Below are 43,790 nucleotides of genomic sequence, written 5' to 3'. Positions count from 1 at the left end.
CCGCCAAAGCGGTTATCGAGGGGCAAGTCTCCTCTGTGAAGCAGGAAGCCCCATGCGTGTGAGCGTGGGGTAGTTCACTCCGAAAATAGCTAGCACTTTGAAGAAGGGTTCTATCCTGCTCCTCATTTCAGCAAATTCTTCGTATCTATCAATGTTCTACAGTCTTTTTTATTATGTACTCGAAATCTTCAAGCAAAGTTGACAAAATCCTGTTGTACCCGAAATGGGACTTGTTAGCGATTCAGCGTGCGAGGAGAGAATCTCTCGGACTTTGACGGTGAGTAATTCACGCGGCCAACCGGCTGACTACCCCAAAGTTTAAATTTTATCTCTCAGAGTTTTAATCATGGCGGAAAAAATAACCGTTAGTATTATCAAGGCAGATGTCGGTGGCCTGCCGGGGCATGTTCTAGTTCCGGATGAGATTATCGAGGTTGCAAAGCAGAGTCTTGAGGAGGCAAAGCAGAGTGGTGATATCATAGATTACAGGGTTCTGAACGCTGGCGATGATCTCGATCTGATAATGACCCACAGAGAGGGAGTTGACAGCACCAAGATCCACAGGATCGCCTGGGAGACCTTTGAGAAGGCAACTGAAAAAGCGAAAGAGCTGAAGCTCTATGGCGCAGGACAGGATCTGCTGGCTGATGCTTTTTCAGGAAATGTGAGGGGAATGGGCCCCGGTGTTGCGGAAATGGAGTTTACAGAGAGGGAGTCTGAACCCGTTCTCGCGTTCCTCATGGACAAAACCGAGCCGGGAGCGTTCAATCTCCCGATATTCAGGATGTTTGCCGATCCTTTCAACACGGCCGGACTGGTTATTGATCCATCGATGCACAACGGCTTTGTTTTCGAGATATGGGATATATACGAGAGCAAGAGGGTTTTCATGAAAACGCCTGAGGAGATCTATGACATACTGGCGTTAATTGGAGGAAAGAGCAGGTTCGTGATAAAGAGGGTGTATCCGAAAGAGGGGAAGCTTCCAGCAGACGAGCCGGTTGCGGTGATAAGCACGGAGAAACTCTACAAGATTGCCGGGGAGTATGTTGGAAAGGATGATCCTGTAGCGCTTGTGAGGGCTCAGAGCGGATTGCCGGCAGTGGGAGAGGTTATCGAGGCTTTTGCTTTCCCGCATCTGGTTAGCGGATGGATGAGAGGTAGCCATAATGGTCCAATTATGCCCGTTCCATTCAGATACAGCAAATGCACGAGGTTCGATGGTCCACCTAGGGTTATCGCTGCAGGTTTCCAGCTTGCCAATGGCAAGCTTGTGGGTCCGGTAGATCTGTTCGACGATCCAGCATTCGACTACACAAGGCAGAAGGCGATGGAAGTGGCAGAATACATGAGGAGACACGGCCCGTTCGAGCCGCACAGACTGCCGAGCGAGGATATGGAATACACAACCCTGCCGGGAGTTTTGAAGAAACTCAAGGAAAGGTTTGAGGATGTGTGATTAGATAATTCAGCAAATTTTTAATACATCTCTTTTTTCCTTTCTTGCATGCTTAAAGATGTTCTCGGTAAAGAAGGCGAGAAAGTTTTTCTTCTTGGCAATGAAGCGATTGCGAGAGGAGCTATTGAAAGCGGAATCGATATAGTTTCCTGCTATCCCGGAACTCCATCATCCGAGATAACAGACACCCTCGCACAGGCATGCTCACATTTAAGGGGTAAAATGGATTATTTTGTTGAGTACTCTACAAACGAAAAGGTAGCATTTGAGACGGGTATCGGAGCATCTCTTGCTGGAAAAAGGGCTCTGGTTACGATGAAGCATGTGGGGCTGAATGTAGCAGCCGACTCCCTCTTCAGCTTCGCTTATGTAGGAGCCAGAGGTGGGTTTGTTGTTGTCACAGCAGATGATCCGACAATGCACAGCAGCCAGAACGAGCAGGATAACAGGTGGTATGGAAAATCTGCTAAATTGCCAGTGCTGGAACCTTCAGGCGTTAACGAGGCTAAAGAACTCGTCAAGGTGGCCTTTGATCTGTCTGAGAGGTTTGGACTGCCGATGATTTTCAGGACATACACGAGGCTCAGTCATTCGAGCGGGATAGTTGATCTTGGTGAAATTCCTGAGAAAAGGTTCGAGAAGGTTGGCTGGGAAAGAAGGCCGGAGACTGATGTTGTGCTGCCAGCTCATGCGAGAAAGCTGAAACTCGTTTTGCTGGAAAAGCTTGAGAAGATCGAGAATCATTTCGATAAGTTTGAGTTTAACTGGATTGAGGATGGGGATGGGGATACTGGAATAATTGCCTGCGGTCTGAGCTACAGCTATGTCAAGGAAGCGATTGAGAACCTCAGGAGCAAGAACGATTTTGATAGCCCTCCAGTACTGAAGCTGAGTTCGATGCATCCGGTTCCGGAAAAGCTTATAGAGAGGTTCACTGATGGTTTGAAGAAGGTGCTTGTGGTTGAGGAGGTTGACCCCTTCATCGAGATGCATGTTAAGGCTCTTGATGTGGAAGTTCTGGGAAAGCTCAGCGGAGATATGCCGATGAACTACGAGTACAATGTCCCTGTTGTTGAGATGGGCATAGCCAGGGTGTTCGGTCTGGAGCCATCGAGAGATTATGAGGCCATCATGAATCGAGAGCTTGCATCCATCGCCCCTCCAAGACCACCTGTTCTCTGCCCCGGCTGTCCTCACACAGCTACATTCTACGCGATAAAGAAGGCTGGAGGGGAAGTGCTTCCAAGCGACATCGGTTGCTACACCCTTGGCATAAACAAACCTCTCGAAGCTGTGGATACAACGATATGCATGGGAGCAAGTGCAGGGGTTGCGAACGGTCTGAGCTATTTCGTTGACGGAAAGATTGTAGCAACGATTGGCGACTCAACATTCTTCCATGCCGGAATGCCTCCTTTGGCTAATGCTGTTTACAACAACCTGAATTACACGCTCATCATAATGGACAACTCCACAACGGGCATGACGGGCCATCAGCCCCATCCCGGGACGGGCATAAGAGCCTGTGGAGAAGGCAGGAGAGTGAGCCTGGAGGATGTTGTTAAGGGGCTGGGAGTCGAGTTTGTGGAGGTTGTTAACTCCTACAATGTCAGGAAGCTCATTGAATCTATAAGGAGAGCAATCGAGCATGATGGTGTGGCTGTTGTCATCTCCCGCCATCCGTGTGCGATTCTGTGGACGAGGGAGAGAAAGAGGAAGGGCATTGAGGTAAGAGCTTTTGAGGTTGCGGAGAACTGCACTGTATGCATGAAGTGCATCACCGATTTTACCTGCCCGGCAATATTTGTTGATGATGGCAAGGTTGGAATAGATGCTGCATTATGTGTTGGCTGTGCAGTCTGTGCATCAATCTGTCCTGAAAAGGCGATAAAGCCAAAGGGGGTAGGAAGATGAATGCGAGACTCAACATACTCATAGTGGGAGTCGGAGGTCAGGGAGTTCTGACATCCTCGAACATAATCGCAAGGGCTGCGATGAGGAAGGGAATGAATGTGCTGACCTCAGAAACCCACGGAATGGCTCAGCGAGGGGGCAGTGTTGAGGTACATGTGAGGATTGGTGATGTACATTCTCCTCTGATCCCGTTTGGGTCTGCTGATATCGTAATAGCTCTGGAGCCCGTTGAGGCTTTGAGATACGCACATTACATGAACGAGAATACAATGATAATACTGAACAGCAGGAAGATAAAGCCAACGACAGTTAATGTTGGACTTGCGGAATATCCCGAAATTGAGGAGATTATCGAGAGGCTGAAGACAGTTACGGAGAAAATAAAGGTCGTGGATGCATCAGCAATAGCTGAGAAGGTTGCGAGGGTTCAGGCAACAAATGTTGTTGTGCTTGGCATGCTCGCGAAAGTCCTCGAGGGGAGATTCCTGACTCTGGAAGATCTGGAATATGGAGTCAGAGCGTTTCTGCCTGAGAGGCTGGTTGAAATCAACCTCAAAGCTTTAAAGGCTGGATATGAGTCTTTAAGCTAGGGGTCTTTAAGGTGGCCTACTCCCTCCATTAAAGAGGCTGTCCGACAATTACTGAAAATAATAATTCATCCCGTTTATTTTTAAATTGCAGGCCTGAGCGACCTCCTTTTGTTGTGTGATTGAATTGCTGGACAGCCTTTTTAGTGGGGTGGGTGCCAATCCGAGATTGTTACCCATGCCATTCACTGTCTAATAACCTCAAAAACTCAGAATAAACTTCAGCACTTAATCTGAACCCCTTCCTGATCATCTCTTCAACTTTGCTCTTTGCAGTTTTCTTATCGATTTTACCTTTCTTCAACATTAAAAAGACTAAATAAAGACTTCCATGAACTTTTATCCCCAAAATCTCCCCGATTTCCCTTGCTATGCTATCATCTATTATGGCTATTCCATCCTTTTCTCTTGCCAGCTCCAAAGCCTCAATCTCGCCCTTATGCAGTTCTTTCATGTCCCTTAACAGCCCTTCCACTTCAACATCTATGACTTTTATAACGCCTTTCTTTATCAAATCTTCCACTATAAAAGCATCGATATCTCCTCTCTCCTTTCCCTTAACAACGACTTCAAAGTAAACTGATTTCGGTATCAGTTTCTTTCCTTCAAGTTCTTCGAAAATCCAGCTGAGATTCACCTTGCTTAGGTAAATGAGAGGTGTTGAGTTGAAAACAATCACTTCATTGCCTCCTCGAAATCCCTCTTCAAATCTTCAACGGTTATGTTAAGCGACACGCCCTTTTCTTTAATCAATTCGAGCATGTCTCTTACCGATATCTCTGCAATCTCAGCAGCTTTAGCAAGAGAAACTTTTCTTTCAACGTAGAGCATTAAAGCAAATTTTTTGAGTTCCTCATTAATTCCTCTTTCTATGGCTTTTCTGACTATGGAAGATTTATCAGATTTTTCAAACTCCATAAGCTTCTTAATCTTCCTCTCCAGGTCTGGCGTTGCTCTAACAGAAATTACGGTCATGTTTACAACTTTGATTTTTGTTTACTTAAGCTTTTTGTTACTCAAACGAAACTTCAGTCTTCATCAAAGATTTCACTCCTGTAGCTGTTTCATCCTCTCGACATTCGCTTTATAGATTCTTGTTGGAACTGTGTAGTTGTAAGAACAGTGTATGAAGGGAAAGATGGATAAAAAAGATCGTAAGTTTGGAGCGTAGTAAGTGGTAAGCCATTGTCCGAATAGCTGCAGAAACACCTAATTTTGATTACCGATTTTTCAATCCTTTTGGTTGGCAATTCTCTTCGCCTCTCTTATCGCCTCAACAAAAATTTCCTCTTTCAACCTGAAGCCATGTCCTATCATCTTGCTCAGTATATCTAAAAACTCATCCAGGTCTATTTCTCCATTCTTTAAAGCCCTCAATAAAACGAAAATAGTTCCTCTGGGTTTTAAACCAAGCAATCTCGCAGCAGCTCTGGCAGAGGTTTCGTCAACCAAAACCTCTTTTACACCAAGCTTTTTGGCGAGTGAAAGGACAGCTTTCTCTCCAAAATGAATCTCTATTGGCACCTCTATCAGCTCTGTTTTCAAAACCTTAATCCAGCCCTCATGAATGGCTTTCTCAACTGCATAAGCATCGGTCATTTCCATCTGCTTTCCCTTATCGACAACCTCAATTTTAACCTCTTCGGGAATGATAACCTCGCCAAAAATCTTGAGCAAGTCCAATTTTCCTACTTTTGCAAGATAAATAAGAGGGGTTGCGTTGGAAACGATCATAGCCCTTCTAAATCCTCTTTTAGATCTTCAAGGGTGTATGGAACATGTATTTCTCTCTTCTTGACTTCGTTGACAACTTCCCAGAGTGATAAACCACATCTTTCAGCTACCTGCCATAAAGTTACTTTCCCATCTTCGTAATCTTTTAAACTTCTCTCAATCAGCCAGTCTCTCACAGCCTTTGATAGGAACCTCCTCATGACAGTAGACCTGTCCATTCCCTCCTTTGCTGCAATCTCATCAATAAGCTTTGCGAGTTCATCATCAACTCTCGTTGTTAGGGTTACTGGCATGTATTAAACTTATTCATTTTAATACTTAAGGCTTTTGTGTCTGGAATCTATGCTGGATTTTTAAATATACTGAACAAGAAATGCATAAGTTTTGGGTGCAAGGACAACAAAAATTTTCTCATTCAATGTAAACTATACCCACTTTTACTTATACTCACTTCCAGATTGTTCGCTTACGCTCGCAATTTCGCGTAACATTACATCCTCCGAATGGTTGAAATATGTCGGCGAAACCGTCAGCGAAACTTAAACCAGATTCAACCTGTATCTCTTCGCTATATCCAGTGCTCTCTGGATCTCCTCTCTGTTCAGCCTTCTTGAGATCTCTGGGTACTCGTATGCTCTGAAGGTTGGATAGTACTGGAACATCAGGTTGAACCTGGTGCCGGGCTTGAGTTCTTCAGCCACCCACCCTACAATCCTTTTCGTGCAGCACTCAATGTGTTCTGGCATCACAAGATGCCTGATCAGGAGTTCTCCATTGTTTTCAGCCCTCCTGAAGTTCCTCGTCACGACTCTCCAGTAGTTCTTAGCCTTGCTGTACTTTAAAGCACATCTATCATTCCCGTACTTGAAATCTCCAAGCCACACATCGACCACATCCTCTATGATCTCTGCAAGCTCCTCTGAATGGTACATGTTCGAGTTCCACACCACTGCTATGTTTGATTCAACATGCTGCAGAATTCTGAGAATCGTATGAGCGTGCTGATCTGGATTTCCGCCAACGAAGTTTACATTTCTGCTTCCCTGCCTGTACCTTCTGTCTATTGATCTGGCAAGCTCAATTTCATCCACCGGATAGTTATCGCTGTAAACTATGTCGAAGTTCTGACAGAAGACGCATCTGAATGTGCACCTGTTGAAGAAGATGGTGTGGGATGGGATAAGTTCAGGCTCCTCTCCCATGTGGAGAAACTCGGAGGTGTAGTAGCTTTTAACCCCACACTTGCAGTAGCCCAGTTTCTCATACCTGTTGACACCACATCTCTTCTCGCAGAAGTTGCACTCTTTGAGCATTTCCTCAAGGATTTTGATCTTTAGCCACAGGAAGCTGCGCTGTGGTGTTTTCTCCGGCATTTCTGGAATTTTTGGCATATCAATGCTGTCTATTAGCTCCTTAAACTCCCTCTTTACCTCTGAATGCACCTTTAGCAACTCCTTTAACGATAGATCGCTTTCAAGGTAGCTGGAAACATCGATCCTTTTCACAATCTGAAATTTTGCCGTCCTTCTTCCAGAATTTATCTGCTCGTATCTTTCAAGGCTCACAGAATTCTGTTGTGTTTATTACTTTAAATAGATTAGCCTGTTTATCAGCAGTTCCTTAAAACAGCAACGGATCAGATAGAATTCGTACAAACTAACTCATAAAAAAATAATTTTTGGTAGGTTGGTTAGACACAACCCGTTGGTTTTGGCAAACCAGCAATTCTGCAAGCATCCTTAGCTGGGCCCTGTGGGAAGAGCTTGTACAGGTACTTGAGATTTCCTTTTTCGGGACCAAATGCCTTTTTGACCTCTTTTACAAGGATTCTTATCGGGGGAGCGACACCATATTTCTCATAATAACTCCTGAGAAATCTGATAATCTCCCAATGCTCGTCGGTAAGCTCGACCTTGGCCCCAGTCCATCTGTCGTCTGCAGCAAGGGCTTTGGCTACATCTTCATCCCACTCTTCCCAGTCCTGAAGGAATCCATCTTCATCAAGCAAAAGCTTTCTTCCCTTAACTTCGATTTCAGGCATACACTAATCACCCCCTTTGTTGTTACTCTGCTTGGCTCTTCGAATAAATAATTTACGGTATTTCAATTAAATTTTTCGCTCGAATTATGATTTAAAATTTCGATGATTTAAATTATTTTGATTTTATTCTGAATTCATCGATCGATCAAAGGTCTAAAAGGCTGTATGTGCTATACTAAATAGTTTTTCGTCTTTTCAACCATCGTTCTCTTCGCCAGGCAGGATTGTTAATCTAAAACATTGAATATTAATATCATAATTAATTATTTTTATTTCTAAAATTTGAATAAAAAATTCATAAACCAAAAACTTAATATTCTAAGGAATAAAATCCTGTCCAGAACAACAGTTCCACACATTTCATTGAGTTTAGAAGGGGGGAAGTCTGAGCATGGGGGTGCTTATTTCCAGTTTGAATACCATTGCGTTCAGGAAAAGCTGTTTTTATGGACTCGCACTCCCATGTTCAAAACTCAAGGAGGTAGATAGAAAATGATTACAAGGAGAAGGTTTTTGATAATGGCTGGATCAGCGATTACAGCGTTAACAGCGACTCAGGTAGAGAAGGTTCTGGCAGCATTCACGTCTCCACCGATCAACAGAAAGGACATCAAATGGGGCATGGTTATCGACCTCAAAAAGTTCAACGAGCTACCACAGGCAAAGAGAAGGAGAGTCTATCAGATCTGCAAGGAAATTCATAATGTTCCGGAGATGCCAAATCCAAAGGACAGGGTGGAATGGATCTGGCCGGCAACTTTCGAGCAGGCATTCCCGAACCTCAAGGATGAGTATTTGGAGGAACATCTCAAATGGCTGGAAGTCCCAATACTCTGCAATCACTGTGAGAACGCACCATGTGTGAAAGTCTGTCCGACAAACGCGACATGGCAGAGGGATGATGGGATAGTAACGATGGACTACCACAGATGCATTGGCTGCAGATACTGTATGGCTGCCTGCCCGTATGGCATGAGATCGTTCAACTGGAAGGATCCGAGACCGTTCATTAAGAAGCTGAACACTGAGTACGAAACGAGAACAAAGGGTGTGGTGGAGAAGTGCACCTTCTGTGTTAGAAGGCTGGAAAGTGGGAAGGAGCCAGCATGTGTTGAAGCCTCAGAAGGAGCCTTCATTTTCGGAAACCTCAACGCTCTGGAGTCTGAGGTATCAAAGATACTCAGAGAGAACTTCTACATCAGAAGGAAGGCAGACCTTGGGACAGAGCCGAAGGTTTATTATCTGATTTGAGGTGGTCACATGATCGAGTATGCGATTAGAGGAGGAAGATATTACTGGACATGGATTGCAATTTTGTTAGCGATAGTAGCTGTTGGCGGTGCTAGCTACTATTATCAGTATCAGAATGGTTTGACCGTAACAGGGATGAGCAAGGAGGTTTCATGGGGGCTTTACATTGCCAACTTCACATTCCTCGTCGGAGTTGCGGCATCAGCAGTCATAGTTGTTCTCCCAGCCTACCTCTACGACTACAAGAAGTTCAAGAATCTGACATCGATCGGAGAGTTCCTTGGAGCTTCGGCGGTTATAATGTGTATCCTGTTTATCCTGGTCGATCTCGGTAGGCCTGACAGAGTTATGAATGTTGTACTGAATCCAAGGCCGAACTCCGTGATGCTCTACGACTTCATCGTGCTTTCCGGCTACTTCCTGCTGAACATCGTGATTGCCTGGAGTGTTCTCGCAGCCAAGGAGAAGAATAAGGGATATGCCACATGGCTCAAAATTCTGATTTACATCGCAATTCCGTGGGCTATAAGCATCCATACCGTTACTGCGTTTCTGTACGGTGGTCTCGTTGGAAGACCGTTCTGGAACACAGCACTCATGGCACCCAGATTCCTTGCAGGGGCTTTCGCTTCAGGACCTTCGCTACTCATAGTTGCAGGACTGGTGATAAGGAAGTTCACGAAGTTCGATCCTGGCATGGATGCTCTGAAGAAGATAGCGGAAATAGCAGCATTCGCGATGGTGGCCAACCTGTTCATGATTGGAGTTGAGCTCTTCACGACCTACTACTCAGGCCATCCACACCACCTCGAGCACTTCAACTACCTGTTCTTCGGACTTCAGGAGGATGGGCATGTTTACAACAAACTCGTTCCATGGATATGGACATCCCTCGCTCTTGGTGTGATATCAGTCCTCATGCTGATATATCCAAAGACAAGGACAACCCCGAAGTATCTCGCCGCAGCCTGTGTCATGATTTTCGCCTCAGTATGGATCGACAAGGGTATGGGTCTGATCATTCCCGGCTACATACCATCCCAGTGGGGTATTGTGAGAGAGTACTGGCCATCCCTTGTTGAGTCGCTGATCGCACTTGGAATCTGGGCTCTTGGTATGCTCGTGTTTACACTTCTTGCCAAGGTTGCAATAGGGGTCACACTCGAAACCAGCCCGCCTGAGGAGGAAGTGGAAGAAGAAGAGGAAGTGGAGGAAGAGGTTGAGGTCGTTGAGGAGGTTGTTGAGGAGAAAGAATACAAGTGTGAACTCTGCGATGCCGTGTTCAGAAATCTGGATGAGTGCTGTGAGCATGCAGAGAAGGAGCACAAGATCTCGAAAGCATCATGTGATATGGCCTGCGCGGAGGTGGAAGAATGAGCCTTATTGGAACGGTTGTTGGTGTTTACATTCCTTATATCGCAGCTTTCATTTTCGTTGTTGGAGTGCTGTACAGGGTCTTCCAGTGGTCGAGGAGTGCTGTACCGTTTAACATAACAACCACCTGCGGTCAGCAGTACTCTCTGCCATGGCTGAAGAGGACATGGATCGATAGGTTTGACAGTCCGTTCACATGGTGGGAGACAGTTATCAGAATGCTGATGGAGATATTCCTGTTCAGAAGTCTGTGGAAGAACGTCAGGTATGAGCTACCAGCACAGAAAGCAGTGAGCACGAAGTGGTTGTGGGTTTTCGGGCTTGTATTCCACTGGTCATTGCTCATAGTGCTGATCAGACACTTCAGGTTCTTCCTCGAGCCAGTACCCTGGTTTGTTTCCACACTCATGAAGCTGGATGGCTTCTTTGAGGTGCATATGGACTGGTTCCAGCCTCACATGACCCACATACTGATAACCGGATTAACCCTGCTGGTAGCTCTGCTGTACTTGCTTTACAGAAGGCTCGCGTTCCCGAAGGAGAGAACGTTCTCCCTTCCATCGGACTACATCGCACTTATTCTGCTGCTCGGTGTTGCCACAACTGGCCTGCTGATGAGGTATGTGTATCCGGTGGATGTCAGTGAGGTTAAGGCCCTCGCACAGGGCTTGCTGTCGTTCCACCCACCGGCAAACCCGGATCTGGATCTGATGTTCATGCTGCACTTGCTGTTCGTGTCCACGCTGCTTGCGTACTTCCCGTTCAGCAAGCTGATGCACTCTGCCGGGATATTCTTCAGCCCAACGAGGAACATGCCGAACAACTGCAGAGCCAAGAGACACGTCAACCCGTGGAACTATCCTGTTAAGGGCGTTGACTGGAATGAGTTCTATGAGAACTTCAAGGACGATCTCGACGAGATAGAGCAGATGGGATTTGTTGTTAGACCAGAGGAATATTGAGGAGGTGCAGAAATGAGCGATACTGAAGTTAAATTTGAAGATATGGAAAAGTTCGAGATAGTTCAGAGATTCTCCAACTGGAAAGAGCTTCTGAAACCATCGGCTGAAATGAGGAAGGGCTTTTACAGTTATGCTGCAAGTCTGAAGGATCAGGAGTATCTCAACCTGCCCTTCCCGAGGGAGTGGAGTCCTCTTGATGATGACTGGAAGCTTCCTCCGAACTGGAAGGAGATAATAATTAACAAGATGGATGAGCTCAGGAAGAAATACAGATCATTCCAGGTTTTCATGGATATTTGCGTCAGATGTGGTGCCTGTGCTGACAAGTGCCACTACTACATCGGCACAGGTGATCCGAAGAACATGCCGGTGGTTAGAGCCGAGCTACTCAGATCGATCTACAGAAAATACTTCACGAAAACCGGAAAGGTGTTTGGAGAGTATGCTGGAGCTAGGGAGCTCACGGAGGATGTGATCAAGGAGTGGTACATCTACTACTTCCAGTGCTCTGAGTGCAGAAGGTGTTCTGTTTTCTGCCCGTATGGTATTGATACAGCAGAGATAACGATGCTCGCAAGAGAACTCCTGAACTCGATAGGCATAAGCCAGAGGTTCACGCTCACATCTGCTGCAGCCTGTGTCAGGACAGGAAACCACCTCGGACTGAATCCGGGAGGTGTTGTCAACTCGATACAGTACGCGGTTGATGATATAAAGGAGATAACAGGCATTGATGTTGAGGTTCCCGTGAACAAGAAGGGCGCTGATATCCTATTTGTCACACCATCCGGAGACTACTTTGCCCAGCCACACTGGTTCACCTTCATAGGCTACCTGATGATATTCCATGAGCTTGACTTGGACTACACGATGAGCACATATGCCGCAGAAGGAGGAAACTTCGGATTCTTCCACTCCTTTGAGGTTGCAAAGAAGATCAACCAGAAGATCTACAAGGAGGCAAAGAGGCTTGGAGTCAAGTGGATCCTCGGTGGAGAATGCGGTCACATGTGGAGAGTTAAGCATCAGTACATGGCAACATTCGTTGATGATACATATGAAGATGCCCTCAAATCATTGGAAGAGCCCGTAAACCCGATAACAGGCACGAAATTCGAGAACGCTTCAAGCACGAAGATGGTTCACATACTCGAATTCTTGGCTGACATACTCAAGCACAAGAAGCTGAAGATAGATAAGAGCAGAAACGATCACCTCAGAGTTACACACCACGACTCATGCAACATAGCGAGAGGTATGGGTCTCTTTGAGGAGCCGAGGTATGTGATAAAGTCCGTGTGCAACTACTATTACGACATGCCAGATCATTCTATAAGGGAGAAGAGCTATTGCTGTGGAAGTGGAGCAGGATTGCTGGCTGATGAGCTCTTTGAGCTTAGAATGCGTGGTGGAATGCCGAGAGCTATGGCCGTGAAGTATGTGCATGAGAGGTATGGTGTGAACCATGTAACGGCTGCGTGTGCCATCGACAGAGCAGCGATACCAACCCTGCTGCAGTACTGGAAACTCCCAGTCCAGATGGGTGGAGTTACCGAGCTCGTTGCCAATGCGATGATCATGAGTGGTGAAAAGGAGAGGGATACGGACCTCAGAGGTAACCCGCTTGGTGAGTATCTGGAGGTGGAGGTATGAGCAAGGTTCCATTGATTGCCGTGCTTGTGATCTTCGTAGGGTTTTTCTTCTTCCCTTATTTCTACAATGTGACAGTGGGCAAGCTCGGAAGCGGAGTTCCAGATCTTCAGCCTCCTAAGGGAGAACACTGCATAGAGGACGAGGAATGGATGTCCGAGAATCATATGGTGCTTCTCAAGGAGTGGAGGGATGCAGCGCTGAGGCACGGCATAAGAGAATATGTCAGTGAAACATACGGTGATAAGTACTACATCTCAACCTACACATGCTTCGAGTGCCACCAGAGCAAGGCGGAATTCTGCGATAAGTGCCACGAGTATGTTGGCGTAAAGCCGAACTGCTGGGACTGCCACATAACTCCTGAACTGCTCCAGGAGCACAACAAATAATTTTTTAAATTTTTATTGTTTTGGTCCTCGGTTCTCAGCTTGAGTTGGTTTCAGGCAATCAGTTTTTGTGAAAGTTTGTGCAGCTAGTTAACGACTAAACAACCATCCTAGGAAGAAAAATCAGCAAAAAATCCAAATAAAAATAAAGGAAAATTTACTCGCAGGCATCTACTGTTATTGAGCCCGTTGGGCAAACCTCAACACAAGAACAGCACTCAGAGCAGTCATCCATGTTCACAGGCTCAGATTTTCCATCATCGTCGAACTCATAAACGCTCTCAGGGCATACGGAAATGCACTCTCCGCATCCATCACAAGTCTCCTTATCTACAACTATATTTGCCATTAATATCACCTCCTGAACAGAGATTTCGATCATTTTCGAGGTATTTAACTTTTTTGTTATAATAATTTATGCATTTTTATAAATAACATTGAGCAGACAAATACTGGGCTTTTTTGAGACAAATCGAAAGATTAATTAGATTCATTTGATCTCAGATCAAATATGTCTGATTTAATGCTCGTTGTGCTTGGAAATACCGAAGTTGCAACCATTCCCGGGATCTCTGTTGCTGGAGCATCTCCAGAGCTGACGAAGTTTACACCACCGGCGGATATAGAGTATGTGCTGTGCGGAAAGCCCCTGATAATAGATGCGATCCCCGTAACACCTGAAGGACATCCAACTCCGGCAATAATAACAAAAGCCTGCTATGAACTGGCTGACTTCCCGATAGTTGCTGTTAGAGGTGGATCCATACTCTCACCAAAAGTGCCTTTCGTACAGATCACCGATGAGCATGGGAGGGACTTCAGGAGAGAGAGTGCCGTGCCGAATGTTGAAGAGATAGTGAAGAACGCGAGGATGTTTGGCCAAGAATTGAGAAAGTTTGTGGATGAGCTTGTTATTGGGGAGAGCACTCCTGGGGGGACAACCACAGCCCAGGCGGTTTTGTGGGCTTTAGGATACCGGGCAAAAACAAGCTCAGCCTCACCATCAAACCCCCATCAGCTCAAGGAGGAGGTTATAAAGGAGGGGTTCAGGAGGATAGATGCTGACATTGGTTGTTTTGCTGATGAGCCATACAAGGCATTGCAGGAATTTGGAGATCCAATGCTGGCAACAGTCGCTGGTATCTGCCTTGGATTTGATAAAAGCGTTGTTCTGGCTGGAGGAAGTCAGATGCTTGCAGTTTCAGCATTTCTTAAGGCTGCTGGAGAGAATCTGTCGAGGTTCAGGATAGCCACCACGAAATATGTGGTTAATGATAGCTCATCAACCTTCAGGGAGACGGCAGAGGAAATAGGAATCGAGTTCTGGACAGCAATGCTGGATTTCAGCAGTTCTGCATACAAGGGACTGCAGGATTATGAGAGGGGATATGTTAAAGAGGGAGTTGGAGCTGGGGGAGCGGTTTATCTGGCAGCCAAGAATGGTTTCTCGGAGGATGATGTTGCGAGGAAGGTGGATGAGCTTTATGCTTTGCTGAAAAAGGGTGAGAGTTAGCCCATAACTTCAATCAAATTTTTTATCAGCAAGTCGTTCTCCTCTGGCAGCCTGATCGAGAACCTTATGTGACCATCAAGTCCGAACGAACTGCAGTCTCTGACATAAATTCCCTTAGATTTCAAAAACTCAACAGCACCCGGCATGTACATCAGAAAGAAATTCGCATCGCCTTTCACACCAAGCTTGGACTCGAATTTTCTTTTTTCTCTCCAGATTTTTGGCATTGATTGCTTGAGAAAGCTGAATTTATCTTCTATCAGTTTTTCGAGGAAAGCATATCCGACAGAGCCTATGCTCCATGGCATCCTGTACTCTTTAACTTCCTCGAAGTTAATAACATACCCAACCCTTATTCCGGGCAAACCGTAACTCTTCGTGAAGGTTCTGATCTTGACAACGTTCTCCGAGTCAACGGATCTGTATCCTTCAACAAAGTCCATGAAAGCCTCATCCAGAAACATTATCGAGCGGGAATCTTCAACCGCATCAACCAGTGGCTTCAATTCCTTCGGTGAGTAGTATCTTCCGGTTGGGTTGTTTGGATTACAGAAGAATATGGCAGAACTGCTCGATAGCCTGTCACCAATACTTTCTAGATTGGATAGTGGAACTTCAACAACCCTGCAACCGAAAAATCTCGCTATCCTCTCATATTCAGAGTATGTGGGCTTCGGGATTACCACACTCTCGAGTTCCCTCAGAAAGTGTATACCTATCAGGTAGATTGCCTCAGTCGCTCCTGCAGTAACCGAGACATCATTCTTTACGAGCTCAGATAGCTTTTGCTCAAGATGTTCCCAGTAAACGTATCTGGATGATAGCTTTTCAGCCCTCTCGAATACATCATCAATCCACTCTGGCTTGTACGGATTGATGGATATCGAGAAGTCGATGGCATCCTCTGGTGTTCTTCCCCCATGCATGCCAAGAATTAAAAAAGAGGCTATAAAATTTTTACATCCCGTACGGTCTTTTCAAGCAGAAGCTTAAGACAAAGTGAGAACTTTACGGAATAAACTACATTGAAGTCGATGAAGCCTAACACGTCTCAAACCTGTTCAGTCTGCGGAGATGTAAACAAAAGCAACAGAAAGCACAGAGACCTCTACATCTGCGGAAGGTGTGGTGGTGTATTAAATGCTGGGTGTTAATGGTGCTCTAACTATTCTGAAAAAAGTAGCTGGGGGTCTGTCGTAAGACGGATACTCAGTAGTGGTGGTGTGAACCCCGCCAGTGAGGATAAGGCTCGTGCCTTTGCACGGGAAAACTCCTCACGAAGCCCCGTCGTAAGGGCGGGGGTAGTTCACTAAACCATTTGTCTGAAGCAAAGTATTTTAAGCAAGGGAAATATAACTTAGAATATGAAAGTCAAGGCAATATATGAGAATGGAGTTCTTAAGCTCATGAAAAAACTGGATTTGCCAGAAAAAACCGAGGTCTCGGTAATAATCAAAGGAAGTTTTAGTAAATTGCTTGATGAATTGGGAGAAATAGAGGCCAAAGAGGACGTAAATACGGTTTTGGAGGAAATGAGAGTCAAGAGCTACTATGAATAGTGTCGTATTTGACACATCTGTTATAGTAAAGAGCATTTTTAAACCGATGAAATCATTATCCAATGAAATTTATAAAAGGGAGTTAGAGACACACAAAAAATGCAGGGAAATTATCAGAATGTTGGAAGAGGTAGATGCAGATGTGGATGTTTACATCCCAAAGATTTGTATCGTCGAGACTGCTGCAGTTACGAAAAGACTTTCCGGCAGAGATCTTGCGATGAAAATCTCTAAAGCTATTCTCGATTCCTACGAGGTTGTCGATGAAGCTGTTTTATTTAACTCTGCATGGAAAATTGCTATAGATACCGGATGCTCAGGTTTTGATTCATATTTTATAGCGTTAGCCAGGATAAAAAATGCTGTATTGATTACAGACGATGCTGGAATGCACTCTCATGCAAAAGAGGTTGAAGTTAACTCGGTTTTGGTTAGAGAAACTGACATCAAGAAGATTGAAAGCATTATTAAGAAAAGCTAGTAATGGGGATTTAGTATTTGAACCGAAAACAGATTTGAGAAGATATTTAGAGGAGATTTTTGATGAATTCAGTGAATCTTTCAACTTTCGCTCTATAATTTTCGGGAGTGTCTCAAAAATTATTCATATGCTGTTTGAAGAAAAATGAGAAACCAATCTGTATGTCAGCGTTTACATCTCTAAGAAAAGAAAATCGATTCCATCTCGATGCTTGTGAATCTACATTTCTCTTACTTATAAGCACAACCTCGTAAATTGGCCTAAAATCACCTAATCGAACTCTATATCTGTCTTTCTGGCCTTAAGTCAAACTTCCTGAATGGAACTAGGTTTTGACATACATATCTTGAGTTCTGATAACTTTACTCTATGGACTTTTGGCAGCTCTTTGATTTCCTTTGCAACCTTTGGATGGATGAGAACTCCGTAACTCATAAACCAAGATCAACCTTGATCTTCTCCCGCAAAATTCCACTTTTTCTTGTCTCCTCGGAAAGTCTATCGAGTTCTTCAGCTTCTTCTTTGCTGACTTCTTCTTACATCCGATTCTGCTGATTGTCGTGGAATTTTCGATGAAATAAAAGCTACGACTACATCTTTATTACTCTCGTATAAAACCAGAGCAGGTCTGAATTTTAATGCGGAAAGGTCTGTAAATGGAAATGGAATTGAAACGATCTTACCTTTCATCTATATCTGACCTTTATGTCTTTTGTTGAGTAAATGTCAGGTTCAGAATCGAGAAAATCTCTCAAACTAACTTCTGACAAAGTTATCATAGCTGTAAGCTCCGCCATGCGAAGAGCGTTGGAGAGATAGTTGTTGGCGATGTAACACACATCAGAGATATAACAACGACAACGGAAGAAAAATCAATTCATGATCCACAACTTTTGGAGTTTCAGGTATGTCGTCGATCGGTTGAAGATAACAGCAGAGAACTTTGGAATCAAGGTTAAACTCGTAAACGAAGCATACACTTCATCTCGCTGCCTCTGGTGCGGTTCCAAAAACGTTAAGAAGCACAAGAGGCTGTTTAAATGTCTGAACTGCGGCGTTAAGGCTCACAGAGACATTGTCGGCGTGCTAAATATAGCCCGTCTCCACGGAGAAGGGTTTAACGGGGTGCTGGCACACCCCTTGTTTCTGAGGGTGGACGACGCACCTGAGAGTAAAAGCTCGATGTGGGTGCGGATGGAGGTGAGACCTTCAGAAGCAAGAATCATCCCGCTGGTAGGGTGAGTGTCAAAGTAATCGTTTCCTCTGTCCAATTTATCTTAAAAAAGTTTTGTGAAAAATACAAGTAATATAAAAAATAGAAGGGTTTACTGTGGCTTCTCCATAAGGGAAGTCTTGCTGAGAATCTTGCCGTCCTTTGCGTGCGGGTTTCTGTAAACGGAATCTCCACCCTTCTCGATCTCTCTTGCTCTGTCAGCCTCTATTGCCGCAACTCTCATCATCTCATGGGCTGCTGCAACAAGCGGGATGTACTTCTCAGGGTCTCTCTCGATGAAGCAACCCTTCACATCGATGTCCGCGACCTTTTCGGCGATGTAGTATGCGGCCATAGCCTTTGCCTTGGCATACGGGTTCTTGAAGTTCCCAGCCTTAACGGCCTTCTCAGCAGTAACAACAATCTTCGGCAGTTCTGGAGTCTTGCCTTCCTTCAACGCCTCGATAACCTTGTCTATTTCCTCCTGAACGAGCCTGAACGCTCCGGTTGCAGCGAGAACCTTGACAACATCTGAGTTGAAGAGTGCCATCTCAGTTGGATCGAGGAACTCTCTCCTCGCACCAATCATCGAGTCTGCGTTGACGAGTATGTATCCGAATCCCTTCTCCTCGAATTCCTCCTTCGCTTTCTTGGCAGGAGCATCACTGATAACGATTACCGGTTTACCCTCAAAAGCCTCTCTGGCAGCTTTTGGACCCGGAAGTGCAGCATTTGGAGATACAACGATAACAAGATCTGGATCGAACTCCTTCATTTTCTCTACAATCTCAGCCTCTTCAGGCTGCATCTTCGCACCGCTGGTAACAACTCTTACGGTTATATCCTCTCTGTCAGCCCTCTCATCAAGGAGGTATTCAACAAGAAGAGCCGTTCCAATTGCACCCATTTTAACTACGCCTACTTTAACCATTTCAATCACCAAATCTCTAACGGTTAAAGCTAAATATAACCGTTTCTTTTTTGTTCAGAGATGGAAGTCTTTGATATGAAGTGGAGATGCCATATCGATGCTCCCGTCTGAGCGATCATCGCTGGAAGATCCCCCTCGTGTAAAAACCGAAGTCCAGATCCCTGTCCTGAGTATAGTTCTTTCCTAATTTTAGGGCTATTTCTGCCTTTGCAAGCTCTCTGCCAAGGTAGCATGCGTGATCGAGCCTTGAAAGAAGCCCCATCTTAACAGCAGCATCGTAAATCTCCTTTGCGGTTCTGCCGACTATTACAGCCCTGTCATGAGAGCAGACAATCCTGCCTTCTGAGATCCAGATTCTGAAATCCCCACAGGGATCTCTGATAAATTCCCTGCTTTCCTGTCCTTCAATGAAGTTTTCAGGTATCTTGCAGCTTTCAAGCCTTGTTTTCTCCTTTAAAGCCAGGAGATTTATTCCAAGATCTTTGGGTGAGGAGTTCCTGATTTTCGCTGCTTTTGCCATGTAGGATGCAATCTTGAGCTCTCTTATGCTCCCTGTGGTTTTAACGCTCGCCTCGGTCGTAAACAGGAGATTTGCTGAAAGCTCTTCCGCTATGAAGGCAAGGACGGCATTGATTCCAATTGAGTCAGAATCAACAAGCTCGGTGACATTTCCTATCCCGAACAGCATGGGTGTGATGCTGTCAGCCTTCCTGTATTCAGCATATCTCATAATCGACTCTGCAAGGTTCAGCGGGGGGTCCAGCACGGGATCGGCTATAACCTTACTGGTTTTATCTCTGACAGTGTCTGTGAGTTCAAGCAACTCTCTGGTGCTTCTTCCAACAACAACCACCGCCTGATCGTCTATGTAATCGAGTGCTGACAGGTTTTTGCTTGAGATACTCATAACCATGTCGATTCTTTTGTTAATAGCGGCCTCTATTAGCCTCTCATCGAATGTGTCTATGCTAAGCGGTAGCCTGGTAATCTTTTTAGCGAATTCAACTGTTCTCTCAACCTCTTCTGGCTTCTCATCGAGTGGAATTCCGAGGTCTATTATGTCTGCATGCTCTTCGTAATACCTTAACCTCTCAGCAAGCTCATTCTCGCTTAGCCTCGTGGCATCAACTATCTCTGCTACGACCTTCATCCTCGTGTTTCCACCAATCTCAACATCTCCAATCCTGAACGCGAAATCTCCAAGGCTATCTACAGCGTCTATTGACTCTCTCTCCTTCTCCCTCTGGATCAGCCTGCAGGCTGGGATGGTGTGGCTGAATTCAATCTTCTCAGCTAATGGAATTACGGATTTAAGATCGTAAGCGTGAATTGGGCCTAACCTGACCATTGTACCCTTTCTTTTTTCAAAAGCTTTCCAGTCAGCAGATGTCAGTCCGGGAACGAGAACGAGATCGTAATTGCTTAGGTCAAGCCTCTCAATATGCTTGGGCTGTATGAAAGCGGCAACATCGATGTCTGCTACGAAGACATCAACATCAAAGCCAGAAACATATTTCCTCACATCTTTTTCAGCCAGCCTTCCCGTTACCGTGAGAATTTTCATCGAAAAGGTTTAATCCAATACGGGATAAAAATCTTCGTGCTGAAATGTGAGCTTCACTCTCATTCATGCCTCAGCGATGGTATAGATACTGTGGAGGATATGGTCAGATGTGCGATCGAGAAAAAACTGGATGTTATTGCAGTTACAGACCACGATAGCCTTGAAGGCTCTTTAAAGGCTTTGGAGTTCGTCGAGAGAAATGGACTTGATATAACCGTACTTCCAGGGTATGAGCTTTCAGCCAAGGAAGGGCATTTTCTGATTTATGGCGATGAAAGAAAGCTGGAAGTTCTGGATAAGGGAACATCGATAAGGGAAGTTGACAGAAACTGGCTGATTGTAATGGCTCATCCCTATCAGTTTTACAGAAGCGGTGTGATCAGAGCAAAAAAATATGTGGAGTTCGTTGATGCTGTCGAGGTCTTCAACTCCCGAACGATCTCCGGCATCTTCACGAAAAAGGCTGTTAGCCTGGCGAAAAATCATGGAAAGGGCTTTGTTGCTGGAAGCGATGCTCACTCTTGCAGAGCGATAGGCTATGGTGTAACGGTGGTTAAGTCAAAAAATTCAGTAAGATCAATTATAGAAGCTATCAGGAGAGGAGAAACTGAAATTGTTGCGAGAAGGTATCCAATAAGGTATATGCTCGAGGAAAGTATTAAAAAATAGGATCTATTTGACGATGTCTATCCCGAACCTCCTTGAAACTGGAAGGCCCTTTCTGCCAAGTATCTGTGGGGATCTGACACCTGTCACTATAACTAGCGTTTGCATCGTATTCTCAAGCGCTGGGTCTACCATTGCACCCCAGATTATCCTTGCATCCGGATCGATCTTGCTGTAGATCTCCTCTACAACGCTCTCTGCCTCCTCTATCGTCATGTCTGGCCCACCGGTGACATTGACGAGAGCCGACCTTGCACCGGATATATCCACTTCCAGCAGGGGACTCTTCAACGCCTTTCTCACCGACTCTGATGCCTTGTCCTCACCACTGGCTTCACCAAGCCCGATCATTGCCACACCGCCCTTCTCCATGACTGTCCTGACATCGGCGAAGTCGAGGTTCACGAGTGCAGGCTTTGTTATTAGCTCCGTTATTCCCTTGACCGCCCTCACCAGCACTTCATCTGCAACCTTGAAAGCCGCCTGGATCGGGTAGTTAGGTACGACCTCAAGCAGCCTGTCGTTCGGGATTACTATAACGGTATCCGTGACCTCTCTCAGCCTTTCAAGCCCCGCTTCAGCATTCTGTCTTCTTATTGCCCCTTCTGCAGAGAACGGGAAGGTTACCACGGCAATTGTTAAGGCTCCAGCCTCCTGAGAAGCTTCTGCGATAACCGGTGCAGCACCCGTTCCGGTTCCACCACCAAGGCCGCAGGTTATGAAGACCAGATCTGCACCCTCTACGAGCTTCTTGATCTCCTCCTCGTTCTCTCTCGCAGCCTCTTCGCCAACCTGTGGCAGGCTTCCTGCTCCAAGTCCTCTAGTTCTCTTTTTCCCTATGAGGATTCTCTTATGAGCTTTAGTGTAGTAAAGGTGTTGAACATCAGTATTCACGGCATAGAGGTCCGCTCCTTCGATACCCGTTTCGAACATTCTCGACACGGTGTTGCAGCCACTCCCACCAACACCGATCACTTTGATTACGGTCTTTAATTCGTGGAGTAGCTGGATTATCTCGTCCTCAACATCTTCTGGTTCCTCAAATCTCGACATTCTTTCCCTTTCAGCCCTCTGAAGAGCTTCCTCCACAATAGATTTCATATTCATCTCCCCTTGGTTATTTTATTCACTACGAATAGTATATAAATCTTTGTTCTGAATTTTTAAAGTGATGAAAGCCATCAGCGGTAAGTTGTTTTACAGAGGGGAAATTATAGAGGCAGGAATCGAGATTGAGGATGGAAGAATTAAGAAAATAGATAAGAAGATTGAGGGGGAAAAGGTAGAAGGATTGATCCTTCCTGCTGGAATTGATGTTCATGTTCATTTCAGGGATTTTGATGAGAGGGAGAAGGAAACTATAGAGACTGGCTCTCTTTCAGCGTTATATGGTGGAATCTGTCTGGTTGTGGATCAGCCGAACACCAGGCCAGTAATCGATAATCCTGAGACTTACTTTAAGAGGATGGAGATTGCTGAGAAGGATTCGTACATTGACTATTTTCTGAACATAGCCCTTACAAACAGCAATGCTGACAGGATAATCGATTACATCAAGGAGATTGAGGAAAAGTACAGGATTCCTGCGATAGGCGAGGTGTTTCTGCAGCACGATGATGAGAACATGCAGATAGGTTTTGATGCGATTAAGACCCTGAGAGATGCAACATCGAAGCTCATAACAGTCCATGCAGAACAGCCTGAACTCGTTAAGGGACTTGGACATGAGCTCAGACCTCCTGAGGCTGAGATAAAGGCTGTCGAGAACTGCCTGAAGCTTGGAAACTTCCATTTCTGCCACATATCCACCTACGATTCTGCAATGAAAATATCCGACTCGGATTCAACCTTTGAGGTTGCACCTCACCACTTCATCCTCAACTATGAGGACTACTTCAAGCCCGGATTCATGAATGTTAACCCTCCTCTGAGGAGCAAGGTTGAGGCTGAGTTGATGTTCAACAGCCTGCCTGTTGCAGATATGATCGCGAGCGATCACGCTCCACATACAATTGAGGATAAGAAACACGGCAAACCGGGATTTCCGGGAGTGGAGACAACATATCCATTGCTCGTGAGCATGATGAAGAAGGGTCTGGTGAGCGTGAGGAGAGTTGTTGATCTAATAGCCGTGAATCCAGCGAGAATATTCGGGTTCGAGGGATATGGAGCGATTGAGGTTGGGAACTACGCGAACCTTGCCGTGTTCAACCTGAAGAGGGTTAGAAAAATAAAAGCTGAAAAGCTGCATACCAAAGCCGAGTGGACACCCTATGAGAATTTCGAGGCAATATTTCCCGAGAGGGTTTACTTGAAAGGAGAGCTTGCCGTGGACAACCTCGAATTGCTTGTGGAGAAGGGTAGCAATGCAAATCCTGATTGATTATGGTTTTTTGATTCAAAAAGATTTGCCACAAAAATGGAAAAAAGAATAAAAATCAAGGCAAAAATCAAAAAGATTATTAATTAAGGTTTTTTATTTGAGCTATGGATTGTTTTGATTGCGTAAAAAAGGTGATGATGGAGAGAAGGAGCCATAGATTCTACCTCGACAAGGAAGTTGAGAGGGAGAAGATTGAGGAACTGCTTGAGCTGGCAATGTGGGCCCCATCTGCGATGAATCGCCAGCAGTGGTATTTCGTGGTTGTGTCTGGAGAGAAGCTCAAAGAGTTGCAGGAAACGATAGAGAAAAGCTTTGATTACATCCTTGGCAGGCTTGAGAGGTTCTTTAAAGAAACTCCAAAGGTTATTGCCCTCACCAAGCAGTTCTTCAAGACTCTCGGCAACGCTCCGGTGATGATCTTCGCATACTACACCCCCACGGGAGATGATTACAGCGATGTTCAGAGTGTCTCAGCTGCAATCCAGAATATGCTGCTTGCAGCACACGCCATGGGCCTGGGGACATGCTGGATGACTGGGCCAGTTCATGTTGAGGATGAGATAAACAGCTTTCTCGGAGTGGAAGGCAAAAAGCTGGTGGCTGTTATCACCCTCGGCTATCCCGCAAAAACTCCGCCCGTTCCGCCAAGGAGGGACAATGATAAGAAGGTTAAGTGGTTGCTGTAGCTAAATCCTCAAAAAATCATCTACCTCATCGCCCAGAACAGAGATCCAGTCAACACTTCCCGGCTTAAAGTTTTTAGCCTCTATACCTCTCTTTTCAAATTCTATTATCTCCACCACGATTTTAGCAACATCCTCAACACTTCTGTCTGTGGTATCGATCTCGTAAACTCTGTCGACTTCCTCTATAGATTCAACGAGTATTACATCCAGAACCTCTGCCTCGAGATTTTCCCTGATTTTTTCTTCACTCCAGTTTCTGTTTAACAGCCTCTCCTTCAGCACCTTTGGGTTGCATCTCAGAACAATCACGACATCTGGAGACAGCAGGTGGGATAAATGTCCTTCGATCACGATATCGAGCTGTCTGAACTGCCTGACTATTTCAGAAAGTGAATCGATATCTATCACAAGTGAGTCATCTTCAACATCGATTATGCAATCGTTCTCTTCAGCGATCTCCTTAACGCTCCTGACATCGTAGATGTCAGATAGCATTCTGGCAACCGAGGTTTTTCCAGTTCCTGGAGTACCAGTTAGAGCGAAAATCATTCCTGATCCTCCAGAATCTCTCTGGTTGCATCCAGAAACACATCGTTGTCTTCCTTTCTACCTATTGATACTCTAACGCTGTACTCATCGCAGCCAATAAATGATGAGCAGTCCCTGACTATAACCCCTCTCTTCATCAGCTCCTCGCAGTACTGGCTTGCTGGCAGGTTGAACTGTTTTAGCGAGAAGAATAGAAAGTTCGCCTGAGATGGGTACACTTCAACACCCACATTCTTTAACTCCCGGTAAACTCTATCCCTTTCATCTCTTATTTTTTCAACGGTATCCCTCATGTAGTCTATATCTTCAAGTGCTGAAATCGCAGCATTTATTGCAGGTGTTGAAATTGGGAATGGTGTGTTCACCATCATGAAGTACTTCTTCATCCATTCTGGAACCACAGCATAGCCTATTCTGAGATTTGCAAGACCGAAAGCCTTCGAGAAGGTCCTTGCAAGCACAACATTCTCCTCTTCCGTAAAATCAACCATGTCATCATCAGAAAATTCTGCATAGGCTTCGTCTATGAAAACTATGCCTCTGCCATCGACGATCTCTCTGACGATCTCTTCTCTTTCGGTGTTTCCGGTAGGATTGTTGGGTGAGCAGACTATGGTCAGCTTTGCATTTTCATCCTTTTCGGCAATCATAAAATTCTGATCTCTCTTTAGATAGACCTTTTTCGCTCCAGAAATATCTGCTAAGATGTGGTAGTAAGGAAAGGTTGGTGGTGCAATTGCAACGCTATCTCCTCTCTCAATGAATATTTTAAACAGACACTCGAGAACACCATCTATTCCGGCACAGATGACTATTCTGTTGCTGTCAACGCCAATGTACTCTGAGATCTTCTCGATCAGTTCTTCAGGCTGTTTTGGAGGATATACATGAAAGGCTGTGAACTTTTGGAAGGACTCTATCGTTTTAGGGCTCGCTCCATAGGGGTTCTCGTTTGAAGCGAGCTTTACAACTCTCTCCACACCATACTTTCTTTTGACATAATCTGCATCCTTTCCGGGGACATATTCCGTAGCTTTTGATAGACTATCTCTCACAAGTGAGTGGTAGCTCAAGCAACTCACCTGTCTATGGATATCTCCAGATGACTCCAGTTATCATCTACTCCCTTCAAAGTAGAAACCAGAGCCAGTATAACTCTCAGAAAGACTTTCTGGACATACGGGTTCATGGGGATTTCCTTTCCATCTATACTCAGCTTTACATCTCCTTCCAGATCACTCAATCTATCACCTCTTACCTAGCTTCTCTGCTTTTCTTTTTAAAGTAAGGTTCTCTCATGTTCACAGCTTGAAATATTTTCTCCTTAAGCGCATATCCTTTCAGTCCTCTAACATCGACAAGATTATCGTTTCTCATCAGACATGGCTTGATCTTTCCATCCTTCGTTATTCTTATCCTGTTGCAGTTATAACAGAACTCGGTGTTGTCAACTGGTTTGACGAACTCGACAACCGAACTTCCAAGGTGGTACTGCTTCCTTTTCTGCATAGATCTTATCCTGAAATTTATTGCCTTCTTTGCTATTCTCTCTTCTATGCTGCTTATGTCCATGTAGTAATCTTCAAGCTCCGGAAGCTTGAGAAGCTCTATTATCTGGAGTATAACTCTCACATCATCTTCATTGTATTTCGATGTGAATTCCAGCATGTCATCAATCTCGTCTTCGTTTACCTCCTTCATCACAACCATGTTCAGCTTTACAGGGGTCAGTCCAGCATTAACTGCTGATTCAAGACCTGAAAGCACTCTTTCGAGTTCTCCTCCAGTTATTTTTTTGTAGGTCTCTGGATTGAGGCTGTCGAGGCTTATGTTAACTCTGTTCAATCCAGCATCTTTCAGCTCGTATGCGTATTTATCTAGGAGGGTTCCGTTGGTTGTCATCGAGATCTCCTCAAAATCGGGCATGACCGATATTATGTCGAGGATATCTTTTCTAAGAAGAGGTTCTCCTCCTGTTATCTTCACCTTTTTGATTCCAAGCTCGTAGAATGCCTTTGTGATTTCAGCTATATCCTCCACGGACAGAACATCCGGACTGGATCCTTTGACACAGTAACCCTCTTTATGGCAGTAAAAGCAGTTGAGGTTGCAGGCGTCGGTAACAGATATCCTCAGGTTGGTTATCTTCCTGTTAAACCTGTCAATTAACATCTTGAACCACCGTCTTCAGGATAATTTCAGCTTTTCTGAGGTCTTCGGGAGTGTTAATGTTCATAAAGCTAATTAACTTTCTGTCATACTGCTTTAAGTTTTCTATTGGAATGTACTTAACTTTTTCAAGCCCATGAATGGCGCACAGAACCTTTCTTATGTTTTTTCTGTAGCATTGCTCAATTTTTTCTGTAACTGCTGGGGAATATGCGGATAGGGTTGGTTCAAGCTTTCCATCATTCCATATTGGTATGGCAGCATCGTATCCTTCACATTCTCTGTATATGGCTTCGCAAATCTCCTGCTTCACAAAGGGCATATCTGCTGAGATGAAAACAGCCCTCTCACCAATCTTTTTCAGCGCGGAATGGATTCCTGACAGGGGGCCAAAGTCTTTGAGAATGTCAACAACAACCTCTCCAAATCTTTCGTACTTCTCTGCCTGATTCTCATCTCTGCAGGAGATTATTATTTCAAATTTGGTAAGCGAATCTATTATTTTCGAAATAATTGGTTTGCCACCTATTTCTATTAGGCCCTTCTCGGTATAACCGAGTCTCCTACCATACCCTCCAGCGAGGATTACTGCATACACTATCTCTGGACTGGTGAGTCAATATTTAAGGGTTTAGACTTTGGGAGTCAGACTTCTTTCAACTTCTGCTCTAGCGTAAGTTTTAAATTATGCACGGTTTGATGAATTTAACACCAGAGCCCGGGTGGTGTAGTCCGGCCTAACATGGGGGCCTGTCGAGCCCTCGCCTCGGGTTCAAATCCCGGCCCGGGCGCTCTGTAATCTCTTAAAATCCCGTATGTGTTTAAATAGAATGGTAATCCTATTCTGTGTGATGTTCCGAGCGGTCGATTACGAGGGAAGAATAAAGGCAGAACTTAACAATATGCTTAATTCCGACATATCAGATGGAAATAAACGGCTGATTATGGACTATTATGAATACTTCAGGCTGCAGGGAATAAGCCTTCCAAGGTTGCACAGGGAACTGCAGTCGTTAAGACAGATCTGCCAGAACTTCAGGGATGTTCTCAATGGTAGCCTGAAGGATCTGGACGAAGCCACGGCAAGAAAGCTCGCCATCGCAATTGAAAGCTTTAAACCGAAACGAGGTAAAGACGGGATTGCGACAAGAAACGAGTATAAGAAGGCTCTGAGAAGACTTAACACTTGGCTGGGTAAAGAGGAACTCAACAAGTACTTCAAGGTCAGGGATAAAGTCGACAACGAGCTGACGGCTGACGATCTGATAACCGCGGACGACTTCTTCAAGCTGCTGAAAGCCTGCAGACGTGTGAGGGATTCGGCCCTCATAGCAATGCATTACGATCTTGGATGCAGACCCGAGGAGCTCCTGACACTGCAGCTGAAGCACATAAGAAGGGACGACCTCGGCATTAAGGTAAACATCCATCAGAGCAAGACTTTCACGAGGGCGCCCAGGCTGACGTTCAGCATACCTTATGTTCTGGAGTGGCTTGAAGCTCATCCTGCGAGGGATGATCCCGACGCTCCATTATGGATTGATCTGAACGCACACAGGGCTGGAAAAATCAAGCATATAACCGAAGAAGCATATTATCAGATCCTGCAGAGACTCAAGGAAAGAGCAGGACTGAAGAAGAGGATCTTTCATTATCTCTTCAGACACACGAGCATAACGGGGAGAGGTAAGGTGCTGACAGACCTGCAGTTATGCAGGCGTCACGGACTGGTTCCCGGATCCAGGTGGTTGAAGAGGTACGCAAAGCTCAGGGACGATGATGCGGACATATATCTGCTGCAACATTACGGGCTTGTCAAGGAGAAGAAAGAGGAAGAGGACCCACTGAAACCAAAGCAGTGCTACAACTGTGGAATGGTTAACAGGGCTGATGCTGTGAGGTGTCGCTGGTGCGGTGTAGCGCTCGATATTAAGTTCATCGAGCTGGACAAAGAGGCTGAGGATATAGTCATAGAAAAGCTACTTGGATCCAACCTGGAAAAAAATACTCGAAGAAAAGCTGGAAAAATTGGTTGAAGAATAAATCAAGCTTTTTATTCATCAATAATTTTATTTATATTTTTAGGATTTTACATCTTCAGGCAAAAGCTCTACCCAGGAAACTGGATATACCTTTCTTTTTGCCCTCCCCCCTTCAACTTCCAAGGAGGTCTTTACCAAACCCATCTCTTCGAGCGATTTGATTATGTTGTATACCTTTCCAGAACTCCACCCGAGTTTCTTGGCTATCTCATACACACTCAAACCACTATGTTTGTTCACGAATTCGTAGACGAATTCCTCGGCATATCTCTTTTGTAATTCTAACATTTCAGACACCTGAAATATCCTTGCTTGGATTTTACTACTTTAACAGAACCTATATAAACTTTATGTTGGTTTTAAAATATCCCAGAAACTTTATAGTCGAAAACTATATAAATTAAGACGAAAAAAATATTCCATCAGATGGAGCTTACAGAACTCGATAAGGCAATAATAGTAACAATATATAAGCGATCGGGTAAGAGTAAGAAAGCGCATTTCCCCATCGAATTCATCTGTAAAGGATATCCCAAACACCTGCATGGAATGATTAAGAGTAGAGTCAAGAAGCTCGTGAAATTAGGATATCTCTATAACAAGCCCCATCCTTCCGGCATGAGCTATGGATTAACGAATGATGGCTGGCAGTTGGCAAAGAAATTGCATGAGGAATAAGATACGTCCTTTTATTCCTCCAACTCTCCGATATGATTGCCAGGATCCTTCGGAGAAGTTCTGTTTTTACCAGCTCTTATTTCGATAATTTTTTCATAAATGGTTCTTAACGGCTTTTCAGTTCTATTACTGAGTAAAACAGTGTTACTAAGTTGGTTTATGATCAAAATGAAGCTTCTAACGAGCCACCATAAAATTAACAAGATAATCCCTACAATAACCAGAGCTCCACCGTTAAAGATTACAAACGAAGTTATGAGACCATCGTTAATCTTTAGAGCCGAGATTATCTGTTTGGCAAATACAACAATGAGCAGACCAATCAGAATTAAGAGTATCCCAGCAACCAAGTAGTTCCGTTTTGGATTTTTCTTTAAAGTCATAGAACTTATGAAGTCAATGAAAATAATTTCTTCCGAATTTTTAGATTTGATGCGTAACTGGTTTTGAGTAATTTCTACAGTAGAGGATGCTTTTGTGCCTGTTGAGGGATTGTAGTATTTGAGTATGGTTTTGAAGCTCATTTTTTAACCCCCTCTACTCTTTTTTCCAATAATTCTTTAATGAATTTTTTAAGATCTTTCAGGAGCCTGAGAAGGTATTCCTCAAAATCCTTTTCTAATACTTTTATGTGTTGAGTAGTTTTCTGTAGAGAGATTAAACTGGTGATTATACTTAAAAGTTGCGAATTAGCTAATACATATTGGTGGAAAAGCAAATTTTAAAATTAAAAGCTTTGAGGGAGGTTATTTTATGTCTAATTAGGCGAATCGTTTGAGTTGGTTAAAAAGAGGAAAGGGAAGGCAGACCTCTTTTGTAGATGTTATATATCTTTATTCTAAAGGATCTGAAAAAGCGTGAATCGGGCGAACAGAAGCTATTTTGAGCCAAGTATAATAAACCTTATATGCCAGCAACCAATTATTATTGCTGTAACAGCATAACCGACCCAGTTCTTCAGCCATCAGAGACTTGATTGGAATAATCCATCTCTTCATCTCCTTAAGAGAGCAAGTAATTTATACTAACTTCACAGATTAACTTCAATGCAGGGGATAATGGTTTCTTCAGTAGAGGGTGATGCCGGAAAAAGCTCCATGATCATTGCCATGGCATCTTACCTTCTTGATAAGGGTTACTCTGTTGGATATTTCAAGCCACTCGGCACATCTCCCGAGTATCATGATGGAAAGCTGGTTGATGGTGATGCCCTGAACACATCCAAAATGATTGGTGTTGAGGATGAAATAGATGATATCTGCCCGATAGTTCTGAACGCTCCGTATGCGGAGTTCATAAACATAGCGGATCCAAACGAGCTTAAGAAGGTTGTATCAGCTTCATTTGATAGAATAAAAGAGGAAAAGGATTTTGTTTTTGTTGAAGGCTCAATAGACTACAAGATAGGCTCAGCGGTAGAACTTGGAGACATATCCGTTTCCAAACTGCTGGACTTGAAAGCTCTGCTCATTGCAGGATATTCGGAGGATTTTGTTCTGGATAGGATTCTCACCGCAAAGAGCGTGTTCGGAGAGAGGCTTAAGGCTGTCATCTTCAACAAGCTGACAGGATACAAGAGATCGTACATCGAAGGTGTTGCAGGCTCGCTACTTCAGAGAAACGATCTGGAGATTCTTGGAATAATTCCGAGGGATGTTATTGTCGGAGGGGTTTTCATAGACGAGATAAAGGATTATCTCAAGGCAGAGTATCTCGTGGAGCCGAGAGAGGACATGATAGTTGAGAACATAATCGTCGGGGCAATGTCCCCGAACAGTGCGATCGAGTACTTCAGGAGGGCTAAAAATGCTGCCCTCGTCACCGGTGGAGACAGAGCAGACCTGCAGGTAGTTGCTTTAGAAATACCAAACATCAAGCTGATAATCCTCACAGGAAATCTGAGACCGTCGAAGTTCATACTCGATAGGGCTGAAAGCAAGGGCGTACCGGTATTGCTTGTCAGCGAGGATACGCTGACAACAACGGAAAGGCTGGAGAAGATGTTTGGAAAGTCGAGAATCAAGAGTGAAATAAAGCTGAAACGGATGAGAGAACTTTTTGAGAGCTTTGTAAATCTGGAAGCTTTCGAAAGGTTTCTGGGGATTTAATTTTTAATTTCCATTTTAGCTCTTTTTAGCTTCTCAACTTAGCTTTCTAACTCTTCAGCAAATCCATGATGATTGATGAAACCTCCTTGAGGTTGAGGTTCTTAACCTCACCTAGGCTAACCTCTCCTTTCTCACCATCCAATAAATCAACGAACATTCCTTCGCTTGTATATTTCCCGAACTCTCTTGGCGGGAGGTATGCAACCACAGCATAGCTTCCCTGCTTAAACTTCTCACTGTTGGTTATGATGTTGAGCTTGAACCCACAATCAACACCGCAAAGCCATAGCCTGTCGAGCTCTTTTATGGAGACTATCTCTCCTCTGTAGTACTTTATGCATTCATATGGCTGGGAGATCATACCTCTGTCCATCAACTCTGGGAGAGATTCAAGATATTCAAGCCAGTAAAGGGCTTTGATGACCTGTGCATCTCTATCAAGCTTTCTGACATCCTCTTTGAATTTCTTGGTTGAGGTAACGATTTCTTTAAAATCATCAAGCGCCTTAATACCGTCCGGAGCAACATAGGAGTACTTGAGGTTCTGAACCTTGCTGTACAGATCCTTCATCTTTCTGACATATTCCTTCCTTTTCTGCAATTTAAGCACATTGAAGAGCTTTTCAAGCTCAACAATTGCCTTCTCAGCCATCAGAATTCTGAAATCCTTGCTGGTATCAAAATAGCTCATATAAACACCTCATCTCCTACCTACTCAGAAACCTCTCCGGAGATAATAACCACGAGCTTTCTCCACAAGATGTTCGGGCCCGTTTCAACAAACCGTATGTTCTTCAGCCCAGCAGCCTCAAACCATGCAACACATTGCTGGGTTGAGGGAAAGAGCATTATGCTCTCAGCGAACTTTCTGACGAGGAGGTTATCTGGCTTTCTTGGAGCAAGAACAACAACCTTTCCGCCTTCCTTCGTTACTCTTGCCATCTCTGCTATCCCCTTTTTTGGATTGGGCCAGTACTCTATGCTTCCCGCAGAGATTGCTGAGTCAAATGTGTTGTCTTTGAAAGGCAGATTTTCGGCATCGCCCCGTATGTAGTTAACATATGGCAGTTTCTGAATGGCCTTTCTCATCTGCTCCGGTGTGAGATCAACGGCGACTATGCCGCTCTGAGGAACTTTGCTCGCAATTCCAGCAGTCGTGAAGCCCGTTCCACAGCCAACCTCGAGAACCAGATCTCTTTCCTCGATCTCTGCCATCTCAATGACCTTTTCGAGCATGTGGTCTGCGTAGAAAATGGGATTAATCCTGTCATAAATTTTGGAGAAGTGGCGATAAAAATTCCTCGCCCTTACCTTGTCTTCGAGTAGTCCCATGCTGCTCTTTCTGTTTTGTGATTGCTTATCGCTTAACCCTATTACTCTTTGAAGAACTCGGCGAGGGGTATCTTTCCAGCCTTTTCAACCTTGAGGTTTATCTGAACGATGTCCCTGCTTATGACATTGCCCCTTACCATCTTCTTTCTTCTCAAACCCCTCTCATTTGGATTGTATCCAACTCCTCCGGCGAGAAGCAACCTTCTTCTGACATTTCCCGGAAGGTCTTTCCTCATCGGAAAGCCATCCTTGTCACTTCCGCCAGTAATCTTCAGTTCATAATCTGGCGGGAGTTCAACGAGCGTTCCGTTTATAACATCTCCAATCTTCTTCCCGATGAGCCTGTTAGCGTTCGCTCCGCTAACAACCTTCTGATAAGCCATTCCAGTTGAAGGATCGGAAATCACGACCTTAAACTCCACATCAATCACCTCCTATTCATACGATTACCATACGATTACAGAGTGAATTTAATTTTATCTCTCCATTTACCACATCATTTACCCCAGAACGGGTTAACTTTTCTCTTAATTTCAGGGAACTCCTGAAATGCCTTCTTCGCCTCCTCGCTTAATGTGTCCATCAGATCCTTTTCGAGGACTCTCGCATGCCTTTCAGGAACGTCGACATACAGCACCTCATCTCCGTTGAGCTGCCTCCCTATTGTGACACCATCGATGGATATCGCAAGCTCCTCTCCCTCTTTTGCCACCGGGACATTCTCGCCCTCTTTCTGCATGCTTCTTACTGAGCCTGCTGGAGACCCATCGGCTTTTATTAGCTTCGCATCTCTCTTCAGCTCTCCGGCGAGAACCCTTATGCCAACCACAGCTGGCTTGCTCCTTCTGAAGATGTACTCCTTGAGGAGCTTTATCTTACATGGCTTAACAAGCTCCTCAATCTTCTGTTTTTCTCTCAGCCTCTTCTCTTCCTCTCTCCACTTCACGAAGCTGTCTATCAAGCTGTAGATTATCTCATCTCTGAACACCCTGACACCATACTTCTCCGCCTCCTCCTCAACTCCGGGAAGCAGCTTAACGCTGAAGGCTATTATAACTCTGTTAAGCTCGTCCCTGTTTGCTGAAGCTTCGATAACATCCCTTTTGTCAACATCACCAACTTCAGCATTCTTTATCTTTATCCCAGCATCCTTAAGCTCGTTTATTAATGCCTCGAGTGATCCAAGCGTATCGGTTTTCAGCACCACACCTTCCTCATCGGTTCTGATCTCTATTTCCTCGTACTCTTTCTCAAGCCTCTTTCTGAACTCTTCAATGTCTTTCTCTGATTCAATTGCCTCGAACTCGCTTCCTGCAAGAACTCCTTCGAGATCTGCAGCTATCAGCTTCACACCCGCAGCCGCGACAACGCTCTTAACACTCCTGAACTTGCTCTCAAGTCTCATCTCCTGAGATGGTCTGGGCTTGAGTATGCCCTTCACATGGGTAACCTTTACACCATCTCTCATCGCTATGGCTATCCTGTCTCCAACTTTGAGCGTACCATCATAGAGAATGACATCGCATGTAATTCCCATTCCCTTCTCTTCCTTAACCTCTAAAATCGTTCCTTTTGCCTTACCGCTTACATGGAGTCTGAGGCTATCTTCCAGAAACCTCTGGGCCAATCCTACAAGAACCAGCAGAAGCTCTGGAACTCCCTCTCCTGTAAGGGCTGAAATGGGGATTATTGCGACATTTCTCGTAAAATCGGTTATCCTGTCGAACCTGTCGGCTGAGAAACCGAACTCGTATAGCTTGCCTATCAGTTCATATATTTTGTTGTCAAGCCTGTTTTTTGCTATATCTTCCTGCATGCTGTAGCTTTTGAGGAATGGAACAAAGCCGGGACTCTGCCATGCTGGAATCTTGTCTATCTTGTTTGCAGCAACGACGAAGGGTGTCCTGAAAGTCCTCAGTATGGAGAGAGCCTCTTCAGTCTGGGGCTTGAACCCCTCATTTATGTCAACTATCAGAATTGCCAGATCTGCTAAAGCGCCTCCTCTTCTCCTGAGGTTTGTGAACGCTTTGTGTCCTGGTGTGTCGATGAAGAGCAGTCCCGGAAGCTCAACCTCTTTTCTCCAGATGTCCTTGCAGATGTTCTTTATCATCTCTATTGGTATCTCGGTTGCACCGATATGCTGTGTTATTCCTCCAGCCTCCTTTGCAGTAACCCTGCCTTTCCTTATTTTGTCTAGCAGGGTTGTCTTGCCATGATCTACATGGCCAAGTACGGAAACAATTGGAGTTCTGAGTTGTTTGTCCTTGTCCTTTTTACTTTTCTTACTCATGGCTCTAAAACCTTAAAAAAATAATGTTTATTCGTAAATCCACTTATCGATTGCTCTTTCGTAATCCAAAATCTCTTCTGGGCTGAAAAAGAGGTTTATTTCCCTTTTTGCGGATTCAGGAGAATCCGAGGCGTGGATTATATTCCTTCCGACATCCATTCCGAAATCTCCTCTTATCGTTCCTGGGTTTGCCTCTGCTGGATTCGTTGCTCCGACTATTGTTCTTACAACCCTGATTGCGTTCTTTCCTTCAACAACCATCGCAACCACTGGAGAGCTTGTGATGTAGCTAATCAGTGCACCGAAAAATGGCTTTTCTTTATGCTCTGCATAGTGCTTCTGGGCAAGCTCCTCGCTAATCCTCATCATCTTCATTGCGACTATTTTTAGGCCCTTTCTCTCTATTCTGCTGATGACCTCTCCTATAACACCTCTCTCTACTCCATCGGGCTTTATCATCACGAAAGTCCTCTCCATGATATCACCATTGCATCTATTCTGGCATCAACCATTGCATCAGCTACTTTTTGGCATACTTCTTCGTCCACTTGAGCTTTCTTGGATTTCTCTTGAGCTTCAGCATGTTCTTCTCGCACTTTCCGGAGCAGAAATAGAATACTCTGCCGTCCCTTCTGACATACATCTTTCCTGTGCCAACTTCTATCTCGTAGCCGCAAAAACTGCATACATGGGTTTCCATCTGGATCACCTTACTTTATCTTACTTTATCGCAAGTTTCTTTGCTTCTCTTGCGGTCTCCTTTATCATCAGTACATCTCCAACCCTGACCGGGCCGAAAACATTTCTCGTTATGATCCTTCCCTTGTTCTCTCCACCGAGTACCCTGACCTTAACCTGTGTGGCCTCTCCGTGCATGCCCGTTCTGCCAATTATCTCTATAACCTCTGCAGGCTGAATGTCTTCATCCTCTGCCATTATCTTCACCTCTCAGCAAAATTAAAGTAATAATTACTTCTTCAAACCGTCGATCTTGGTAACGAGGTCTCTGAGCTCTTTCTTAGCCTCTCCTTCATCCACAACCGCTACAGCGGCACAGTTCACCTGCAAACCAGCAGCCTGTCCAAGGGAACTCTTTGATTTTATGTAGATGTACGGAACATTTTTTTCCTCGCAGAGCAGTGGCAGATGAGCTACTATCTCTGGTGGCTCAACATCCGTCGCAATATACACGAGCTTTGCCTGACCTCTCTCCACGACCTTTGTCGTCTCGTTTGTTCCCTTTTTGATCCTCCCAGTCTCCCTGAACTTCTCAAGCAGGGCAAGAGCGGTATCCTGAACCTCATCCGGAACATCGAACCTTACATACACCATATCATACACCTCCTTCCATGATGTCATCATTCATCGGCTCAATCCAAGGAAGAAGGGATTGCTGTAGTTTTAAATCTTTTGGTGTATCTTCAGGTTGGAATAATTGTTAAAAATCTTTATTCTGCTTCAGTTTCTTGTATGCCAGTTTGGCTATTCCACCAGCCACATGCTCGTCAACCTTCTCGATCTCGCCTTTGATGTACATCTCAACCTCTTTCTCATCTGCGTTGACTATGTTTCTTACGGTATTCTCGGTTATTCCAAGCTCTTCAGCGATTTCTCTGTAAGTTTTCATCCCTTCATTTCTCAGCACGATGACATATGCGGCCTCAGCAAGGCTCGGAAGCCATGTGAGGTTTCTGTAGTCTATGAGCTTTCTCAAACCGCCAAGAATCTTTATCGAGTTCATGAAAACTTTCTCAGCCATCTCGTCTATTCCACTATCAACCTTCTTTATTATTTCCATGATACCACCCCACATATTCTTCTAATGGTTTCAGGATATTTATCGTTCCGTGTTCTGTAATCTCGAAAACCCATGTTCTTGAGTCATGGGCGGTCAGCCTGCAGCCATCGATCCTGATCGTTCTTATAACACTCCCGATCGGTTTCTTGTACAGGTTAACATCCCACTTCGTTTCGATTATCTTCTTGTCCATCACAATTGTCCCATCGACGATATGCGCTACAGCCAATCCTCCAGCAGCTTCAGCACTCTCGCTCGCCTGAGCAGATCTCTTCTGTGATACGAGCAGTGCGGTCTGCCTGTACTTCTTCAGGAAGTTGAAGAACTTTCTCACTATCTGCCTTGCCATAACCTCTTTGTGCTCGTAAAGACCTGTTATGCTGTCTATGACTGTATTGTTCGTCCTCTTCTCCTTTATTGCGTATGCCATTGTGTCAAGAAGAGTTTTTGGCTCCTCCCTCAGATCATCATCCTGTGATGCATCAATGACAACAATATTCTTCTCTATTTTTTCAAAATTGTAACCTAAAGCCAGGCTCTTCTCTTTTAAAGCCAGATACAGAAACTCTGCGGGACTCTCCACAGTTACGAATAGAACCTTATAGCCGAGATTCGCTTGAGTGATCGCAAACTGTTCAGCAAGAATGCTCTTTCCGGTATCTGGAATTCCTGTGATGTTTATAACAGCGAGATGAGGTAAGCCGTTGAGAGGTTTCCTTACAAACTTATCACCCTCTCTTTCAATCCTGTAGAACATTTCATCCAGTTTTGTCCAGGTAGGGATTCCGAACAGCTTTGGCGAGTATTCTGCGAGATCACCAAGCTCAAAGTACTTCCTTTCCATGTTTATTATTATGTATTAATGCATTATATAATTGTCTGTTGGGAAATTTTAATAAAAATTTCAGAAATTATTTTATCTCTTTTATTTCTTCGTACAGTTCCTTTAAAGCCTGATAGTAATCCTGAATCCCTTTTTCTATCTCTTCCATCTTCTCCTCAAGCTCTCTCGTCCTATGCTCTGAAACGAACTTGCCGTAATTTTTGGACAGGTATGAAAAAACATCCATTCCGAGCCTGGATGGGATCAGAAACCCATTCTTCTCGAAAATATAGCGTCTGAGGAACAGCTTGTCAATTATCGTTGCGTATGTTGATGGTCTGCCGATCTTTCTTTCCCGCATAAGACCAACAACTTCTGCTTGAGTTAGTGGCTTCGCTTCAGCTATCTTTATTGTTTTAACGCTAACTTCAGCCTCCCCCCTCGGAAGAGGCTCTCTCAGCAGCACCGATTTATACAGTTCGTAGCTTCTGCCTCTGGCTGAAACCGGTATTTCATGCTCGATGATTTTTCCGTTAAGGGATATGGAGTATCTTTCAAATCGTATCTCTGCTGTGGACTGAGAGGCCATGAACCTCCTGAATATCAGATCATATAATGCGAAGTGCCTGAAGGTTAGCTTCTCGGCATAGAGTATGCCCTCCTCGATCAATCTCATAACAGTGTTCTTATCAAATGGCTTTGTTGGCCTTATGCATTCGTGAGCACCCTCTGAACTCCAGTGCCTTCCTCGGAAGTCCTCTCCTAAGTATTCCTTTGCAACTCTGAGACCATCATCGCTCACTCTGGTTGAGTCGGTCCTGTGGTATGTTATAAGACCATTCTCGAAGAGATCTTGGGCGAGGCTCATAGCTTCTCTGGCAGGTATTTTGAGGATCCTTCCGGCATCGATCAGCAAACTTTCTGTGGTGTATGGTGGAAGAACTCTTTCCTCAACCCTCTCATCTATTTTTTCTATCCTGACCTTTACTTTCTTTTTGTTTTTTAGCTTGCTCTTCAGGAGCTTAATAATCTCGCTGTCATCCACAAAAATCCCGAAATCCTCGATTATCGCAACATCCTTCTTTCTCTTACTCTTCTCAAATCTATCAATAATCCATCCGAGAACTGGGGTCTGTGCTCTCCCTGCGGACAGGTTTCTGTTGTTGAAAATCTTCCACAGCTTCTCGGAAAGAGAGAAACCGATCCATCTATCCTCTATCCTCCGGAACATCTGAGCCTTTACGAGGTTCTCGTCGACATCTCTCAGATTCCTTATCGCATTCCTGACAGCCTTCTTTGTGACTTCATGAAATTCTGCCCTTCTTATCTCTCCACAGGCCAGAAGGTTCTTGATGTCCCATGCGATCTTTTCTCCCTCTGTATCCGGATCTGTTCCTACTATGACGAACCCGGTATCGTAAGCTAACTTCCTCAAAGCCAGAATCCTCTGCTTGGAATCATCGAACTCCCCCTTGCATTTCGGGCAGCTTCCAGAGGTGAACTGGTATCCACAGCTCTTGCACCTCTTGATTGATGCATAAACTGGGATGAAATCCTGCCCAACCTCAACTCCGTGGAAACCCCTATCCGTTACAAGATCTGTTAGGTGCCCGATGCTTGCAGTTATAAACAGAACATAGTCTTCCATGGCAACCTCATACACTGGCACCCCATCGAGGATCTTGACACTTGGCTTTCCAAAGAACCTCGAGATCTGTCTCGCTTTGGTTGGACTCTCAACGACAAGAAGTGCGGGTTTGATCAGATCCTGATGGCCCTCTTTTCTTTGCCTGCTCTCTTTTATCTCCCTTTTCAGTCTATCGAAGTCTATTTCGTCTAAATTTGCCATCCTGAATTCGATATCGTAGTATCGAGCCCTTTTGATTATGGCTGATACCAGATCGGCATCTTTCTCAATAACAAAGCTCGCACCCTTAGTGAGGCCAGTTGAGAGCAGTCTTGAGGTCCTTCCAGAAGCCTGAATATATGTTCTCAAGTCCGGGAATGTTATTGTATTGTCCTTAACAACAACATCACTCACGATTCTCTCTTTTTTCATCGCCTCTTTTATCTTCTCTTTTAATTTTGCATCATTTGCATTGATTCCAAGAATTCTGGCAATAATTCTGAGCTGGTTTTCGCTTGCGCTGTCTATATCCTCAACTTTCATCTTGAAAACGGGAAAGCCAACGAATATCGCATATCTTATCTTCTCTGGCAGATCCAACCCCCTGACGAGAGATCCGTAGTAGTGGGCTGTACCTATAAGGTAGTCCACTTCTCCAGCCTTAAACATCTCAAAATCGTTTTTCTTTGAGGTGACAACTCCGATTCTAAATTCGTTGAGCTTTTCAGTTAGTTCCCCTATTCTCTCTGAACTCGTGTAAATTATCCCTCCATTGCCGAGTTCTCTCATTATATTCTTTAAAGCCTCGATTTCATCGTGCATTATCACGAAATCCTCGATGTTCCTGACATGTGATGGAGATCCTATGTCGAAGTTGAGCAGTTTCCTGAAGAGCTCAGCCTTCTTCCCTTTTTTAGCCGTGGCTGTTGAGACAACTAAACAGCCAATCCCTTTATTTTCTGCTGGATTTTTACCATCTAATTCCGGATTCAACCCAAGGAGTGTTAGAATTCTCTCGACATTTCTCGATGCCTTCAGGATGGCATCAACATCATCAACGAATATGAAATCGAATCTGTAGTTCTTCAGAACATCAAAATTCTTCGAAAGAAACTGGGAAGAGGTAATTATGATGTTAAAGTTCCCGATATTCTTCATGAAATCTTCTTTCTCCTCCTTTTTTAGCTTTCCGTGGTAGTACCCTACCTTTAAGTTCAATTTCAGCGACTCCAGCATCGAGTTTATTCTTTCGAAGGCCTGAACGACCAGAACGGTTGTTGGAAATATGAGGTAGCATTTTTTACCCTTTTTTGCCAGAAAAATGGACATCGCAAGTCCAAATGCTGTTTTGCCACTTCCTGTTGGAGAGGTTATGCAGAAGCTTTCATTTCTTAAAACTCTCTTTGCCCAGAGAAGCTGGAGCTTTCTGATTCTACCAACACACGAGTTGAACAGGGATACGAACTCCTCTACCTCATAATCTTCCCTGCACAGGCTCTGTCTTTTTGCATTACAGATGGTTGCTTCGATCTCGTTTAAGGATAGATCTCCATCGCAGACCGGGCACAGCCCCTCGTATATCACCTGCATTTTCAGCTAATTAATGGATAATCTTTTTTAATCTTTGTGGAGGATTTGCTGTGGATGGAAGTCATACCAAAAATTCTCTTGGAACTCTCTGGATTGCTGGGTGAAGTTGTCACAGAAGAGGAAATCAAAGCGAAAACTCCAAGGGCCGTTCTGAGGGTTTTGGGAAATGAGGCTGCTGGTATTGAAAACATTGAAGATATCGAGGGTGTTGTGGTGGAGAGTCTTCTGGACACACCATATTCCATAAGTTCTCCACACTATTCCGAGAAATTAAGCCTCAACGGGGTGGATTTCTACCACATCCATGTCTGCAAACCCAGTAAAGATGATCTCGAGGAGGCTTATGATGAGTACCTAAGGGGAAAGAGGTTTATCGAAATTCGGGATAGGATGCTGGAGACATCTGATTCATTCTTCCAAGGGTATCATGCAGAAGGGAGTCTACTAAGAAAATACACTGGAAAAACCACGGTTTATGTCTTTTTCTCACTTATGGATTATGTTTTTGAGGATGTTGATTACCATCTCAATCTGGCAGAGAGTCTTAACGGAAATTATGTCGTGATTGTTCCAACCGAAAAGACACCTGAGAAGTTTGTGAAATTCTTTAAACTTTACTCTGAGAAAGCTAAGAAGTGCGGTTTGAAGATATGGGTCTGCAACATACAGGATGGGTACTTAGATCCCTTTATAGTCTACCCCAGAGACCTAAACCTCGTAAGAAGATTCAGGAATCCAAAGATAGCGTCTCTAATAGCTTCTATGTGGAGAGTTAATGTCGAGAAAATCGATTGATCTATTGGTTGTGTCCTAACTATTGATCAACCATAAATCTAAAATTGGAAACTGAATCGGTATTATTAATAATTAAAATTATCAATTATTAAAAACTTATTATAGTTCGTCTTAATAGAAAATAAGCGAATTGTTTATTATTAATCATCTGGGCCATTCATATTCTTACTATAATTTAAAATTCCGGATTTGTATTCCAGTATGAATCTATAAAGTTGGATCGTTTAATCTTTTTTGGATAAAAATTTCACCGTAAGGGTTATTCAATTCGGGGGAGTCTAGTATTAACTTTATACGATTAAAGTAACACCGCATTACCTATTTTAGACTATTCGTAAGATCTGACAGAAAAATTTTTAAAGGTTATATTTGATGGAGTATGTAAATACAGTTGGAAAGGAAAGGGGGTTGTTTGATGGAGTTAAAACCGAAGTTAACGAGAAGGAATTTTATGAAACTTGCAGCTATGATGGGTGCTACCGCTTTTCTGACAACATATAAGAGCGAAATTGTCAAAGCCGTTAGCGAGGTAAAGGATTACTGGCACATCAACTGGCTAAATGGTGCGGCATGTACTGGCTGTACGATCTCTTTTGCCCAGGCGAGTGAGCCAGATCTTGTGCAAATACTGACTGAAATTACAGTCGGGACATCAGGTCTACCGATAGCCCTTCCGGACTACATGGAAACAATACACCCAGCATCAGGAAGCTTGGCAGAGAGACTGAAAGATGAGAGATGGGCGCAAGGCACACCGGGTAGAAGAGTCCTGATTGTTGAAGGGGCAGTTCAGGAGGAGGGCTACTGTACTATTGCCGGAAAGGACTTCAGGGATCACCTGAAGGAGGCCGGTGAGGTTGCTGATGCGGTCATTGCTGTTGGACAGTGCGCCACCTATGGAGGAATTCCGGCTGCGAAACCGAATCCAACAGGAGCAATGGGTGTTAGCGAGTTCTTCAAAGAGGTTGGGATCAACAAGCCCGTGATAAACATACCTCTTTGTCCTGTCCATCCAGACCATCTGGTTTTAACCATTGCAGCTGTTATGATTGGGGCTACTCCTGATCTTGATGAGTATGGCAGACCCAAAGCATTCTTCGGAAAGAACATGCATGACGAGATCTGTCCGTACAGACCATACTATGATAGGGGTATATTCACGAGAAGGCCTGGAGAGGAAGGATGCAGGTATGTTATGGGTTGTAAAGGCCCGATAACAAAGACCGACTGTGCATTGAGAAAGTGGAACATGCATATAAGCTATTGTGTTGAGACGAATATGTGCATTGGTTGTTCTGAACCTGGATGGCCGGACAAGTTCTCACCGTTCTACAAGCCAGTAGCATCTCTGCCGGCAGTTCTCGGTGTTGACTTTGGAACTCTCGGTCAGGGATTGCTTGGTGCTGCAGCAGCAGGTATAGTCATTCACGGGGTTAAGAGGGCTGTAACCAGTGGTAAGAAGGAGGAGAAGGAGGAGTGATATAAATGGCAGAAGTTGTAATGGATCCGATAACAAGAATTGAGGGTCACCTTGGAGCAAGAATGGAGACCAAGGATATAACAACCTCTACAGGAACATGGACTATAGTTGATAAAGCTTACAGCCTCACAAACCTCTTCAGGGGCTGGGAG

Annotated in this window: 52 protein-coding genes and 1 tRNA gene (1 of these 53 only partly in view); 23 read left to right on the top strand and 30 right to left on the bottom strand. The window is 44.4% G+C overall.

The genetic code is table 11. The features are described 5' to 3' along the window. Nucleotides 1-346: 346 nt before the first annotated feature. The 3 genes from fbp to iorB are packed head-to-tail and all read left to right on the top strand — an operon-like array spanning nucleotide 347 to nucleotide 3,963. A complete protein-coding gene (gene fbp / locus ASULF_RS11235; RefSeq protein WP_015591848.1) occupies nucleotides 347-1,459 on the top strand; it encodes a fructose-1,6-bisphosphate aldolase/phosphatase in 1,113 nt (370 codons plus the stop codon). A gap of 48 nt (nucleotides 1,460-1,507) precedes the next feature. Continuing rightward, nucleotides 1,508-3,373: an indolepyruvate ferredoxin oxidoreductase subunit alpha gene (iorA, locus tag ASULF_RS11230; RefSeq protein ID WP_015591847.1), complete on the top strand. Its 1,866-nt coding sequence runs from the start codon at nucleotides 1,508-1,510 to the stop codon at nucleotides 3,371-3,373. Then, nucleotides 3,370-3,963, top strand: coding sequence for an indolepyruvate ferredoxin oxidoreductase subunit beta (gene iorB / locus ASULF_RS11225; RefSeq protein ID WP_015591846.1), 594 nt, complete (start codon nucleotides 3,370-3,372; stop codon nucleotides 3,961-3,963). The genes iorA and iorB overlap by 4 nt, the downstream gene beginning before the upstream one ends. Nucleotides 3,964-4,132: 169 nt before the next feature. Here the strand turns inward: iorB and ASULF_RS11220 are convergent, their stop codons facing one another. From ASULF_RS11220 to ASULF_RS11195, 6 genes are all read right to left on the bottom strand, one after another. Then, on the bottom strand, nucleotides 4,133-4,639 hold the full coding sequence (locus tag ASULF_RS11220) for a DUF3368 domain-containing protein (RefSeq protein WP_015591845.1): 507 nt from the start codon (nucleotides 4,637-4,639) through the stop codon (nucleotides 4,133-4,135). After that, nucleotides 4,636-4,935 (bottom strand): UPF0175 family protein, encoded by a 300-nt coding sequence (locus tag ASULF_RS11215; RefSeq protein ID WP_015591844.1) that lies wholly within the window; start codon nucleotides 4,933-4,935, stop codon nucleotides 4,636-4,638. The genes ASULF_RS11220 and ASULF_RS11215 overlap by 4 nt, the downstream gene beginning before the upstream one ends. A 255-nt stretch (nucleotides 4,936-5,190) precedes the next feature. After that, a complete protein-coding gene (locus ASULF_RS11210; RefSeq protein ID WP_015591843.1) occupies nucleotides 5,191-5,694 on the bottom strand; it encodes a DUF3368 domain-containing protein in 504 nt (167 codons plus the stop codon). Beyond that, on the bottom strand, nucleotides 5,691-5,987 hold the full coding sequence (locus ASULF_RS11205; RefSeq protein WP_015591842.1) for a UPF0175 family protein: 297 nt from the start codon (nucleotides 5,985-5,987) through the stop codon (nucleotides 5,691-5,693). Before ASULF_RS11205 ends, ASULF_RS11210 begins: the two co-directional genes overlap by 4 nt. A 246-nt stretch (nucleotides 5,988-6,233) precedes the next feature. Beyond that, nucleotides 6,234-7,259: a radical SAM protein gene (locus ASULF_RS11200; RefSeq protein ID WP_015591841.1), complete on the bottom strand. Its 1,026-nt coding sequence runs from the start codon at nucleotides 7,257-7,259 to the stop codon at nucleotides 6,234-6,236. Nucleotides 7,260-7,384: 125 nt separating this feature from the next. After that, a complete protein-coding gene (locus ASULF_RS11195; RefSeq protein ID WP_015591840.1) occupies nucleotides 7,385-7,735 on the bottom strand; it encodes a TusE/DsrC/DsvC family sulfur relay protein in 351 nt (116 codons plus the stop codon). A 492-nt stretch (nucleotides 7,736-8,227) separates the two neighbouring features. Here ASULF_RS11195 and dsrO point away from each other — a divergent pair, with 492 nt between their 5' ends. The 5 genes from dsrO to dsrJ are packed head-to-tail and all read left to right on the top strand — an operon-like array spanning nucleotide 8,228 to nucleotide 13,364. Beyond that, nucleotides 8,228-8,986: a sulfate reduction electron transfer complex DsrMKJOP subunit DsrO gene (gene dsrO, locus ASULF_RS11190; RefSeq protein WP_015591839.1), complete on the top strand. Its 759-nt coding sequence runs from the start codon at nucleotides 8,228-8,230 to the stop codon at nucleotides 8,984-8,986. A 9-nt stretch (nucleotides 8,987-8,995) separates the two neighbouring features. Beyond that, complete coding sequence (gene dsrP, locus ASULF_RS11185) at nucleotides 8,996-10,363, top strand: sulfate reduction electron transfer complex DsrMKJOP subunit DsrP (RefSeq protein WP_015591838.1); 1,368 nt, start codon at nucleotides 8,996-8,998, stop codon at nucleotides 10,361-10,363. Beyond that, nucleotides 10,360-11,322, top strand: coding sequence for a sulfate reduction electron transfer complex DsrMKJOP subunit DsrM (gene dsrM / locus ASULF_RS11180; protein WP_015591837.1), 963 nt, complete (start codon nucleotides 10,360-10,362; stop codon nucleotides 11,320-11,322). Before dsrP ends, dsrM begins: the two co-directional genes overlap by 4 nt. A gap of 12 nt (nucleotides 11,323-11,334) precedes the next feature. Further along, nucleotides 11,335-12,975 (top strand): sulfate reduction electron transfer complex DsrMKJOP subunit DsrK, encoded by a 1,641-nt coding sequence (dsrK, locus tag ASULF_RS11175; RefSeq protein ID WP_015591836.1) that lies wholly within the window; start codon nucleotides 11,335-11,337, stop codon nucleotides 12,973-12,975. Beyond that, on the top strand, nucleotides 12,972-13,364 hold the full coding sequence (gene dsrJ, locus ASULF_RS11170) for a sulfate reduction electron transfer complex DsrMKJOP subunit DsrJ (RefSeq protein WP_015591835.1): 393 nt from the start codon (nucleotides 12,972-12,974) through the stop codon (nucleotides 13,362-13,364). Before dsrK ends, dsrJ begins: the two co-directional genes overlap by 4 nt. Nucleotides 13,365-13,518: 154 nt before the next feature. Here dsrJ and ASULF_RS11165 read toward each other — a convergent pair whose 3' ends face one another. Continuing rightward, the gene (locus tag ASULF_RS11165; protein ID WP_330217180.1) at nucleotides 13,519-13,743 is read right to left on the bottom strand and encodes an ATP-binding protein; all 225 of its coding nucleotides are present in this window, start codon (nucleotides 13,741-13,743) and stop codon (nucleotides 13,519-13,521) included. 129 nt (nucleotides 13,744-13,872) lie between these two features. On the opposite strand from ASULF_RS11165, the gene cobT reads away from it, so the two are divergent. Beyond that, a complete protein-coding gene (cobT, locus tag ASULF_RS11160; RefSeq protein WP_015591833.1) occupies nucleotides 13,873-14,874 on the top strand; it encodes a nicotinate mononucleotide-dependent phosphoribosyltransferase CobT in 1,002 nt (333 codons plus the stop codon). On the opposite strand, the gene ASULF_RS11155 is transcribed toward cobT, so the two are convergent. After that, nucleotides 14,871-15,800 carry an aminotransferase class I/II-fold pyridoxal phosphate-dependent enzyme gene (locus tag ASULF_RS11155; RefSeq protein ID WP_015591832.1) on the bottom strand — a complete coding sequence of 310 codons (930 nt, stop codon included), beginning with the start codon at nucleotides 15,798-15,800 and terminating at the stop codon, nucleotides 14,871-14,873. The two genes, cobT and ASULF_RS11155, sit on opposite strands and share 4 nt — an antisense overlap. A 108-nt stretch (nucleotides 15,801-15,908) precedes the next feature. Here ASULF_RS11155 and ASULF_RS12475 point away from each other — a divergent pair, with 108 nt between their 5' ends. The 3 genes from ASULF_RS12475 (at nucleotide 15,909) to ASULF_RS11145 (ending at nucleotide 16,914) form a co-directional block, all read left to right on the top strand. Then, nucleotides 15,909-16,028 carry a zinc ribbon domain-containing protein gene (locus tag ASULF_RS12475; RefSeq protein WP_081623027.1) on the top strand — a complete coding sequence of 40 codons (120 nt, stop codon included), beginning with the start codon at nucleotides 15,909-15,911 and terminating at the stop codon, nucleotides 16,026-16,028. Nucleotides 16,029-16,238: 210 nt separating this feature from the next. After that, nucleotides 16,239-16,433 carry an antitoxin family protein gene (locus ASULF_RS11150; protein WP_015591831.1) on the top strand — a complete coding sequence of 65 codons (195 nt, stop codon included), beginning with the start codon at nucleotides 16,239-16,241 and terminating at the stop codon, nucleotides 16,431-16,433. Further along, entirely contained in the window at nucleotides 16,426-16,914 is a 489-nt protein-coding gene (locus ASULF_RS11145) for a type II toxin-antitoxin system VapC family toxin (RefSeq protein ID WP_015591830.1), read from the top strand. Before ASULF_RS11150 ends, ASULF_RS11145 begins: the two co-directional genes overlap by 8 nt. A gap of 510 nt (nucleotides 16,915-17,424) precedes the next feature. Here ASULF_RS11145 and ASULF_RS11815 read toward each other — a convergent pair. Next, entirely contained in the window at nucleotides 17,425-17,604 is a 180-nt protein-coding gene (locus ASULF_RS11815) for a hypothetical protein (protein WP_144060554.1), read from the bottom strand. Nucleotides 17,605-17,835: 231 nt separating this feature from the next. Here ASULF_RS11815 and ASULF_RS11140 point away from each other — a divergent pair, with 231 nt between their 5' ends. Then, a complete protein-coding gene (locus ASULF_RS11140; RefSeq protein ID WP_169336412.1) occupies nucleotides 17,836-18,156 on the top strand; it encodes a zinc ribbon domain-containing protein in 321 nt (106 codons plus the stop codon). Nucleotides 18,157-18,239: 83 nt separating this feature from the next. Here ASULF_RS11140 and ASULF_RS11135 read toward each other — a convergent pair whose 3' ends face one another. After that, nucleotides 18,240-19,058, bottom strand: coding sequence for a F420-dependent methylenetetrahydromethanopterin dehydrogenase (locus ASULF_RS11135; RefSeq protein ID WP_015591828.1), 819 nt, complete (start codon nucleotides 19,056-19,058; stop codon nucleotides 18,240-18,242). A gap of 115 nt (nucleotides 19,059-19,173) precedes the next feature. Further along, complete coding sequence (locus tag ASULF_RS11130) at nucleotides 19,174-20,622, bottom strand: dihydropteroate synthase-like protein (RefSeq protein WP_015591827.1); 1,449 nt, start codon at nucleotides 20,620-20,622, stop codon at nucleotides 19,174-19,176. Between the two features lie 36 nt (nucleotides 20,623-20,658). Here ASULF_RS11130 and ASULF_RS11810 point away from each other — a divergent pair, with 36 nt between their 5' ends. After that, nucleotides 20,659-21,291, top strand: a complete 633-nt coding sequence (locus ASULF_RS11810) for a PHP domain-containing protein (protein WP_015591826.1) — start codon at nucleotides 20,659-20,661, stop codon at nucleotides 21,289-21,291. A gap of 3 nt (nucleotides 21,292-21,294) precedes the next feature. On the opposite strand, the gene ftsZ is transcribed toward ASULF_RS11810, so the two are convergent. Further along, nucleotides 21,295-22,389: a cell division protein FtsZ gene (gene ftsZ, locus ASULF_RS11120; RefSeq protein WP_015591825.1), complete on the bottom strand. Its 1,095-nt coding sequence runs from the start codon at nucleotides 22,387-22,389 to the stop codon at nucleotides 21,295-21,297. Between the two features lie 70 nt (nucleotides 22,390-22,459). On the opposite strand from ftsZ, the gene ASULF_RS11115 reads away from it, so the two are divergent. Then, the gene (locus ASULF_RS11115) at nucleotides 22,460-23,671 is read left to right on the top strand and encodes a dihydroorotase (RefSeq protein ID WP_015591824.1); all 1,212 of its coding nucleotides are present in this window, start codon (nucleotides 22,460-22,462) and stop codon (nucleotides 23,669-23,671) included. A gap of 104 nt (nucleotides 23,672-23,775) precedes the next feature. Continuing rightward, on the top strand, nucleotides 23,776-24,357 hold the full coding sequence (locus ASULF_RS11110; RefSeq protein WP_015591823.1) for a nitroreductase family protein: 582 nt from the start codon (nucleotides 23,776-23,778) through the stop codon (nucleotides 24,355-24,357). Here the strand turns inward: ASULF_RS11110 and ASULF_RS11105 are convergent, their stop codons facing one another. From ASULF_RS11105 to mobA, 5 genes are read right to left on the bottom strand one after another with little or no spacing between them, the layout of a single operon-like run. Further along, nucleotides 24,358-24,906: an adenylate kinase family protein gene (locus tag ASULF_RS11105; RefSeq protein WP_015591822.1), complete on the bottom strand. Its 549-nt coding sequence runs from the start codon at nucleotides 24,904-24,906 to the stop codon at nucleotides 24,358-24,360. Then, the gene (gene hisC, locus ASULF_RS11100) at nucleotides 24,903-25,988 is read right to left on the bottom strand and encodes a histidinol-phosphate transaminase (RefSeq protein WP_394295714.1); all 1,086 of its coding nucleotides are present in this window, start codon (nucleotides 25,986-25,988) and stop codon (nucleotides 24,903-24,905) included. Before hisC ends, ASULF_RS11105 begins: the two co-directional genes overlap by 4 nt. Then, complete coding sequence (locus ASULF_RS12090; RefSeq protein ID WP_015591820.1) at nucleotides 25,985-26,149, bottom strand: hypothetical protein; 165 nt, start codon at nucleotides 26,147-26,149, stop codon at nucleotides 25,985-25,987. Before ASULF_RS12090 ends, hisC begins: the two co-directional genes overlap by 4 nt. An 11-nt stretch (nucleotides 26,150-26,160) precedes the next feature. Continuing rightward, a complete protein-coding gene (gene moaA, locus ASULF_RS11095) occupies nucleotides 26,161-27,078 on the bottom strand; it encodes a GTP 3',8-cyclase MoaA (protein ID WP_015591819.1) in 918 nt (305 codons plus the stop codon). Next, nucleotides 27,068-27,673 (bottom strand): molybdenum cofactor guanylyltransferase, encoded by a 606-nt coding sequence (mobA, locus tag ASULF_RS11090; protein ID WP_015591818.1) that lies wholly within the window; start codon nucleotides 27,671-27,673, stop codon nucleotides 27,068-27,070. Before mobA ends, moaA begins: the two co-directional genes overlap by 11 nt. A 118-nt stretch (nucleotides 27,674-27,791) precedes the next feature. Here mobA and ASULF_RS11085 point away from each other — a divergent pair. Then, a tRNA-Asp gene (locus ASULF_RS11085) sits at nucleotides 27,792-27,866 on the top strand. 60 nt (nucleotides 27,867-27,926) lie between these two features. Next, complete coding sequence (locus ASULF_RS11080) at nucleotides 27,927-29,111, top strand: tyrosine-type recombinase/integrase (RefSeq protein ID WP_048098247.1); 1,185 nt, start codon at nucleotides 27,927-27,929, stop codon at nucleotides 29,109-29,111. Nucleotides 29,112-29,156: 45 nt separating this feature from the next. Here ASULF_RS11080 and ASULF_RS11075 read toward each other — a convergent pair whose 3' ends face one another. After that, nucleotides 29,157-29,405, bottom strand: coding sequence for a MarR family transcriptional regulator (locus ASULF_RS11075; RefSeq protein ID WP_015591816.1), 249 nt, complete (start codon nucleotides 29,403-29,405; stop codon nucleotides 29,157-29,159). Nucleotides 29,406-29,543: 138 nt separating this feature from the next. Here ASULF_RS11075 and ASULF_RS11070 point away from each other — a divergent pair, with 138 nt between their 5' ends. Continuing rightward, nucleotides 29,544-29,795 (top strand): hypothetical protein, encoded by a 252-nt coding sequence (locus tag ASULF_RS11070; RefSeq protein ID WP_015591815.1) that lies wholly within the window; start codon nucleotides 29,544-29,546, stop codon nucleotides 29,793-29,795. Between the two features lie 11 nt (nucleotides 29,796-29,806). Here the strand turns inward: ASULF_RS11070 and ASULF_RS11065 are convergent, their stop codons facing one another. After that, nucleotides 29,807-30,319, bottom strand: a complete 513-nt coding sequence (locus ASULF_RS11065; protein WP_015591814.1) for a hypothetical protein — start codon at nucleotides 30,317-30,319, stop codon at nucleotides 29,807-29,809. Between the two features lie 522 nt (nucleotides 30,320-30,841). Between ASULF_RS11065 and ASULF_RS11055 the strand changes: the two genes are divergently transcribed. Continuing rightward, entirely contained in the window at nucleotides 30,842-31,903 is a 1,062-nt protein-coding gene (locus tag ASULF_RS11055) for a phosphotransacetylase family protein (RefSeq protein WP_015591813.1), read from the top strand. Nucleotides 31,904-31,949: 46 nt separating this feature from the next. On the opposite strand, the gene ASULF_RS11050 is transcribed toward ASULF_RS11055, so the two are convergent. The 11 genes from ASULF_RS11050 to rgy form a co-directional block, all read right to left on the bottom strand. Next, complete coding sequence (locus ASULF_RS11050) at nucleotides 31,950-32,594, bottom strand: RNA-binding protein (RefSeq protein ID WP_015591812.1); 645 nt, start codon at nucleotides 32,592-32,594, stop codon at nucleotides 31,950-31,952. A 20-nt stretch (nucleotides 32,595-32,614) separates the two neighbouring features. Continuing rightward, a complete protein-coding gene (locus tag ASULF_RS11045) occupies nucleotides 32,615-33,235 on the bottom strand; it encodes a methyltransferase domain-containing protein (protein WP_015591811.1) in 621 nt (206 codons plus the stop codon). 41 nt (nucleotides 33,236-33,276) lie between these two features. Continuing rightward, the gene (locus ASULF_RS11040) at nucleotides 33,277-33,657 is read right to left on the bottom strand and encodes a 30S ribosomal protein S6e (protein ID WP_015591810.1); all 381 of its coding nucleotides are present in this window, start codon (nucleotides 33,655-33,657) and stop codon (nucleotides 33,277-33,279) included. Between the two features lie 74 nt (nucleotides 33,658-33,731). Beyond that, nucleotides 33,732-35,525 (bottom strand): translation initiation factor IF-2, encoded by a 1,794-nt coding sequence (gene infB, locus ASULF_RS11035; protein WP_015591809.1) that lies wholly within the window; start codon nucleotides 35,523-35,525, stop codon nucleotides 33,732-33,734. A gap of 27 nt (nucleotides 35,526-35,552) precedes the next feature. Beyond that, complete coding sequence (gene ndk / locus ASULF_RS11030) at nucleotides 35,553-36,002, bottom strand: nucleoside-diphosphate kinase (protein WP_015591808.1); 450 nt, start codon at nucleotides 36,000-36,002, stop codon at nucleotides 35,553-35,555. Between the two features lie 43 nt (nucleotides 36,003-36,045). Next, nucleotides 36,046-36,225 carry a 50S ribosomal protein L24e gene (locus ASULF_RS11025; protein ID WP_015591807.1) on the bottom strand — a complete coding sequence of 60 codons (180 nt, stop codon included), beginning with the start codon at nucleotides 36,223-36,225 and terminating at the stop codon, nucleotides 36,046-36,048. Between the two features lie 20 nt (nucleotides 36,226-36,245). Next, nucleotides 36,246-36,461: a 30S ribosomal protein S28e gene (locus tag ASULF_RS11020; RefSeq protein WP_015591806.1), complete on the bottom strand. Its 216-nt coding sequence runs from the start codon at nucleotides 36,459-36,461 to the stop codon at nucleotides 36,246-36,248. Between the two features lie 33 nt (nucleotides 36,462-36,494). Next, a complete protein-coding gene (gene rpl7ae / locus ASULF_RS11015) occupies nucleotides 36,495-36,857 on the bottom strand; it encodes a 50S ribosomal protein L7Ae (protein ID WP_015591805.1) in 363 nt (120 codons plus the stop codon). A gap of 106 nt (nucleotides 36,858-36,963) precedes the next feature. After that, nucleotides 36,964-37,323 (bottom strand): sigma factor-like helix-turn-helix DNA-binding protein, encoded by a 360-nt coding sequence (locus tag ASULF_RS11010; RefSeq protein ID WP_015591804.1) that lies wholly within the window; start codon nucleotides 37,321-37,323, stop codon nucleotides 36,964-36,966. Next, entirely contained in the window at nucleotides 37,301-38,167 is an 867-nt protein-coding gene (locus ASULF_RS11005) for a KaiC domain-containing protein (RefSeq protein WP_015591803.1), read from the bottom strand. Before ASULF_RS11005 ends, ASULF_RS11010 begins: the two co-directional genes overlap by 23 nt. 67 nt (nucleotides 38,168-38,234) lie before the next feature. Further along, nucleotides 38,235-41,363, bottom strand: coding sequence for a reverse gyrase (rgy, locus tag ASULF_RS11000; protein ID WP_015591802.1), 3,129 nt, complete (start codon nucleotides 41,361-41,363; stop codon nucleotides 38,235-38,237). A 54-nt stretch (nucleotides 41,364-41,417) separates the two neighbouring features. Between rgy and ASULF_RS10995 the strand changes: the two genes are divergently transcribed. From ASULF_RS10995 to ASULF_RS10985, 3 genes are all read left to right on the top strand, one after another. Continuing rightward, complete coding sequence (locus ASULF_RS10995; RefSeq protein WP_015591801.1) at nucleotides 41,418-42,158, top strand: DUF6834 family protein; 741 nt, start codon at nucleotides 41,418-41,420, stop codon at nucleotides 42,156-42,158. Between the two features lie 415 nt (nucleotides 42,159-42,573). Then, entirely contained in the window at nucleotides 42,574-43,638 is a 1,065-nt protein-coding gene (locus tag ASULF_RS10990) for a hydrogenase small subunit (protein WP_015591800.1), read from the top strand. Between the two features lie 5 nt (nucleotides 43,639-43,643). Next, nucleotides 43,644-43,790 carry the 5' end (the start) of a nickel-dependent hydrogenase large subunit gene (locus tag ASULF_RS10985; protein ID WP_015591799.1) on the top strand. The gene runs 1,560 nt beyond the window's last position, so the window shows 147 of its 1,707 coding nt (coding positions 1-147); the start codon lies at nucleotides 43,644-43,646; its stop codon lies off the right edge, out of view.

This window comes from Archaeoglobus sulfaticallidus PM70-1, assembly GCF_000385565.1.
GTDB classification, from domain to species: domain Archaea; phylum Halobacteriota; class Archaeoglobi; order Archaeoglobales; family Archaeoglobaceae; genus Archaeoglobus_A; species Archaeoglobus_A sulfaticallidus.
The sequence above is the reverse complement of the archived record's forward strand: the minus strand, read 5'-3'. Positions and strand labels throughout refer to the sequence as shown.

Coding starts and splice junctions, on each gene's coding strand:
- fbp (WP_015591848.1), top strand. CDS start 347: ATGGCGGAAAAAATAACCGTTAGTATTATCAAGGCAGATGTCGGTGGC.
- iorA (WP_015591847.1), top strand. CDS start 1,508: ATGCTTAAAGATGTTCTCGGTAAAGAAGGCGAGAAAGTTTTTCTTCTT.
- iorB (WP_015591846.1), top strand. CDS start 3,370: ATGAATGCGAGACTCAACATACTCATAGTGGGAGTCGGAGGTCAGGGA.
- ASULF_RS11215 (WP_015591844.1), bottom strand. CDS start 4,935: ATGACCGTAATTTCTGTTAGAGCAACGCCAGACCTGGAGAGGAAGATT.
- ASULF_RS11210 (WP_015591843.1), bottom strand. CDS start 5,694: ATGATCGTTTCCAACGCAACCCCTCTTATTTATCTTGCAAAAGTAGGA.
- ASULF_RS11205 (WP_015591842.1), bottom strand. CDS start 5,987: ATGCCAGTAACCCTAACAACGAGAGTTGATGATGAACTCGCAAAGCTT.
- ASULF_RS11195 (WP_015591840.1), bottom strand. CDS start 7,735: ATGCCTGAAATCGAAGTTAAGGGAAGAAAGCTTTTGCTTGATGAAGAT.
- dsrO (WP_015591839.1), top strand. CDS start 8,228: ATGATTACAAGGAGAAGGTTTTTGATAATGGCTGGATCAGCGATTACA.
- dsrP (WP_015591838.1), top strand. CDS start 8,996: ATGATCGAGTATGCGATTAGAGGAGGAAGATATTACTGGACATGGATT.
- dsrM (WP_015591837.1), top strand. CDS start 10,360: ATGAGCCTTATTGGAACGGTTGTTGGTGTTTACATTCCTTATATCGCA.
- dsrK (WP_015591836.1), top strand. CDS start 11,335: ATGAGCGATACTGAAGTTAAATTTGAAGATATGGAAAAGTTCGAGATA.
- dsrJ (WP_015591835.1), top strand. CDS start 12,972: ATGAGCAAGGTTCCATTGATTGCCGTGCTTGTGATCTTCGTAGGGTTT.
- ASULF_RS11165 (WP_330217180.1), bottom strand. CDS start 13,743: ATGATCGAAATCTCTGTTCAGGAGGTGATATTAATGGCAAATATAGTT.
- cobT (WP_015591833.1), top strand. CDS start 13,873: ATGTCTGATTTAATGCTCGTTGTGCTTGGAAATACCGAAGTTGCAACC.
- ASULF_RS11155 (WP_015591832.1), bottom strand. CDS start 15,800: ATGCATGGGGGAAGAACACCAGAGGATGCCATCGACTTCTCGATATCC.
- ASULF_RS12475 (WP_081623027.1), top strand. CDS start 15,909: ATGAAGCCTAACACGTCTCAAACCTGTTCAGTCTGCGGAGATGTAAAC.
- ASULF_RS11150 (WP_015591831.1), top strand. CDS start 16,239: ATGAAAGTCAAGGCAATATATGAGAATGGAGTTCTTAAGCTCATGAAA.
- ASULF_RS11145 (WP_015591830.1), top strand. CDS start 16,426: ATGAATAGTGTCGTATTTGACACATCTGTTATAGTAAAGAGCATTTTT.
- ASULF_RS11815 (WP_144060554.1), bottom strand. CDS start 17,604: ATGAAAGGTAAGATCGTTTCAATTCCATTTCCATTTACAGACCTTTCC.
- ASULF_RS11135 (WP_015591828.1), bottom strand. CDS start 19,058: ATGGTTAAAGTAGGCGTAGTTAAAATGGGTGCAATTGGAACGGCTCTT.
- ASULF_RS11130 (WP_015591827.1), bottom strand. CDS start 20,622: ATGAAAATTCTCACGGTAACGGGAAGGCTGGCTGAAAAAGATGTGAGG.
- ftsZ (WP_015591825.1), bottom strand. CDS start 22,389: ATGAAATCTATTGTGGAGGAAGCTCTTCAGAGGGCTGAAAGGGAAAGA.
- ASULF_RS11115 (WP_015591824.1), top strand. CDS start 22,460: ATGAAAGCCATCAGCGGTAAGTTGTTTTACAGAGGGGAAATTATAGAG.
- ASULF_RS11110 (WP_015591823.1), top strand. CDS start 23,776: ATGGATTGTTTTGATTGCGTAAAAAAGGTGATGATGGAGAGAAGGAGC.
- ASULF_RS11105 (WP_015591822.1), bottom strand. CDS start 24,906: ATGATTTTCGCTCTAACTGGTACTCCAGGAACTGGAAAAACCTCGGTT.
- moaA (WP_015591819.1), bottom strand. CDS start 27,078: ATGTTAATTGACAGGTTTAACAGGAAGATAACCAACCTGAGGATATCT.
- ASULF_RS11080 (WP_048098247.1), top strand. CDS start 27,927: ATGTTCCGAGCGGTCGATTACGAGGGAAGAATAAAGGCAGAACTTAAC.
- ASULF_RS11075 (WP_015591816.1), bottom strand. CDS start 29,405: ATGTTAGAATTACAAAAGAGATATGCCGAGGAATTCGTCTACGAATTC.
- ASULF_RS11070 (WP_015591815.1), top strand. CDS start 29,544: ATGGAGCTTACAGAACTCGATAAGGCAATAATAGTAACAATATATAAG.
- ASULF_RS11065 (WP_015591814.1), bottom strand. CDS start 30,319: ATGAGCTTCAAAACCATACTCAAATACTACAATCCCTCAACAGGCACA.
- ASULF_RS11055 (WP_015591813.1), top strand. CDS start 30,842: ATGCAGGGGATAATGGTTTCTTCAGTAGAGGGTGATGCCGGAAAAAGC.
- ASULF_RS11050 (WP_015591812.1), bottom strand. CDS start 32,594: ATGAGCTATTTTGATACCAGCAAGGATTTCAGAATTCTGATGGCTGAG.
- ASULF_RS11045 (WP_015591811.1), bottom strand. CDS start 33,235: ATGGGACTACTCGAAGACAAGGTAAGGGCGAGGAATTTTTATCGCCAC.
- infB (WP_015591809.1), bottom strand. CDS start 35,525: ATGAGTAAGAAAAGTAAAAAGGACAAGGACAAACAACTCAGAACTCCA.
- ndk (WP_015591808.1), bottom strand. CDS start 36,002: ATGGAGAGGACTTTCGTGATGATAAAGCCCGATGGAGTAGAGAGAGGT.
- ASULF_RS11025 (WP_015591807.1), bottom strand. CDS start 36,225: ATGGAAACCCATGTATGCAGTTTTTGCGGCTACGAGATAGAAGTTGGC.
- ASULF_RS11020 (WP_015591806.1), bottom strand. CDS start 36,461: ATGGCAGAGGATGAAGACATTCAGCCTGCAGAGGTTATAGAGATAATT.
- rpl7ae (WP_015591805.1), bottom strand. CDS start 36,857: ATGGTGTATGTAAGGTTCGATGTTCCGGATGAGGTTCAGGATACCGCT.
- ASULF_RS11010 (WP_015591804.1), bottom strand. CDS start 37,323: ATGGAAATAATAAAGAAGGTTGATAGTGGAATAGACGAGATGGCTGAG.
- ASULF_RS11005 (WP_015591803.1), bottom strand. CDS start 38,167: ATGGAAAGGAAGTACTTTGAGCTTGGTGATCTCGCAGAATACTCGCCA.
- rgy (WP_015591802.1), bottom strand. CDS start 41,363: ATGCAGGTGATATACGAGGGGCTGTGCCCGGTCTGCGATGGAGATCTA.
- ASULF_RS10995 (WP_015591801.1), top strand. CDS start 41,418: ATGGAAGTCATACCAAAAATTCTCTTGGAACTCTCTGGATTGCTGGGT.
- ASULF_RS10990 (WP_015591800.1), top strand. CDS start 42,574: ATGGAGTTAAAACCGAAGTTAACGAGAAGGAATTTTATGAAACTTGCA.